Origin of the sequence: Actinosynnema pretiosum, assembly GCF_024171695.1 — a bacterium.
In the GTDB taxonomy this organism is placed as follows: Bacteria; Actinomycetota; Actinomycetes; order Mycobacteriales; family Pseudonocardiaceae; genus Actinosynnema; species Actinosynnema pretiosum.
Map to the genome: position 1 here is coordinate 1 of NZ_JAMTCF010000028.1, position 56337 is coordinate 56337.

Below are 56337 nucleotides of genomic sequence, written 5' to 3' on the forward strand. Positions count from 1 at the left end.
GCCCCGTGCCCCGTGCCCCGTGCCCCGTGCCCCGTGCCCCGTGCCCCGTGCCCCGTGCCCCGTGCCCCGTGCCCCGTGCCCCGTGCCCCGTGCCCTACCCGACAGCTGTCGGGTGACATCTCCTGCCCGACGTCTCCTGCCCGGCAGCTACCCGGCGGCAGTTGCCCAGCGGCAACTCCCGCCCAGCAACTCCCGCCCAACAACCCCCGCCTGACACCCCCCGCCCCACCAGCCGCCCGACAACCCCCACCCACCGGCCGCCCGACAACAACCCCCACCCCACCACCCCCGCCCCCCTTGACTTCCTGCCCGACAAATACTTGTATACAAGCACCGGTCGCCCAGTCGACCCGTCCAACCCAGCGGGCCGAGCCCGCGCCTGCCACGCAACGAGGAGTGGTCAGTTGAGCACCATCGAGCGCGCCGAGGTCCTGATCGCCTCGCCTGGGCGCAACTTCGTCACCTTCCGCATCACCACCTCCGACGGTGTCACCGGACTGGGCGACGCAACGCTCAACGGCCGCGAGCTGGCAGTCGCCTCCTACCTCCGCGACCACCTCGTCCCCCTCCTCATCGGCCGCGACCCCGCCCGCATCGAGGACACCTGGCAGTACCTCTACCGAGGCGCCTACTGGCGCCGAGGCCCGGTCACCATGACCGCCATCGCCGCCGTCGACACCGCCCTCTGGGACATCAAGGGCAAGGTCGCCAACCTCCCCGTCTACCAGCTCCTCGGCGGACGCTCCCGCGACGGCGTCATGGTCTACTCCCACGCCAGCGGCTCCGATTCCGCCGAGCTGCTCGACGACGTCGCCCGCTTCCTGGACCTCGGCTACCTCGCCGTCCGCGCCCAGGCCGCCGTCCCGAACGTGAAGGGCACCTACGGCGTCCGCAAGGGCACCGTCTACGAGCCCGCCGCCACCGCCCTCCCCGACGAGCAGCCCTGGGACACCCCCGCCTACCTCGACTTCGCCCCCACCTACCTGGCGGCGGTCCGCGAGCGGTTCGGGTTCGGCTTCCACCTCCTGCACGACGTCCACCACCGCCTCACCCCCGTCGAGGCCGCCCGGTTCGGCAAGTCCGTCGAGGACCTGCGCCTGTTCTGGATGGAGGACCCGACGCCCGCCGAGAACCAGGAGGCGTTCCGGCTCATCCGCCAGCACACCACCACCCCGATCGCCGTCGGCGAGAACCTCAGCTCCATCTGGGACGTCCAGCACCTCATCACCGAGCAGCTGATCGACTACGTCCGCACCACCGTCGTCCACGCGGGCGGCATCACGCACCTGCGCCGCGTCTTCGACCTCGCCGCCCTCTACCAGGTCCGCACCGGCTCGCACGGCGCCACCGACCTGTCCCCGGTGAGCATGGCCGCCGCCGTGCACGTCGACATCTCGGTCCCGAACTTCGGCATCCAGGAGTACATGGGCCACACCCCCGAGGTCGCCGAGGTCTTCCACAGCGACGTCCGCTTCGAGAACGGGATGCTGCACCCCTCGGACGCCCCCGGCCTCGGCGTCGAGTACGACGACGACGCCGCGGCCCGCTTCCCGTACGACCCCCGCTACCTGCCCGTCGCGCGCCTCGCCGACGGCTCGATGCACGACTGGTGACCGCCGTGGACCGACTCGGCCTCGCCGCGCTGGACCGGCTCCCGGCGCACGCCCGCCCCGCCGCCGACCCGCGCGAGCTGCCCACCCGCGCCCTGCACCTGGGCCTCGGCGCGTTCCACCGCGCCCACCAGGCCGTCTACACCGAGCACGCGGGCGGCTGGGGCATCGCCGCGATCGCCCCGCGCTCCCGCGACGTGGTGGCCGCGCTGCGCGCCCAGGACTGCCTCTACTCGGTGGTCGAGCGCTCCCCGGAGCGCCCGACCGCGCGCGTCGTCGCCTCGATCACCGAGGCGCTGCACGCCACCGACGACGCCGACCGGGTGCGCGCCCTGCTCACCGCCCCGGAGACCTCGGTGATCACGCTGACCGTCACCGAGAAGGCCCACCACCGCCGCGCCGACGGCAAGGGCCTCGACCTCACCGCCCCCGAGATCGCGGCCGACCTCGCCGCCGACCTCGCCTCCGCCGCCCCGACCACCGTCGTCGGCCGCCTCACCACCGGGCTCGCCCTGCGCCACCGCGCCACCGGCGCCCCGGTCACCGTGGTCTCCTGCGACAACATCGCCGACAACGGCGCGGTCCTGGCCGGTCTGGTCCGCGACTACGCCGAGGCCGCGAACCGGCCCGACCGGGACAGCTTCCTCGCCTGGCTGGACACCGCCGTCGCCTTCCCGTCCACCGTCGTGGACCGCATCGTCCCGGCCACCACCGAGGACGACCGCGCCACCGCCGCGCGCGCCCTCGGCCTGCGCGACGAGGCGACCGTCGCGGGCGAGCCGTACCGGCAGTGGGTGCTCCAGGACGCGTTCACCGCCGACCGCCCGGCCTGGGAGCGCGACGGCGCGCTGCTGGTCCCGGACGTGCGCCCGTACCAGGTCACCAAGCTCCGCCTGCTCAACGGCAGCCACTCCGCGCTCGCCTACCTGGGCGCGGCGGCGGGCTGCACGACGATCCGCGAGGTGCTGCACACCTCGTGGGGCGAGCGGTTCGTCCGGGACTTCTGCGCCGAGGTCGCCCCGACCCTGCCCGAGGGCGGCCCCGACCCGGCCGGGTACGCGGACGACCTGGTCACCCGCTTCCGCAACCCGGCGGTGCGGCACCTGCTGCGCCAGATCGGCTCGGACGGCTCGCTGAAGGTGCCCGAGCGCTGGCTCGACCCGCTGCGCGCCCTGGACCGCGCGCCGCTGCTGGAGCTCGCCCTCGCGGGCTGGGTCGCCTCGACCCGCCCCGGCGACGACGACCGTCCCGTCCACGGCACCACCGACCCCCTGTCGGACGAGCTGGCCGCCTGCTGGCACGACCGACCGGCCCACCCCGAGCTCGTCGCCAGGCTCCTGCGCCTGGTCGGCGCGCCCGACCTGGCCGAGCGGACCGACCTGACCACCGCCGTCGCCCAGCGCCTCCCCGCGCTGCGCGCCGGTCGCGTCGAGTTCTGACCCACCCCGCACCAACGCCGCCGAAGACAGTCCCGTGAGTTCCGGGGGCTGCCGGGCGGACCCTCCCCACCGCACCGTCCACCCGCAGCAACGGAGCACAGGATGACGGACAGCACCACCCCTCCCCAGGCCGGGACGCCGCAGGCCGAGGAGCCGAAGGTCGCGACCAGGACCACCCGCGACCTCGCCAAGGCGGCCACCTCCGGCTGGCTCGGCACCGCCATGGAGTTCATGGACTTCCAGCTCTACTCGCTGGCGGCGGCGATCGTCTTCAACAAGATCTTCTTCCCGGACGTCAGCCCCGCCATCGGCCTCATCGCCGCGATGGCCACCTACGGCGTCGGCTACGTGGCCCGCCTCGCGGGCGCCGTCTACTTCGGACGGATGGGCGATCGCCTGGGCCGCAAGAAGGTCCTGTTCATCACCATCGCCCTGATGGGCGCCTCCACCACCCTGATCGGCGCCCTGCCGACCTACCAGATGATCGGCATCACCGCCCCGATCCTGCTCGTCGCGCTCCGCCTGCTCCAGGGCTTCGGCGCGGGCGCGGAGATCGCGGGCGCCACGGTCATGCTCGCCGAGTACGCCCCCACCCGCAGCCGGGGCCTCATCGCGTCGCTGGTGTCGCTGGGCACCAACTCCGGCACCCTGGCCGCGTCCGGCCTGTGGGCGGTGCTGATCGGCGTGCTGTCCGAGGAGCAGCTGCTGTCCTGGGGCTGGCGCCTGCCGTTCCTGCTGAGCTTCGTGCTGCTGGTGTTCGCGGTGTGGCTGCGCCGCAACCTCAAGGAGAGCCCCGTCTTCGAGGAGCGCGCCGACGTCGTCGACGGCGTCGCCCTGTCCCACCAGGAGGTCGTGGCCGCCGCCGAGCAGCAGCCCGAGGCCACCTCGCTGAAGGCGAGCGTGCGCCAGCGCAAGGGCCGCGCGTTCTTCCTGGCGCTGGGCCTGCGCTTCGGCCAGGCGGGCAACTCCGGCCTGGTGCAGACGTTCCTGGTCGGCTACCTGGCCACCACCCTCGCGGTGGAGCGCAGCGTCCCCACCTCCGCGATCGTCTACGGCTCCCTGCTCGGCTTCGTCACCGTCCCCGTGGTCGGGATGCTCGGCGACCGCTTCGGCCGCCGCCCGGTCTACCTCGCGCTGACCGCCGTCACCGCCGTGGCCGCGTTCCCGCTGATGCTCATGATCACCAGCGGCAGCAGCACCGCCACCATCCTCGGCATGGTGCTCGCGCTCAACCTCGGTGTGCTGGGCCTGTTCTCGCTGGAGAGCGTCACCATGGCCGAGCTGTTCGGCGCCCGCACCCGCTTCACGCAGCTCGCGCTGGCCAAGGAGATCGGCGGCATCCTCGCCACCGCCATCGGCCCGGTGCTCGCCGCGACGCTCACCGCCGTCACCGGCCACTGGTGGCCGATCGCCGCGATGCTCGTCGCCTACTCGCTGATCACCCTGGTGTCCGCCCTCCTCTCGCCCGAGACGAAGGGGCGCGACCTGGTCCGACTGGAGGACGCCGTATGAGAGCCGTCGTCGTGCACGGCCCGCTGGACGTGCGGGTCGACGACCTGCCCGACCCCGAGGCCGCCGAGGGCCAGGTGCTCGTGGCCGTGGAGTGGGGCGGGGTGTGCGGCTCCGACCTGGCGTACTGGAAGCACGGCGCGTCCGGCACCGCCGTGCTGCGCCACCCGCTGGTGCTCGGCCACGAGATCGCCGGCCGGGTGGCCGCGCTCGGCGCGGGCGTCACGGGCGTCGAGGTCGGCACGCCCGTCACCGTCCACCCGGCCTCGCCGGAGGGCGGGCTCCCGGACCGCCTGGCGGGCAGGCACAACCTGGCCCCGAAGGTCCGCTACCTCGGCTCGGCGGCCTTCGACCCGCACACGAACGGCGGCTTCGCCGAACTGGTCGCGGTCCGCGCCGACCAGCTCCGCCCGCTGCCCGAGAACGTCGGCACCCGCCACGGCGCGCTGGCCGAACCGCTCGCGGTCGCGCTGCACGCCGTGACCAGGGCCGGTGACCTGCGCGGCAAGGACGTGCTGGTCAACGGCGCGGGCCCGATCGGCGCGCTGGTCGCGGCGGCGGTCAAGCGCGCGGGCGCGGCCTCGGTGACCAGCGCCGACGTGGCGGCCGGACCGCTGGCCACCGCGCGCGCCCTCGGCGCGGACCACACCGTCGACCTCGGCGCGGGCGAGGAGCTGCCCGCCGACGCGGAGGTCGTGTTCGAGGCCTCCGGCGCGCCCGCCGCGCTCGGCCCGGTCCTGCGCGCCACCGCGCGCGGCGGCCTGCTGGTCCAGGTCGGCAACCTGCCGGGCGCCCCGGCGCCTGCCGCGCTCGGCGACCTGGTCACCCGCGAGATCACCTGGATCGGCTCGTACCGGTTCGTGGACGAGATCACCGACGCGGTCCGCGCGCTGGGGGAGGGCCTCGACCTGGAGCCGCTCATCGCGGGCGAGCACGCCCTGACCGACGCCCGAGCCGCGCTGGAGCAGGCGGCCGGGACCGGCGGCGGCAAGATCCTGATCCACCTGGGCGGCCCCCGGTGACCAGGCCCGCAGGCCGGGGATCCGGTGTCGTCACGATCGGCGAGACCATGGCGCTGGTGACCCTCCCGTCCTCGGGCCGGGTCACCGCCGCCGCGCCGGTCGTGCTCGGCACCGGCGGCGCCGAGTCCAACGTCGCCATCGGCCTGGCCAGGCTGGGCGTGCCCGCCACCTGGATCAGCCGCGTCGGCGACGACGCGCTCGGGTCGCTGGTGGTGCGCGAGATCCGGGGCGAGGGCGTCACCGTCCTCGCCCCGCCCGACCCGCTCGCCCCCACCGGCATGATGCTCAAGGAGCACCGGGGTGGCCGCCCCACCCGCGTCCGCTACTACCGCGCGGGCAGCGCGGCCTCCCTGCTGGAACCGGCGGACGTCGACCGGGCCGCCGTCGCGGGCGCGGCCGTGCTGCACCTGACCGGCATCACCCCCGCGCTCGGCGACGGCCCGCGCGCGGCCGTGCGGCACGCCGTCGACCTGGCCAGGGCCGAGGGCGTCGCGGTCACCTTCGACGTCAACCACCGCAAGACCCTGTGGTCGGACGGAGAAGCCCGCCCGGTGCTCGCCGAGCTGGCCGCGAAGGCCGACGTGGTCTTCGCGGGCGCCGAGGAGGCCGAACTGGTCCTCGGCGCCTCCGGGGCCACCGAGGAGGAGCTGGTCGCCGGGCTGGCCGCACTGGGCGCGGGCACCGCCGTGCTCAAGATCGGCGAACGCGGCGCGCTCGCCTGCCGCGACGGCGCGATCACCCACGTCCCCACCACCCCGGCCACCGTCGTCGACCCGGTGGGCGCGGGCGACGCGTTCGTCGCGGGCTTCCTGGCCGAACTGGTCGCGGGCAGCCCGCTGGAGACCTGCCTGCGCACCGGGAACGCGTGCGGCGGCCTGGTCGTCGGCGTGCCCGGCGACTGGGAGGGCCTGCCCACCCGCGCCGAGCTGGCCGAGCGCGCGCCGGACGGCGGCGACGTGCACCGCTGACCGCCCGAGCCGGGCACGCGCGCGAAGATCACCACCCCCGCGCGTGCCCCGGCCCACATCGGTTAGCCTCCCCTAAATAACCAGGGGGAGGTGCGGTGTCCAGGTCGGCGGTGCGTTCGCTGGGTCTGCTGCTGGCCGTCGGCGCGCTCGCCCTCGTGGTGGCGCTGAGCCTGTGGGTCGGCACCAAGAGCATCCCGTTCACCCAGACCTGGTCGCTGCTCCAGGCCGACGACGGCTCGGGCGACGCCGCGATCATCCGCGACGTCCGCGTCCCGAGGGCCGCGCTCGGCCTGCTGGCGGGCGTCTCCCTCGGCCTGAGCGGCGCGCTGATGCAGGCCCTCACCCGCAACCCGCTGGCCGACCCCGGCCTGCTGGGCGTGAACATGGGCGCGGCGGCGGCCATCGTCACCGCCATCGCGTTCCTGGGCATCACCTCGGCCTCCGGCTACCTCTGGTTCTCCCTGGCGGGCGCGGCGGTCGCGTCCGTGGTCGTCTACGTCCTGGGCGCGACCGGCCGGGGCACGGTCACCCCGGACCGCCTGGTGCTCAGCGGCGCGGCCCTCACCGCCGTCCTCTACGCCTACATCTCCGCCGTGCTCCTGCTCAACGCCCAGACCTTCCAGTCCTTCCGCTTCTGGAACGTCGGCTCGCTCGCCGGGCGCACCGCCGAGACGGTCTGGCAGATCGCGCCCCTGGTCGTCGCGGGCGTGCTCACCGCGCTCCTGCTGGGCCGCAGCCTCAACGCGCTGGCGCTGGGCGAGAGCACCGGCCGCGCGCTCGGCGCGAACCCCGGCCGGACCCGGACCCTCGGCGTCGTCGCGATCACCCTCATGGCGGGCGCGGCCACCGCCGCCGCGGGCCCGATCTCGTTCCTTGGCCTGACCGTCCCGCACATCGCCCGCGCCGTCGCGGGCACCGACCAGCGCTGGGTGCTGGCCTACTCGGCGGTCCTGTCCCCGATCCTGCTCCTCGGCGCGGACGTCGTGGGCCGGGTCGTCCTGGCCCCGCAGGAAGTGGAGGTCGGCATCGTGACCGCGTTCCTGGGCGCCCCGGTGTTCATCGCGCTGTGCAGGCGCAGGAAGCTGGCCCAGCTGTGACCCGCGTGCTGCGGGCGGGCCCGCTCTCCGCCAGGGTCAGCCCCAGGGCCCTCGCCACCACCTCGGCCCTCGCCGCCCTGGTGCTGGCGGCCACCGTCACCACCCTGGTCACCGGCGACTACCCGCTCACCCCGGCCGAGGTGCTCACCGCCTTCCTCGGCCAGGGCGACCCGTTCGCCGACTTCGTCGTGTTCACCCTGCGCCTGCCCAGGCTGCTCACCGGCTTCCTGGTCGGCGCGGCGCTGGCGGCGTCCGGCGCGATCCTGCAGAGCCTGTCCCGCAACCCGCTGGCCAGCCCCGACGTCATCGGCTTCACCCAGGGCGCGGCCACCGGCGCGATCGCCGCCACGGCGGTCTTCCAGGCGAGCATGACCGTCGTCGCCACCTCGGCCGCCGTGACCGGCCTGATCACCTCCACCGCCGTCTACCTGCTGGCGCTGCGCGGCGGCGTCCAGGGCTTCCGGCTGGTCCTGGTGGGCATCGGCGTCAGCGCGATGATGCTGGCCGCGAACTCGTTCCTGCTCACCAGGATCAGGCTGGAGAGCGCGCTGGCCGCGCAGGCGTGGCTGGTGGGCGGGCTGAACAACCGGGGCTGGGGCCACGTGCAGGTCCTCGCCGCCACCCTCGTGGTCCTGCTCCCGTGCGCGCTGGCGCTGGCCCGCAGGCTGGCACTGCTGGAGATGGGCGACCTGACCGCGACCGGCCTCGGCGTGCCCGCCGAACCCACCCGCCTCGCGCTCCTGGTGCTCAGCGTCGGACTGGCCGCCGTCGCCACCGCCGCCGCCGGACCCATCACGTTCGTGGCGCTGGCCGCCCCGCAGCTGGCCCGCAGGCTCACCGGCTCGGCCACCCCCACGCTGGTCGCGTCCGCCCTCACCGGCGGCCTGCTCCTGCTGCTGGGCGACCTGGCGGTGCAACGGCTGTTCCCGACTTCTCAGCTGCCGGTGGGCATCGCCACCGGGGCGATCGGCGGGCTCTACCTCGTGTGGCTGCTGGCCCACGAGTGGCGGAAGGGGAGCGGGCGATGACCCGGTTGCGCGGCGAGGACCTGACCCTGGCCTACGACGAGCGCCTGGTGGCGGAGAACCTGGACGTCGCGATCCCGGACGGCTCGTTCACCGTCATCGTCGGCCCCAACGCCTGCGGCAAGTCCACCCTGCTCAAGGCGCTCGCGCGGATGCTCAAGCCCACCTCGGGCACGGTCCTGCTCGACGGTGCGGCGATCTCGTCCTACCGGTCCAAGGAGGTCGCCCGCAGGCTCGGGCTGCTCCCGCAGACCTCCATCGCGCCCGGTGGCATCGCGGTCGAGGAGCTGGTCGCGCGCGGCCGGTACCCGCACCAGCGGCTGCTGCGCCAGTGGTCCGAGGACGACCAGCGGGTGGTCGCCGAGTCGATGCGGCTGACCGGCGTCGCGGACCTGGCCGACCGGCCGGTGGACGAGCTGTCCGGCGGGCAGCGGCAGCGGGTGTGGCTGGCGATGGCGCTCGCCCAGCAGACCCCGATCCTGCTGCTCGACGAGCCCACCACGTTCCTGGACGTCGCCCACCAGGTCGAGGTGCTCGACCTGTGCGCCGACCTGCACGAGGACGGCGCGCACACCCTGGTGGCCGTGCTGCACGACCTCAACCAGGCCTGCCGCTACGCCACGCACCTGATCGCGATGAAGCCCGGCCGGGGCGTGGTGGCCCAGGGCGACCCGAGCGAGATCGTCACGGCCGAGCTGGTCGAGGACGTGTTCGGCCTGCGCTGCCGGGTCATCCCGGACCCGGAGACGGGGACGCCGCTGATCGTGCCGCTGAAGCGGGAGCGCAAGGAGCGGACCGCCGGGACCGACGGCGCGGCCGGGAGCGGCGCGGCCGAGGCCGGTGCTGCCTGAGCCGCCCTGATCAGGCAGGATGGGACCGGACGGGGGAGCACGTCCCCCCAGCCTGAACATATAGCACACCGGGGGGCTTGCGGCAAGGCCCAGGCCCTGGCGCACAATCACCCGCCGAGGTCGGAACCTGCTGGTGAGGGGCACGTGTCTACACGAGGGTACGAAGAAGAACTGGACGCCGAGCGCGCCCACGTCGCGGAGCTGCACGCCCGGCTCGACGCCGAGCGCGCCCGCGTCCGGACCGAGTACGACAACGCCCTGATGGGCAACGGCGGCAACAGCGGCTCGCTCGTGGAGCGCGACACCGAGGTCCGCGCGCTGGGGCGGGAGGTCAAGCGGCTGGACGTGGCCGACAACGGCCTGTGCTTCGGCCGCCTGGACGCGCTCACCGGTGAGCGCTCCTACATCGGGCGCATCGGCCTGTACGACAAGGACGACGACTACGAGCCCGCGCTGCTGGACTGGCGCGCGCCCGCCGCCCGGCCGTTCTACGTGGCCACCGCGGCGAACCCGGAGGGGATGCGGCGGCGGCGCCAGTTCCACACCAGGGGCCGCAAGGTCCTCGACTACACCGACGAGGTGCTCGGCCGCCCCGGCGAGGAGGAGCGCGGCGACGCGGCGCTGCTGGCGGCGGTCAACGCGCCGCGCGGCGAGGGGATGCGCGACATCGTCGCGACCATCCAGGCCGAGCAGGACCGGATCATCCGCCTGGCGCACGACGGCGTGCTCGTCATCGAGGGCGGGCCCGGCACCGGCAAGACGGTCGTGGCGCTGCACCGCGTCGCGTACCTGATGTACACCCAGCGCGAGCGCATGGAGCGGCACGGCGTGCTGGTCGTCGGGCCGAACCCGGCGTTCCTGAACCACATCGGCCGGGTGCTGCCCTCGCTGGGCGAGTCGGACGTGGTGTTCACGACCACCGGCGGGTTCGTGCCGGGCCTGGTCGTCACGGCCGAGGAGCAGGACCCCGAGGCCGCGCGCGTGAAGGGCTCGCTGAAGTTCCTGGAGGTGCTGGCGGCGGCCGTGGCGGACCGGCAGACGTTGCCGGAGGAGCCGCTGGAGGTCCGGATGGGCGGGCACGACCTGCTGCTCGGGCCGGACGTGGTGGAGTGGGCGCGGCAGGAGGCCCGCGACAGCGGCCTGCCGCACAACGAGGCGCGGTCGACGTTCACCGAGATCCTGACCTACGTGCTGACCGAGCGCGCCATCGCCCGGATCGGCAAGGGCTGGCTCACCCGCGACAACAAGGAGGCGTGGGAGCGCACCCGCCGCGAGCTGCTCAAGGAGCTGGCCGACGACGACTCGTTCACCGCGCTCGTCGACCGCTTCTGGCCGAAGCTGACCCCGGCGTCGCTGCTGGCGGGCCTGTACTCGTCGCCGGAGCGGCTGCGCGCGGCCGGGGCCGACCCCGAGCTGCTGCTGCGCGAGCGCGGCAACGCCTGGACGGTGTCGGACGTGCCGCTGCTGGACGAGCTGGTCGACCTGCTCGGCCGGGACAAGGCCGACGACGCGGCGGCCGAGGCGGCGCGCGACCGGGAGGCCAAGTTCGCCGAGGGCGTGCTCGGGATGCTGGTCGAGCGCGCCGACATGATGGACGACGAGGACCACCTGATCGCGTCCGACCTGGTGGACGCCTCGGACCTGGCCGAGCGGTTCGAGGAGCGCGACACCCGCGACCTGGTCGAGCGGGCGTCGGCGGACCGGGACTGGACGTACCGGCACGTCGTCGTGGACGAGGCGCAGGAGCTGTCCGAGATGGACTGGCGGGTGCTCATGCGGCGCTGCCCGAACCGGTCGTTCACCGTCGTGGGCGACCTGGCGCAGCGCCGCTCGCCCGCAGGCGCGGACTCCTGGGGAGCCGTGCTGGACCGCTACGTGCCGGGCCGGTGGGTGTACCGCGAGCTGACGGTGAACTACCGCACCCCGGCCGAGATCATGGCCGTGGCGGCGTCCGTGCTGGCGGGCTTCGCCCCGTCGGTCCGCCCGCCGGAGTCGGTGCGCTCGTGCGGCGTGCCCCCGTGGGCAAGGCGGGTCGACCCCGAGCGGGTGGCGGAGGCGGTCGCCGAGTTCACCGGGGCCGAGGAGGGCCGCGAGGGCACCAGCGTGGTCATCGGCCCGCCGGACGTGCCGGGCGCGGTGTCGGCCTCCGAGACCAAGGGCCTGGAGTACGACGCGGTGCTCGTGGTCGAGCCGGAGCGCATCCTCGCCGAGGGCGACCGGGGCGCGGCGGAGCTGTACGTGGCCCTGACGCGGGCGACGCAACGCCTGGGAGTCCTGCACACCGCGCCGCTGCCGGAGGTGCTGGCGGGGTTGGTGGAGGTCGAGGACCCGCTGAACGCCAGGTAGTCGCGCACGCCCTTGAAGGCCCGTCCCGGATCGCGGGGCGGGCCTTCGCGCGCGCTCGGGAAACGGGGCCGCGCAAGGGCTTCCCGCCTGTCGAGACGCCCCCGAAGCACCTGACCGCCCACCCGGCGCGCGCGGCCTACCGTGGAGAACCGGCCGTTCAACGAATCGGGAGGGGTTTCCCGTGAACAGCGCACGTGCTGGTTTTCGCCGTCGAGACCTGTTGCGCGGGGCCGCCGCGGCCGGGGGTGTCGCCCTGGTCGGGCCACCGGGCCTGGCGGGCGCGCAGGACAGCGGGTCACCCGGCGCCCTCCGGAGGTTCACCGCCACCGAGGGCACCAACATCACCGCCGCCCTCTCCCCGGACGGCCGCACCATCGCCATCGACCTCTACACCCGGATCTGGCTCCTGCCCGCGTCCGGCGGCAGGGCCCGCCCGCTCACCGGGCCCGAGCAGGACGCCACCCGGCCGCACTTCGCCCCGGACGGCCGCAGCCTGGTCTTCCAGTCGTACCGCGACGGCAACTTCCACCTGTGGACGATCAACGTCGACGGCACCGGCCTGCGCAAGCGCACCTCCGGCCCGAGCGACCACCGCGAACCCCGCTTCTCCCCGGACGGCCGCTCGATCGCCTACGCCGGTGACGCGGGCGCCACCGGCTACGACCTGTGGCTGCTCGACCTCGCCACCGGCCGCACCACCCGCCTCACCGACGGCCCCACCGACGACGGCGAACCCGCGTTCAGCGCCGACGGCCGCCACCTCGTCTGCACCGCCGACGGCACCGCCATCGACCGGATCGCGGTGGAGGACCGCACCCGCACCCGCCTGGTCCACCCGGTCACCGGAACCCGCGTGCTCGCCCCCGGCCTCACCCCGGACGGCCGCCTCGTGCACACCGCCTTCGCGGGCCCCACCACCTCCCTCGTCGTCGACGGCCGGGTGGTCGTCGCCGACGAGGACCTGTTCGGCTCCAGCCCGCAGTGGCTCGGCGCCGCCCTGCTGCACACGGCGGACGGCGGCCTGCGCGTGCGCGACCTCACCACCGGCGCCACCCGCGCCATCCCGTTCGAGGCCACCGTCGAGTACGCCCCGCACACCGACCGCCCCGCCGCGCGCCCGGTCGACCGGAGATCCGGCCCGGTCAGGGGGATCGCGAGCCCGGTGCTCTCCCCGGACGGCCGCTCGGCCGCGTTCCGCGCGCTCGGCGCGCTCTGGCTGCTGCCCCTGGACGGCGGCAGGCCGCGCGCGCTCGTGGACGACGGCTCGTTCGCCTCCGACCCCGACTGGTACCCGGACGGCTCCGCGCTGGTATACACCAGCGACCGCACCGGCACTCCCGCGCTGTGGCGGCACGACCCGGCCACCGGCGTCGACACCCGCCTCGCCGACCTCCCCGGCGCGCAGCTCACCCCCAGGGTCGCCCCGGACGGCGAGCGGATCGCGTTCCAGGACGCGGACGGCGCCACCTGGGTGCTCTCCGGCGGCGTCGCCACGCAGGTGCTGCCCGCGCTGTTCCAACCCGGCCGCCCCACCTGGTCCCCGGACGGCCGCACGCTCGCGCTGGCCGCCGTGAAGCCGTTCTCGCAGCGCTACCGCGAGGGCACGAACCAGGTCCTCACCGTCGCGCTCGACACCGGCGAGGTCCGCTACGCCGAACCGCTGCCGGGGAAGTCCCTGTCCACCAGGGGAGACGACGGGCCGGTGTGGTCCCCGGACGGCCGGTGGCTGGCGCTCGTCGTGGAGAGCGCGCTGTGGGTCGTCCCGGTCGACGCGCGCGGCGCGGTCACCGGCCGGGCCCGCAGGATCGCGGCCGGTCCGGCGGACGCGCCGTCGTGGAGCGGCGACTCGAAGACCTTGCTGCACCTGGAGAACGGCGCGCTGGTGCGCACCGGCCTCGACGGCCGCGCCCGCCGCTCCGGGGTCCCGCTGACCTGGGCCAGGCCGCGCGCCGGTGGCCGCAAGGTGCTGCGCGCGGGCGCGCTGTGGGACGGCCGCGCCGGGACGCTGCGCCGCGCCGCCGACGTGCTGATCAACGGCGACCGGGTCGAGTCCGTGCACGACCGCCGCGCGTGGCCGGGCCTGGAGGTCGTGGACGCCTCGCGGTTCACCGTGCTGCCCGGCCTGATCGACGCGCACAACCACTGGCACCTGCGCGGCAGGCAGTGGGGCGACCGGCAGGGCAGGTTGTGGCTGGCCTACGGCATCACCACCACCCGCTCGCCCGGCGACCCGGCCTACCAGATGGTCGAGACCAGGGAGGCCCTGGACGCGGGCAAGCGGATCGGACCGCGCTACCTGGCCACCGGCGAGGCGGTCGACGGCGGCCGGGTCTACTACAACTTCATGCGCACCACGACCAGCCCCGAGCAGGTCGATCTGGAACTGTCCCGCGCGATCGCGCTGGAGTACGACCTGATCAAGACCTACGTGCGCCTGCCGGTCGACCTCCAGCGCCGCGCCGTCGACCTCGCCCACCGCGCCGGGCTGCCGCTCACCTCGCACTACCTGTACCCGGCGGTCGGGATCGGCATGGACGGCATGGAGCACGTCGGCGCCACCAACCGGCTCGGCTACTCGCACACCAACAGCCGCCTGGGGCGCGGATACCGCGACGTGACCGGGCTGTTCGCCGCCTCCGGCATGTCGATCACCACGACCCTGTTCCAGTCGGCGGTCCTGCACGGGGACGACCCGTCCCTGGTGCACGACCCCAGGACCACCGCGCTGTTCCCGCCCTGGGAGCACCAGCGGTTCGTCCAGGAGGCCGAGGGCTACGCCCAGGACACCCCGGCCAACCGGCAGACCAGGGAGGTGCTGCGCGGCAACGCCGCCACGCTGCTCGCCGTGCACCGGGGCGGCGGGCTGGTGCTCGGCGGCACGGACGCGCCGCTGGACAAGATCGCGGTCGGGCTGCACCAGAACCTGAGGGGCCTGGTGGCGCACGGCTTCACCCCGCACGAGGCGCTGACGACGGTGACCGCCAACCCGGCCCGCTGGTTGGGGCTGGCCGACCGGATCGGCGTGGTGAAGCCGGGCGCGTGGGCAGACCTGATCGGGGTGGAGGGCGACCCGCTGCGCGACATCAGGACGGTGGCGAACACCCGGCTCGTGGTGACCGGCGGCGTGGTGCGCACCCCGGAGGAGCTGATCGGCCCGTTCGCCGAATCCCACTCTGCTTCCGAAGGCGCGACACCGGTGGGTGAACCACTGCCCAGCGTGAACCCGGACCTGTTCTGGTGGCACGGCGAGCCGGAGTGGTCAGTGCATTTGTGTCATTGACGAGCGGGCAGGTGCACTGTTTCCCGGAAATGTGATCGCTGCATCTCCCGAACGCCGCGCAAGAATCGCAAAGGGTTTTTCACGGCGTGAACCGGGGTCGTGCGGTTCCCCACACCGCACGACCCCGGCGCCGCGTGAAGCGCCGCGTCAGGCGTCGCGCCCACGTCGATGCGCCCACACACCCGCCCCTGCGGCGGTCAGCAGCACCAGCGCGCCACCGACCAGCGGGAACGCCCCGCCGTCACCACCGGCCGAGGCCGCGGCCCCGGTGTCGGCGCCACCCCTGGGCTTCACCGGCACCTGCGGCTGGGCCTTCGGCGAGGTCGTCACCCCGGTGCTCGTCGGCGAGCCGCTGGCGGCGGAATCGACGATGAACTCGACCGTGTGAGGCTTGCCCTCCACGCAGGTGAACGACGCCGTGTAGGTGCCCGGCTCGGCGTCGGCGTCCACCGTGGCCGATACCGACATCCCGCTCTCCACCGGGGCGTCCAGTGCGCGGGTCAGCGGGAAGTCGACGGTCAGCACCGACGAGGTGACCTCGGACTCGATGAACTCCGGGTTCCAGCAGTACCCGAGAACGAAGATCCGCTCACCGGGTGACACGGTGCCGTTCTGCCCGATGGACAGCGAGGTGTACGGCGGGTCCGACGCCGCGACCTGGAAGTCCGCGAAGGTCAGGTTGCCGGGCGGCCCGCAGGCGATGTGCGCGGACCCCTTGCCCAGCGGAGCGTTCGCCGCGACGTGCGCCTTCCCGCTGAGCCGCCAGACCCCGTCCTCGCCCCGTTCGCCGGTCAGCCCGGAGCCCTGGAGCGTGAAGGACGCGATGGGCAGCGGCATCGTGGCGAGTTCCGGGTAGTCGCAGGTGGCGGTGATCGTGACCTCCTGCCCCTGCGTGACCACGTTCGGTGACACCTCGAACGTCCCGTAGCTCTCCTCGGCGACCGCTGATGGAGCCACCCCCAACAACGCCAGTCCCAGCAGCGCGGCTCCTCCGAGTGCGCGCAGCACAGCCAATCGATTTCTCATGGACTCCCCCAGAAAACTGCGGCAGACAACCGCAACGGCCCCCGCCGTCGTCCTGCTCGCACCGTTGAAGACGTGCGCGGCGCAAGCGGGTTGCGCATCCGGAGAAATCTTTTGAGGGGCTCTCCGGTCGCTCACCCCGCCGACGTCAGCAGGAAACCGCCGTCCGCGAGGAACTCCGAGCCCGTCGCGAAGCGCGCCCGGTCCGAGGCGGCGAACAGCACGAAGTCCGCGACCTCCCGGACGTCCGCCCTGCGCGGGATGGGGAAGTTGTTCACCGGCACCAGTTCCCGCCCGTCCGGCCCGTATGCCAGCGGGGTCTCGATGATGCCGGGGTGGACCGCGTTGACCCGGATGCCGTCACCGGCCAGCTCCGCCGCCGCCGCGCGCAGCAGACCGCGCAGCGCCCACTTGCTGCTGCTGTAGGCGACCAGTCCGGGCGCGGCGGCCAGGCCCGCGATCGAGTTCACGTTCACGATCGAGCCGCCACCCGCCTTCCGCATGGACGGGGCCGCCGCCCGGATGCCCAGGAGCGCGCCGGTGAGGTTGGTGTCGAGCACCTGGCGGAAGTCGTCCAGCGGGATGGACTCGGTGGTGCCGGTGCGCAGGTGGGCGGCGTTGTTGATCAGGACGTCCACGGGCCCGAAGCGCTCTTCGGCGCGGTCGACGGCATCTGCCCACTCGGCCTCGCTGGTGACGTCGAGCCGCACGCCCAGCGCCGGGCCGTCGAGGGTGGCGGCCAGCTCGGCGAAGCCGGTGCGCCCGGCGACGACGGTGTTCGCGCCCGCCGAGGCGAACCCGGCGGACAGCGCGGCGCCGAGCGCGCCGGTCGCGCCGGTGATCAGGACGGTCTTGCCGGTGAAGTCGTGCACGGTCGGAACTCCTTGCGGTGTCAGGGGAGCGGGAGCGGGGGATTGGTCAGCGGACGTCGTCGGCGTCGGTGGAGTGGGCCAGCTCGCGGCCCGCCTCCAGCGCCGAGAGGCGGTCGCGCAGGGCGGCGGTGGCGAGCGCGTAGGCGTCCGAGCCGAGGGTCAGGCGCAGCGGCGCGTCGGCGCGGTCGGCGGAGTCGATGATCGCGGCGGCGATCCTGGTGGGGTCGCCGGGCGTGGGCAGGGGCGGCAGCTCGCCCGCGACGACGCGGCGCAGCTGCCCGGACGGGCCGTCGGCGTACTCGGGCAGCGGCGCCCCGAAGACCGCGCCACCGCCGCCGAAGTTGGTGCGGGACATGCCGGGTTCGACGATCGTGACGCCGATGCCGAACGGCGCCAGTTCCGGCGCGGTGGACTCCCAGAAGCCCTCGACGCCCCACTTGGTGGCGTGGTAGAGGCTCATGGCGGGGAAGGCGATCTGGCCGCCGACGCTGGCGATCTGGAAGATCCGGCCGCCGCCCTGGCGGCGCAGGTGCGGCACGACCGCGCGGGCGAGCTGGACGGACGCGGTGAGGTTCGTGGCGATCTGCCGGTCGATCTGCTCGTCGGACACCTCCTCGGCCGCCCCGAACAGCCCGTAGCCCGCGTTGGACACGACGACGTCGATCCGCCCGAGCTCGGCGAAGGCGCGGTCCACGACCTCGCGCTGCCGGGCGGTGTCGGTGACGTCGAGCGCGGCGCGCCAGAGCCGGTCACCGTGCTCGGCGGCCAGGTCGTCGAGGGTCTCGGGGCGGCGCGCGGTGGCGGCGACCCGCTCGCCGCGCGCCAGGAGCTGCGCGGTCAGCTCGCGGCCGAAGCCGGAGGACGTGCCGGTGATGAACCAGGTGCGGGTCATGGTGTGGGGCTCCTCGGTAGGTAACTAACTAGGTACATTCCTACGCGGTTCGGCGGCGGATGTAAACACCTGGTTGGTTATGTACGATCGGCCCATGCCACCTGACGCGACCGAGACCAAGCGCCGGATCATGGCGGCGTCGATCGAGGAGTTCGCCCGGTACGGCCTCGCGGGAGCGCGGGTCGACCGCATCGCCGAGACCGCGTCGGCCAACAAGCGGTCGATCTACGTGCACTTCGGCGCGAAGGAGGAGCTGTTCGACCTGGTCGTCGCCGAGACCATGTCCGAGCTGGCGCGGGCGGTGGTGATCGACGCGACCGACCTGCCCCGCTACGCGGCCGAGCTGTTCGACCGGTTGGAACAGCGCCCGCAGGTGCGCAGGCTCTACCTGTGGGCGGGCCTGGAGCGGCAGAGCCCGGTGGACGCGGAGGTCGCGGAGTACCGCCGCAACGTCACCGCCATCGCGGCCGAGCAGGCGGCGGGGCGGGTGCGCGCGGACATCCCGGCGGTGGAGCTGATGGCGATGGTGATCGCGCTGGTGATGAGCTGGGACACCGCGTCGTGGTCGCTGAAGGCGCTGGGGGAGGAGGCCGGTGCGCAGGCCTCGGACCGGAGCGCGGCGGTGGCTGCGGCGGTGGCGGGACTGATCCGGCCGGTCTGATCCGGCGGGTCTGAGGGTGGCCGGGCCCGCTCCCGCTCCAGGCGGAGTGGGAGCGGGCCAGGGCGAGGTCATCGGGACTGTCGGACCCGCCGGATACGGTGCCCGCACACCGAGGCGAGGGGGAGTGGACCGTGGAGCCCAGGGAAGTCGTGGACCGGTTGTTCGAGCGGTTCGCCGCCGGGCGGTTCGACGCCATCATCACGGTGCAGGACCGCGAGTCCGAGGACCGCTGGGTGCAGCTGCGCGGCAACTCGATCAACCTGCCCCACCTCACCGACGTCCCGCCCGACGAGCTCCTGGAACCGCTCGACCTGTTCGGGGACCTGCCGTGGGAGGTCGAGAGCTGGGAGCCGAACGGCTACGCCACGATCGACTGGGGGCCGGTCGGCGACGACGGGGAGACCGCCGCGATGGCGACGGCCCTGACAGCCGCCCTGGGACGGCTGCTGGCCCACCTCGGGCTGCCCGCCGACTCGGAGCGCTGGGTCGTCACCGAGGGCTGACCCCGCCCTCGTCGCCGTCCGCGACCTCGTACGAGCGAACGGAGAGGCGCAGTTCGTCGTTGGGCGGCACGAAGTCGATGGTCAGAGCTTCGATCACCGTGCCGATCGGCGGGTAGTCGGGCTCGGTCACCGCCGTCCCGCCCTCGCCCAGCATGACGAAGTCGATGAACGCCGCGACCTCGCTCGCGGGTTCGATCACGGAGGCCTCCACGCCGAACCGTCCCCGGTGGCCGGTGACCACGCAGCGCACCACCTGGAACTGCCCCAGCCCGCTCAGCTCCCAGAGCTCCTCCACGGGCCTGGAGAAGAGCCTCCCCCTCGCCCGGCTGCCGCTCCTCATCGTCCGGTCGCCGCCGGGTGGTGGGGCGCCCGCGTCGGACGCCCCACCCCCGCTCACGGGTTCCACCGCACGGCCTGCTTGCCCGCCGCCCCCACGACGTGCCCGACCACGATCCCGTTCCCGCTCGCCCCCGACGCGACCGACCCCGTCGAGCCCGGCGGCACCGGCAGCGGCGTCACGCCGCCCGACGTGTCCCAGCGCACCGCGAACCCGGCCGTCCCCGCGCCCGCCTGCCCGAACGCCCCGCCGATCCCGTCCAGCCCGACCACCGAGCCGTTCACCTGCCCGGACGGCAGCGGCAGCTCCTGCGGCGTCCCGTCCGCCGCCCACGCGACCGGCCGGGACGCCTCGCCCTGGTCCTCCGCCCAGCTGCCCACCGACCGGCCCGCCGCGTCCACGTCCGCCACCACCGCGGCGGTCCAGCCCGGACCGCCGCGCAGCTCCACGACCGAACCGCCCGCGCCCCACCGGAAAGCCCGCAGGGCGAACTCCGCGTCCCGGTAGCTCGCCACCACGTGCTCGCCGTCGATCCCGGCCGTGCGCAGGTAGTCCTGGCTGGTCACCCCGAGGTCGGTCGCCACGCCCGCCGAGTCCCACCGCATCGCGTGGTAGCGCCCGTCCGGCCCCAGCGCGGCCCCGGACACGTTGCCCGCCCCGTCCACCGACGTCGCCCGGCTGTCCCGCGTCCCCAGCCCCGGCAGCACCCGCAGCGCCCCCGAGGTGTCCCAGGTGGCGGCGTGCGTGACCCCGCTGCCGTCCGTCGTGTTCCCGACCGCGAGCCCCGCGCCGTTCACCGCGTCCACCGTGCTCTGCCCGCCACCGGCGATCTGCGGCAGCCGCACCACCCGCCCGTCCGCCTCCCACCGCACGGCGTTCACCCACGTCCCGCGCACGTTCAGCAGCCCCGCGCCGCTCGCGTCCACGCCGACCGGGAACGTGCGCGACACCGGCACGGGCGGGAACTCCCGGACCGAACCACCGGCCCAGCGCACCACCACCCGGTTCCCGTCGCCCCGGACCGACCAGCCCAGCGCGACCCCGGAACCGTTGACCACCACCGCTTCCGCGTCCCGACCGGGGGAGAGCGGGGTGAGGACCGTGAACCCGGTGGTCGCCGCCACCGCGGGTGTCGCCGACGCCACCAGGGCCGCCGCCACGACGACCGCCGCACCGCGGAGTCTGCTGCTCAACTCGTCCTCCCGTTGCCGCACCGGGGGATTCCGCGCCGGAACCCCGCGACACCCACCCTGGCGCAGTCGACCGGTCGCCGGAAGAGGGGAAGCGGAAGGGGAGTCGGGGGGTGCCCGAAAGTGCGCCGAGCGCTGGATGGCGGGGAAGGACTCCTCGCCGGGGACCATTCCGCGCGCGCGAGCGAGAGTGCCCGCAGTGACGCGGGAGAAGGGGCCGGAGACGGACCCACCGGGCTCGGGGAAGGTTTGGCAACCACCCGGTCGGTCCGCCTCCGGCGAACCCCGCCCCCCGGTTCCGACTCCACGCCGTCGGCCCTGGGACGGGGACGTTCAGCGGGCGGGACGGCCACTCCACCTGCCGTTCCGCTCGCTTCGAGGGTGACAACGGCGGGTCGGGGGCGGACCTGAGGGCTTCACCCGGCCGACCGGGGGAACCGCGCGGCGGAACGTCGCGGAATGCTGCGCCGGAAAAGCGCACGGTGCTATACAAGACGATTGCAGGTTTTTTCGCACAATCGCATGAATGTCTTGGAAAGAATTATATCACGAGGGGGCAAGTGTGACTCGGAAGAATTCACCGGAACCGGGAGAAGCGCAGGTGGACGGCCCTTCGGCGGAACCGGACGGGCTGGGTGCGGAGCGCGCCAGGTCCGCCGAGCGGTACCGGCGGCTGGACGCCGAGCGGGCCGAGACCCGGCGCCGCCTGGACGCCGCCCTCACCGACCACACCGACCTGCCGTGGCAGCGCGAGGTGGCCGTGCGCACCCTCACCGACCGGCTCGCCGGGCTGGACGCGGCCGACAGCGGGCTGTGCTTCGGCCGCACCGACCACGTGGACGGCGGCACCACGTACATCGGGCGCACCGGCCTGTCCGACGAGGAGCAGGGGACGCTGCTGGTGGACTGGCGCGCCCCCGCCGCCCGGCCGTTCTACACCGCGACCGGCGCGCGTCCCGAGGGCGTCACCCGGCGGCGGCACTTCCACGGCAGGGGGCGCGTGCTGGAGGACTTCCACGACGACGAGCTGGGCGCCGACCCAGGGTCGCTGCTGCGCGCGCTGGCCGCGCCGAGGGACGGGGTGATGCGCGACATCGTCGCGACCATCCAGGCCGAGCAGGACGAGGTGATCAGGCTGGAGCACCGGGGCGTGCTGGTGGTCGAGGGCGGCCCCGGCACCGGCAAGACCGCCGTGGCGCTGCACCGCACCGCGTACCTGCTCTACACCCACCGCGACCGGCTCTCCCGCTCCGGCGTGCTGCTGGTCGGCCCGAACCCGCTGTTCCTGCGGCACATCGGCCGCGTGCTGCCGTCGCTCGGGGAGAACGACGTCGTGTTCGCCACGCCCGGCGAGCTGTTCCCCGGCGTGGTCGCGGTGGCCGAGGACGAACCAGGGGTGCGGCTGCTGAAAGGCGGTCTGGGCATCTTGGACGTGCTGCGCGAGGCTGTCGCCGACCGCCAGGAGCTCCCTGCCGACCCGCTGCCGATCGAGCTGGAGGACGTCACCGTGCCGGTCACCGCCGCCGTGGCGGAGGTGGCGCGCGCCCGGACCCGCGAGCTGGGGCTGCGGCACAACGCGGCCAGGTCCGCGTTCCACCGGCACCTGGCGGAGGCGCTGGTCGAGCCCGCCGTGGCGCTGATCGGCTTCGACTGGCCGGAGCTGGTCGCCGACGTGCGGCGGGAGCTGCGCGCCCACCCGGCGGTGCGCGCCGCGGCGGACCTGCTGTGGCCGGAGCTGACGCCGCAACGCCTGCTGGCCGACTTCTACGGCGGTCGCTGCGCGGCCCTCGGCCACCCGGAGCTGCGCCGGGAGCGCGGGGACGCGTGGACGGTGTCCGATGTGCCGCTGCTGGACGAGGCGGCCGAACTGCTGGGCGACGACGGTTCGGCGGCCCGCACCGCCCGCGCGCGGCGGCGGGCGGACGTCGAGTACGCGCAGGGGGTGCTGCACGTCATCGACACGGACGCGGCGATGCACGAGGAGGAGCTGCGGGCGGTCGACCTGGTGGGCGCCGAGTGGCTGGCCGACCGGCACGAGGCGCGCGACCACCGCTCCCTGGCGGAACGCGCCGAGGCCGACCGGGAGTGGGTGTACGGGCACGTGGTGGTGGACGAGGCGCAGGAGCTGTCCGAGATGGACTGGCGGGTGCTGATGCGCCGCTGCCCGTCCCGGTCGATGACGATCGTGGGGGACCGGGCGCAGCGGCAGTCGGAGAGCGGCACGGCGGACTGGGGGCGGGCGCTGGGGCGGTACGCGGGGGACCGGTGGGTGCACCGGGTGCTGACCGTGAACTACCGCAGCACCGAGGAGATCATGGATCTGGCGGCCGAGGCCCTGGCGGAGGCGGCCCCGGACGCGGTGCCGCCGACGTCCGTGCGGCACGGGGAGAAGCCCTGGTTCGCGGTGGTCGAGGGGGAGGGGGAGTTGGACGCGCTGATCGCGCGGGCGCGCCCGGCGGACGGCACGTTCGCCGTGATCAGCCCGGAGGGACCGCTGACCCCCAAGCGCGCCAAGGGTTTGGAGTTCGACGACGTGCTGGTGGTCGACCCGGAGCGGATGACCCCGGCCGAGCGGTACGTGGCGCTGACGAGAGCGACCCGCAGGCTCGGGGTTGTGCGCACCGGGAGGAGGTGAGGGGTGGTTCGGTGGGAGTTGGGCGCTGAGGGGGGAGGGGGGAGAGGTTTGGAGGTGGGGCGCTGAGGGGGAGGGAAGTTGTTCGGAGGTAGGGCGCTGAGGGGTGAGGGGGGCGCTTCGGTGGCTGGGCGCTGAGGGGGAAGGAGTGGCTCGGAGGTGAGATGCCAAGGGGAGGGAGTAGCTCGGGGCTGGAGCGTTGAGGTGCGAGGGGAGTTGTTCGGGGGCAGGAGCACCTGTGGTCGGCCGGTCTTACCGATGTTGCCGGTGTTGCCGGTGTTCCCCAGGATGGTTCGTGGTGGCTGGTAGTGCGGGCGGGGGTCTGCGGGCGGGGGGTGTGCGGGTGGGACGGGTTTGCTGTTCGGGTGGTGTTGCTCTGGGTCATCGGTTCGGCCGTGCGGGGGAAATATCCGCCCGATGCATAACGGGGGTGGGCATCGGGCACCCCAGGGTCCCCCACCAACCGGTCCAGAACCCTTCCTCCCCGGCGATCCCTCCGCCACAGGGGAAGGCGTGCTGGCCACCGCTCGAAGAGGAGCGAGACCATGGGCCACAAGCGAGACCTCATCGACGTCCTCAGCGGTGACGAGTTCGACCAGCCCTCACCCTTCGGCCTGATCTACCCGGTGCGCACCGGCGACGGCGGCTGCCCGCCGGACCAGCGCGGCCGGACCTGGGAGTACCTGTTGGCCTGTGGCCGCGACCTGCGGCCCTCGATCACCTCGTGATCCGGTCCACCACGCGCCCGGACCACCCGGATCACCACGAGTTCCACCGCGTCCACGACGAAGACCCGCGCACCTGTGCTCAGCCCGGCGCGCGTGCGCGGGTCCGGTGGCCGCTTTCCACGCACTGACCACCATTGAGACCTGAACCCTGCGACCTGAACACCGAGACCTGAATACTGAGACCAGGCCACTGCGGGTGCTCGTGGCTCGTCGCTCGTGGCCGGTGGTTGACGGTTAGAGTTCGTCGCACTGCCCGTCGCGTCGCACACGGGGGTCGCCGTGCTCGAACCCGAGACCGAACCTGGCTTGGCCGACCACGCGCCGGATCTCCCCGGCACCGCGTTCGCGGTCCTCTACGGCACTTTCACCCCGCATCCCTGGCACGACCCTGATCGCGACCCGTACATCGTCTTCCACGACCGCGCGAAGAGCATGGGGTGGCTGGACGACACCGGTATCCGGATCACGGGCACCGAGCAGCACCAGACCGGCGCACCCGGCCTGTGGCGCATGAACGATGCCGGACTGCTTCACCCGAGCACACCGGCTACTGCCACACCTGCCAGCGCCACGCCAGCCACCGCCACACCGGCCACCGTCACGCCAGCTAGCGTCACACCGACTACCGCCGCGCCAACCGCTGATGCGCCAACTAACACCGCACCAGCCATGACCGCGCCGCCCGCTGATGTAGTGACCACCAGTGCGCCGATCACCGATGTGTCGACCATCAGCGCGTCAACCACGGGTGTGTCGAGTACCAGCGCGTCGAGCACCAGTGCGTCAACCACGGGTGCGTCAACCCCAGGCACTCCCGCCGTCAGTGCGCCCGCCACTAGCGCCCCCTCCACCAGTGCACCCGCCGGCGGTGCGCCCACCACCAGCACCTCAACCACCAACGCCTCAACCACCTGTACCCCGGCCAGCGGCAAACCTGGTGGTGCGTTTGGTGAAGGTGGGTTTCCTGAGGCTGTTGCGTGGTTTCAGGTTGAGGTTGTGCCGGTTCGGGTGGGTGAAGGGCTTCCGGTGCAGCCGTTTGTTCGGTGTGCGGTCGACTCCCTCCAAAGGATTGGTGCGCTTCGGCTTCGGGCTGTTCAGGTTCTGCTGCCTGTTGGTCTCCTCTCCGGGCTTCGTTGGCCGCCTTCGGTCGCTACCGCTGGGTGGTTGGGCGACGCTGCGCCTGGTGCGCGGGTTCCGGTGCGGATCACCGTGGACGGTGGGCAGGATCGTGGACTTGGTGCGGTGGAAGGGAAGTTTCTGGACGCCTTGGCTCGGGCGAACCAGGAGGTGTTCCGCCTTGGGGACGGGGTGGGGCGGGGTGAGGGTGTTGGGGGTGTGCCTGCGCCTCCGGTTCACGACAGCTTCTGGGACGGGCCGTCTCGGCATCGGGTTGTGCTCAGCGGGAGTCTGAGCGAGTGGAGTGCGGAGTCGGTTGGATGGGTTGCCGGGTTCCTCGCCGAGTTGGGCGCCCAGCTCGGGGTTGAGGGGAGTTTGGTGATCACGGTTGAGGAGCGTTCCGCAGACCTCGGGGGCGGCCGGCTCAGGTGGTGAGCCAGATCAGGTGGAGTTTCACCCCCTTCTCGTCCTGCGCCAGGCGGGTGAACGTGGTCAGCGCGCTTTCCGGGCTCGCCGAGCACGTGCGGAAGTCGCCGTCCGTCGACGCGACCTCCGCCCTGTCCTCGAAGGCCATGCCGTAGGCCGCCACCCAGCCCTCCTGGGTCTCCGGGTACTCGTGGGCTATCGCGAACAGCTGCGGCGCGTCCTCGGCCGCCAGGGTGGCCAGCCACCACGACTGCGGGGCGGGGAGGTTCGTGGGGGTCGGGTCGGTGGTCGGGGGATGCGCCTGCATGGGGTGTGCCCTTCGGTGTCAGCGGGGTCTCGGTGTCGGCGGGCGGTGCGGCCGGCTGGGGTGGTTCGGGGGCCGGTGGTTTTATTTTACCGGGGGATTTGAACCGGGTGTTATGAACCTAAAGGGTGAACTGTGGGGGTGCGCGATAGGCTCTCGCCGTCCCGAACCCCCTGGAAGGGCACATGCCGAGCACTCAGACGCGGGCCAAGCGGAAGCTGGGGAGGCGGCTCGCCCAGCTGCGGGTCGACGCCGGGCGGCGGCCCGAGGAGATCGCGCTGGCGCTGCGGAAGTCCGCCGGGCTCGTGTCGAAGATCGAGAACGGGCACGTCATGCCCGACTACCCCACGCTCCAGGTCATCCTCGCCCGGTGCGGGGTCGTCGACGCCGCAGCGCGCAGGAGCGTCGAGGAGCTGTGGGAGGAGGCTCGGAGCAGCGCCAAGCCGGTCGAGGTCTCGCCGGGGATGTCCCTGAAGTACCGGGCTTACCTGCGGGCGGAGGCCGACGCGGCTGGTGTGCTCACCGTGGAGCAGACCGTGGTTCCCGGACTGCTCCAGACGAGCGCTTACGCGGCGGCCGTGCAGGGGACGACGCTGCGGCAGGTGGCCAGGGACGGCGCCAAGAAGGCCGTCGAGTCGCGGATGGCGCGGCAGCGGCGAGTGCACTCGGACAGCGACCCGCTCGTGGTGCACGCGGTGGTCGACGAAGCGGTCGTCCGGCGGGTGGCCGGTGGGGTCGAGGTGATGGTCGAGCAGTTGCGGCACCTGCTCGTGCTGCAGGAGTTGCCGAACGTCACGATCCAGGTGATCCCCTTCGAGCGGGGGCTCTACGCGGAGATGGTCGGTCCGTTCGTGCTGCTCAGCTACGCCGATCCGGTGGAGGACCCGCCGCTCGTCTACGTCGAGCACCGGGGTGGTGGGCTGTGGGTCGAGGACGGGGCGGAGGTCCAGGAGTTCCTGGGGGCCTTCGCGGAGAACGCGGGGATCGCGCTCTCGCCCGAGGAGACGAGCGCGCTCATCCGGCAGCGGATGGTGGAGTTGGGGGAGGCGGGGGAGTGGTGAACGGGGCGATCCGGTGGCGGCGCGGCAGTCGCAGCGGGCCGGACAACAACTGCGCGGAGGTCGCGCGGGTGGGGGGCGGGGTCCTGGTGCGGGACAGCAAGCGGCCGGACGGGGGCGTGCTGGTGTTTCCCTGCGCCAGGTGGGACGGGTTCCTCGCCTCGCTCCGGCGCTGATGGCGGGAGGCGTGGGAAGGGCGGGCAGCGCTGTCGACCGGTGGCGTCGAGGGGCGGGCAGCACCGTCGAACGGTGGCGCTGATGGCTCGGCAACCCCGCTGACGGCAGCAGGGCCCGGCTGGGTCGAGGGCCTGGCAAGGCCGTTGACCGGTAGCGCGGAAGTGACGGCGACATCGTCGGCCGGTGGTGCCGAGGGGCTGGCAGCACTGTCGACCTGCGGTGCCGACGGGCCTGGCAACACCGCTGATCGGCAGCACCGAGAGCCCGGCAACACCACTGGCCTGCGGCACCAAGAACCTGGCGGCGCCGAGAGCTCGGCAACACCGTTGACCGGCGGTGCCGAAAGTCCGGCAACACCACAGGCCGGCAGCACCGAGAGCTCAGCGGCACCGTCGACCGGCAGCGCCGAGAGCCCGACAACACCACTGACCGGCAGCGCCGAGAACCCGGCGACCCCGCCACCCTGCGGGGTCGGCCGGTCGGCTGCGGCGTGCCGAACACCCCCGGCGCTCGCGCTGCAACCCCGCGCCGAGGGCGCCGCGTACCACCGGTGTCCGACACGAGTGGATCTTCGGGTCCAGGGCACAGGGAGCACCCGTGAAGTTGATGAAGTCCGCAGCCGCGCTCGCCCTCGCCTCCGCCGCGCTGCTCGCGGGGGCGGGCACCGCCTCCGCGGGCAACCAGTCCTACCCCGTCTCGTCGTGGCTGGACGTGAACGTCCGCACGTGCGCCTCCACCTTCTGCAAGCCGGTCGGTGTCGCCGAGGTCGGGTACACGACGTACGCCACCTGCTGGACCAGGGGGGAGCTCATCATCGAGCACGGCATCACCAACGACGTCTGGCTCCAGGTCGGGTCCACCGACACCGGCGTGTGGGGCTACGCCAGCGCCGTGTACTTCCGGGGCGACGAGCTCGCCAACCTGCCCGCCACGGCCCAGTGCCGCGTCTGACCGGCTGACGGCCCGCGCCGCGTCCCTCCGACCCGCCGCACCGGTCGGAGGGACCACCGGGCCCCGCGCGCTCACCCCAGGAAGTGCCTCCGCAGCGCCGGGGCCAGCTCCCGCGCGGGCACCCCGTGCCACTCGCCCGGCAGCTCCAGGTACTCCCCGGCGCCCAACCCCCGAGCCGCCGCCCGCGCCCACCCGCGCAACCGCTCGTCGCTGGCCTCGCTCGCCACCACCAGCGCGGGCACCCCGATCGACCCCAGCGGCGGGGGTTCGGCGGTCACGGTCAGGTCGTACACCAGGGTGTGCGCCAGCGCCTCCAGGCCCGGCCACACCGGCGACTCGCGCACCCCCACCAGCAGCTCCGCCGGGACCCCGATCGTGCGCTGGAAGTGCTCCACCGCGTCCCCGCGCCGCCCGGCCGCCACCAGCGCCCCCACCTCGGCCGCCAGCAGGCCGTCGTCGGGCTCGCCGGACAGCGGCGGCTCCACCAGCGCCACCGCGGGCACCGGCAGCCCGGCCGCCACCGCGTGCAGCGCCAGCACCGCCCCCGACGAGTGCCCGTGCAGGAACGCGGGCCCGCCCACCGCCTCGACCAGCGCCCCGAGGTCCTCGACCTCGCGCGCCACCGAGTACGGCAGCACGTCCCCGCTCTCCCCGCGCCCCCGCCGGTCGTACGAGAGCACCGCGAAGTCCTCGGACAACGCCACCGCCAGCTCGGACGGCCCGCCCACCCGGTACGAGCACGCCCCGCTCACCAGCACCACCAGCGGACCCGAGCCGATCAGGTCGTACCCGATCCGCGTCCCGTCCCGCGACACCGCCTCAGCCATGCCGGGAAAGCTACCGACGACCCCCGACAGGGAACGGGGCCGAGACCGTCACCTGATCAGGCGAAATCGGTCCCGGCCCCGCCGAGAAGATCAACGCGGCAGCTTCACCACGGTCACGAAGAAGTCGTCGATCTGCCGCACGACCTCGATGAACCGGTCGAAGTCCACCGGCTTCGTCACGTACGCGTTCGCGTGCAGGTTGTAGCTGCGCAGGATGTCCTCCTCCGCCTCCGACGTGGTCAGCACGACCACCGGGATGGTCCGGAACCGCTCGTCGGCCTTGATCTCCGCGAGCACCTCCCGGCCGTCCATCTTCGGCAGGTTCAGGTCCAGCAGGATCAGCCCCGGCCTCGGCGCGTTGCCGTACGGCCCCTCGCGGCGCAGGAACTCCAGCGCCTCGACGCCGTCGCGCACGATGTGCAGCTGGTTGCGGATCTTGTGGTGCTCGAACGCCTCCTGGGTCATCAGGGCGTCGCCGGGGTCGTCCTCGACGAGCAGGACGTCGATCACGCTCAAGGGGTCGCTCATCGCTTGTCCCCGGTCTCCTCTACGACGGGCAGGGTGAACTTGAAGGTCGTGCCAGGGCTCTCGGCCGTCTCCAGCCAGATCGTCCCGCCGTGGTACTCGACGATCTTGCGGCACATCGAGAGCCCGATCCCCGTGCCCGGGTAGTCGTCCCGGTGGTGCAACCTCTGGAAGATCACGAAGATCCGCTCAGCGTACTCCGGATCGATGCCGATCCCGTTGTCGGTCACGGTGAACGTCCAGAACTTACCCGTTCGCTCCACCCCGATGTCGATCCTCGGCGCCTGCTCCCCGTGGAACTTCAGCCCGTTGCTGATCAGGTTCCCGAACACCCCGCTGAGCAGCGACGACTCCCCGCGTACGGACGGCAACCCGCTGTGCGTCACCACCGCCTTCGACTTGCCGATGATCTCCGAGTAGCTGTCCACCACCTGGTCCACCAGCTCGCCGCAGTCCACGATCGTCTGCTCGCGGGTGATCCGCCCGACCCTGGAGAACGCCAGCAGGTCGTTGATCAGCACCTGCATCCGCTTGGCCCCGTCGACCGCGAACTGGATGTACTGCTCGCCGCGCGCGTCCAGCTGCCCCGAGTAGCGCCGCTCCAGCAGCTGGCAGAAGCTCGCCACCTTCCGCAGCGGCTCCTGCAGGTCGTGCGAGGCCACGTACGCGAACTGCTCCAGCTCCGCGTTGGACCGCTGCAGGTCCTTCAGGTCGGACACGATCCGCCTGCGCATCGCGTCCACGTCCTCGGCCAGCATGACCGTCTCGCGCGGCCCGCTGGTCTCCACCGCGTGCCCGTAGTCGCCCTCGGACACCTCCCGCACCTGCGCGGCGAGCGTGGCCAGCGGCCGGATCAGGATGCGGTGCAGCACCACCGCGACCCCCGCGATGATCACCGCCAGCAGCGTGCCCAGCGCGATGCACAGCCACAGCAGCCGGTCGGCGGTGCGGTCCAGCTCGGCGCGCGCCGAGTCCACGTCGCGGGACATGTCCGACTGGAGCTGGTTCACCGACCGCCTGACCTGGTCGAACAGCTCCTTGCCCACGGTGGTGCCGCCCACGCCCGGCTCCGGCCGCCCGTTCTGGGTGACCTGCGCGATCAGCCGCTCGGCGTACTCCTCGCGCCAGTCCTGCGCGATGCCGCGCGTCTCGGCCAGCCGCGCCAGCAGGTCGGGCCGCGAGCTCTGCAGCGCAGACGTCACGCCGCGCGCCGCGCTCTCCTCGGCCTCGATGCCGCGCGTGTACGGCGTCAGGAAGTCCGAGGACGCCGACAGCGCGTACCCGCGCAACCCGGTCTCCTGGTTGACCAGCGCCGCGTCCATCTCGATCACCAACCGCCGTGCGGGCCCGATCTGGTCGAGCACCACCGCCCGCTGCTTGTCCAGCGAGTTGAGCGCGAAGCCGATCGCGGTGACCGCCCCGCCCGAGACGAGGATCAGGATGGCCACGGCCGCGGCCAGCAGCCTGCTCGCGGGCCAGCGGTCGCGGTAGTTCATAGTCAGCTCTGCTCCGATATCAACAGCACGGCCATGTCGTCGTCCAGTTCCCCGCCGTTCAGCTCCTTAACCCGCGAGATCAGCGAGTCCAGGAGCTCGTCCGGGTCGATCGGGCCGCCCCGCGCCCCCGCGCGGACCTGCCCGATCAGCTCGATCAGCCGTTCCGAGCCGAGCCGCTCCGAGTCGTTGCCCACCCGGCCCTCAACGAGGCCGTCGGTGTAGATCATCAACGACCAGTCGGGCGGCAGCTCGACGTCCAGCGCGTCCCACTCGCTGTCCGGCAGCACGCCCAGCGGCAGGCCCGCGCGCGTCCTGGGCAGCTCCACGATCTTGTCGCCCGCCATCAGGATCGGCTCGGGGTGCCCGGCCAGGAACACCCGCGCGGACCGCCGGTCGGGGGCCACCGAGATCATGCACGCGGTGGTGAACAGCCCCGGCTGGTGCCGCTCCAGCTCCAGCAGCTCGTGCATCGTGTGCAGCACCCGCTCGGGGGTCTGCTCGGCCAGCAGCAGCGCCCGCCACGCGATGCGCAGCAGCACGCCCAGCGCGGCCTCGTCCGGCCCGTGGCCGCACACGTCGCCGATGATCACGTGCAGGGTGCCGTCGTGGGCCTGCACGGTGTCGTAGAAGTCGCCGCCCAGCAGCATCCGGCTGCCACCCGGCCGGTAGCGCTCCTTCACCAGCGGCGCCGGTCCGCGCAGCAGCGGCGACGGCAGCAGGCCGCGCTCCAGGCGGGTCTTCTCGGCCGCGTGCAGCTTCTCGTCCCGCAGCTGCCGCTGGGTCTCCTCGGCCTGCTTGCGGCCCACCGCGTACCGGATGCCGCGCAGCAGCGCCGCGCCGTCGACCTGCCCCTTGACGAGGTAGTCCTCGGCGCCCGCGGCGACCGCGCGCATCCCCTGGTGCTCGTCGTTGAGCCCGGTCAGCACGATGATGGCGGCGGGCGCGGGCTGGGCCAGCAGGTTCAGCAGCCCGTCCAGGCCGGTGGTGTCGGGCAGGCCGAGGTCCAGCAGGACGCAGTCCGCGCCGGACAGCTGCGTCGTGGCCTCGCGCAACGTGCGCGCGCGCAGCAGCTCGACGTCCGCCCCGACCTCCTCCAGAAGTGCTTCGACCAGGATGGCGTCGCCCTCGTCGTCCTCGACGAGAAGCACGCTGATGCGGTCGACCGCGCTCATGGGCACGTGCGGGACCCTAGCTGAACCTGATCAGGCGGTGGACGGGCAGGGAAGCGTTCCCAGTGGCGGCCTGCCTCGGGGCGGCGCGCGGGCCCGGACCGGCATGTCCGAGGATTCCCGTCGTGAGCTTCTCCGAGATGGTGGCGTTGACGCCGAGGCTGCCCCGGCGCGGCCGGGGGATCTGGTACGGACTGGCGATCGAGTTGATCTGGCCGCTCCTGGTGCTGTTCGTCCGGATGCGCATGACCGGGCGCGAGAAGGTGCCCAAGAGCGGCGCGGTCCTGCTCGCGTCCAACCACCTGTCGAACGTGGACCCGATCCTGCTGACCGCGTACGCGCTGGCCTCCGGGCGCATCCCGCGCTACCTGGCGCGGGCCAACCTGTTCACCGCCCCGGTGATCGGCGCGGTGATGCGGTCCGGCAGGCACATCCCGGTCGACCGGGGCAGCGCGCGGGCCGGGTTGGCGCTGGACGCGGCGCGCACGGCGCTGGCCGACGGCGAGTGCGTCGGGGTGTACCCGGAGGGCACGTTCACCTCCGACCCCGACCACTGGCCGATGCGCGGCAAGTCCGGGGTGGCGCGGGTGGCGCTGGCGACGAGGACGCCGGTGGTGCCGGTCGCGCAGTGGGGGCCGGAGCGGCTCCTCCCGGAGGGCTCGGCGCGGCCCCGGCCGTGGACGAAGGTGCAGATCACCTGCGGCGACCCGGTGGACCTGTCGGACCTGTACGGCAAGCCGATGACCAAGCAGGTGCTGGACGAGGCGACGGCGCGGATCATGGCGGCGATCACCGGGCTGCTGGAGGGGCTGCGCGGCGAACCCGCGCCCGCGCGCGAGCTGGTGGACCGGGCGGACGCGCGGCGGGTCGCGGACGTGGCCCCGGAGCAGGAGCCCGAGGCGGAGCGGCGGATCGCCGAGTGATCGAGGGGTGGACGGCGGAGAACTGGTGTTTCCGCTGTTCACCGCGTTCTGGTTCCACTTTTTGAGAAGTGGTGACGGGGTGCGCCCGGCTCGTTACGTTCGGGTGAACATTGTTCCCGGCGCACCCCGGAGCGTGCTGGCATGGGTGATCGCACCTGGTTGACGGAGGACTGGCTCGCGGTCTTCGCGGGCCTGCTCCTGCTCGCGCTGGCGCTGACCGGCGTCATCCCGCCCGGACTGGTCCCGTGAGCGCGGAGGAGCGGGCGGGCGTCGCACCCGACGAGGCCCCCGAGCGCTCGCCGCTGAGGGGCGCGGTCCTCGGCGTGCTGGTCGTCCTGGCGCTGTCCGCCGCCGCCCGCTACCTGTCCACCACCGTCCCCGACGCCACCGAGGGCACCTCCTGGGAGGGCGTCGGCGCGGCGGTCGAGTTCCCCGTCTACGCCATCGCCCTGGGCCTGCTCGGCAACGCCCTCCTGGGCGCGCTGGGCGTGCGGGACCGCCTGGCGGGAGGCTTCCGCACCGAGTTCTTCATCAAGACCGGCCTGGTGCTGCTCGGCGCCTCGATCAACCTCGCCGTCCTCGCCGACGCCGCCGGCCCCGCGCTGGCCCAGTCCGTCGTGCTGATCACCCTGGTGTTCGGGTTCTCCTGGTGGCTCGGCGGCAGGCTCGGGCTGGACGAGAAGCTGCGCGCGCTGCTCTCGGCGGCCGTCGCGATCTGCGGGGTGAGCGCGGCCATCGCGGCGGCGGGCGCGGTGCAGGCCAAGCGGGAGCAGCTGGCCTACAGCGCCAGCCTGGTCATCGTGTTCGCCCTGCCGTCGATCTTCCTGCTGCCGCTGGCGGCGACCGCGCTGGGCCTCGACCCGCGCACCACCGGCGCGTGGATCGGCGGCAACATCGACACCACGGCGGCGGTCACGGCGGCGGGCGCGCTCGCGGGCGAGGAGTCGCTGCGGATCGCCACGATCGTCAAGGTCACCCAGAACGCGCTGCTGGGCGTGGTCGCGGTCGCGCTGACCGCGTACTTCGCGCTGCGCGTGGAGGGGCGGCGCCCGGACGTGTCGGCGGGACGACAGCTCTGGGAGAGGTTCCCCAAGTTCGTCCTGGGCTTCCTGGCCACCTCCGCCATCGCCACCGCCTACCTCGCCACCGCCGACCCCGCCTCGGGCAAGGCGGCGATCGGGGTGGTCAACGACCTGCGCACGTGGTTCCTGATCCTGGCGTTCACCAGCATCGGGCTGGAGTTCCGGGCGGGCGCGCTGCGCCAGGCCGGGTGGCGGCCGATCGGGGTGTTCGCCGCGTCGACCGCCGTGAACGTGCTAGCCGCGCTGGGGCTGGCCGTCGCGCTTTTCTGACTCCCAGCGCAGGTAGCCGCCCGCCGCCGCCGACAGGCTGGTGAGCAGCCACACGCCCACGCCCGCGTCGTCGGTCACGCCGATGATCGGCAGCAGCTCGGGCAGCAGGTCGACCGGGGACACGATGTACACCAGCGCGAACGCCCACGCCGCGAGCTGACCGCCGCCGATGCCGTAGGCCTTGCGGTCGCGCAGCATCCTGGGCACCGCCCTGGCCCGGTCGACCACCGAGCCCAGCGGTTCCGGCTCGCCGTTCGCGATCCGCCTGGCGCGGCGGCGCGCGCGCAGCACGAGGCCCGCGACGATCGCGGCGACGCCGAGCGCCAGGACCAGGCCGCCGGAGGCGCCGGGGGAGAGGCCGACGATGTCGGCGTCGCGCCAGATCAGCGTGGACGCGCCGAGCAGGACCAGTAGTCCGCCGAAGAGGATCACAGGCCCAATGGTAGGGGGGCGCGGGGCCGTCGTGGAGCCCGAACGGCGGTGAGCAAAGCGGCGTTTGAGCGCTCTCAGCGCATGACCGCGCGCCGCACGGTCTCGCGCAGCAGGGACCTGCGGCGCTCGTGCGCCTCGGCGGGCTCGTCGGCGCTCGCCGCGTAGGACGTGCTGACCGGCGACCAGGCCAGCGACATCGAGATCACCAGCACCATCACGTCGAACGGGTCGCCGGGCACGACCAGCCCGGCGGCCTGCGCCTCGGCGATCGCGCGCAGCTTCCCGTCCTCGCGCCGCTCGTGGTCGGGCACGAGGTGGCCGGACGGGCGGCGCTCCAGGCGGGTCCAGGTGGCCAGCCGCACCACCTCGGGCCGGACCAGGTAGTCGTCGTACAGCCGCACCGCCCAGTCCGCGAGGTCGGTGGCGTCGATCGGGACCACGTCCACGATCCGGTCCATCAGGCTGCCCAGCACCGCGTCGAACAGGCCGTCCTTGCTGCCGAAGTACGCGTAGAGCTGGGCCTTGTTGGTGCGCGCCGCCGCCACGACCCGCTCGACGCGCGCGCCCGCGATGCCGTGCTCGGTGAACTCGGCGGTGGCCGCCTCGATGATCCGCGCGCGGGTCGCGGCGCCCTTCGGGGTCAACGCCTGCTCCGCCATGCGCCCAGAGTAGCAAACAGAACAGTTGGTTTGCTTTTGGCCGGAGGTCGCCCTACGGTGAAACAAACCGAACAGTCTGTTTGAAGGAGTGCCCACGATGAGGACCACCACCGGGTGGCGCGCCGACGGCGGCGAGCTCGTGCGAACCGCGCTCCAGCGGCGCGACCTGCGGCCCGACGACGTCGCCGTGCGCGTCGACCACTGCGGGGTCTGCCACACCGACCTGCACCACCTGCGCTCCCACGACGGCGGCTCGCCCCTGGTGCCCGGCCACGAGTTCACCGGCGTGGTCACCGAGATCGGCCGGGACGTCACCGCGTTCGCGGTCGGCGACCCGGTGGCCGTGGGCAACATCGTCGACTCGTGCGGGACCTGCGCGCCGTGCCTGGCGGGCCAGCAGAACTTCTGCCGCGAGTTCCCCGCCCTCACCTACGCCGGGACCGACCGGCACGACGGCAGCACCACGCTCGGCGGTTACAGTCGCGAGTACGTCGTCCGCGAGGCGTTCGCCCACCACCTGCCCGCAGGCCTCGACCCGGCCGCCGCCGCGCCGCTGATGTGCGCGGGCATCACGGTCTGGGAACCGCTGCGCGCGCTCGGCGTCGGACCGGGCACCCGCGTCGCCGTGGCCGGGCTCGGCGGGCTGGGGCACCTGGCGGTCAAGCTCGCCGTCGCGCTCGGCGCGGAGGTCGCGGTGATCAGCCGCACCGCCGACAAGGCCGACGACGCGCTCGCCCTCGGGGCGAGGGGTTTCGTGGTCTCCACCGACCCCGATCAGGTCGAGCGGGCGCGCGACCGGTTCGACGTCGTCGTCGACACCATCGCCGTGCCGCACGACCTCGCGCCGTACCTGAGGATGGTCGCCTGGGACGGCACGCTCACCCAGGTCGGCTACCTCGGCGCGGTGACCGTCGAGACCATGGACCTGCTGGTGGGGCGCAAGAAGCTCAGCTCCAGCGGCAGCGGCGGGCTCCCGGCGACGGCGGAGATGCTCCGGTTCTGCGCCGAGCACGGGGTGGTCGCCGACGTGGAGGTGCTGCCCTCCGCGCGGGTCGGCGAAGCCCTGGAGCGGTTGGGGCGCGGCGACGTGCGCTACCGGTTCGTGCTCGACCTGAGCGACCTCGACTAGCGCGAGAGGTTGCCGCGCAAGGGGATCAGCGCCACCGGTCCGCGGCCGCGACGCACAGCAGGCTCACCGACGCGACCGCGCACCCGGCCGCCGCGCCCCCGCGCCACGCGACCTCCTCGGTGACCGCGAGCACCCCGTTCCACACGGCGACCACCAGGAACACTGCGGCCAGCGCCAACAAGGGCCTGGACCAGCTCCGCTGCCCGACGCGCTCCGCTCCCATGCTTGGAGAAGCGCTGCGGAGAGCCATTGTGTTACGCCTCTGGCGGGTTTCGCCACTCCCGCCAGAGGCGCGACCCCGTCACACCGCGAGCCCTCGCGCGGGTTCGTCGGCGGTGAACCCGCTCCAGTGCCCGACGTGGAAGGACCCCGGCCCGGTCACCCGACCGCCCAGCTCCACCCCGCGCTCCGCGACCGCCCGCGCCGTGCCCGCCGCCTGGCGGTCCAGCACCGCGTCCACCGCGGCCCCGTCCAACCCCTCGATCTCGTCCCAGAACGTCATCACCCGGTTCACGTACAGCGCCACCAGGTGGTCCCGCGCGGAGGTGAACCAGCCCTCCGACAGCGCCACCACCGCGTCCGCCAGCAGCTCCGGCCACACCTCGGCGCCCACCCGCAGCCCCCACGGCGCCGACACCAGCCCGCGCGCCGCCGGGAACAGCGCGAGCACGTCACCCCGGTGCGCCGCCAGGTACCGCCGCACCGCGTCCGCCACCCGCGCCACCACCGCCGGGTCCTGCGGCACCGCCGCCACGTCCACCGCCTGCCGCAGCCCCGACCCGCGCGGCGCGGTGTCGCGCACCCGGTCGGTCGCCAGCACCACGTGGAACAGCGAGTCCAGCACCTGCTGCGGCAGCCGCAGGATCTTCGGGAACGGCGAGTTGTGCAGCTTGCGCCCCAGCGGGACCTCCACCAGCCGCAGCCCCTCGCGCAGCGCGTTCGCGGTCAACCACACGTCGATCCCGTACAGCTGCGCGCTGTCCGGCCGCTCCCAGGTCGCCGCCCGCTCCAGGAACGCCCGGTTGAACGCGAACTCGCCGCCGATGGGCTGCTGCACGTGCGCCCCGTACACGGCCGCCAGCAGCGGGCTCACCAGGTGGTTGGTCGTGTTCGCCTCGTACCGGTCGCGCCGGTAGCAGGGCAGCGCCATCACCGGCTCGTCCCCGTCCACCGCCTCGGCCAGCGCGCCGACCCAGCCCGGTTCGGCCGAGCGCACGTCGGCGTCGAGCAGCAGCACCCGGTCCGCGCCCAGCTCGCGCGCCCGGTCGAAGACCGCGAGCACGTTGGTGCCCTTGCCGGTTCCCTCGCGCCCGCTGCGCGCCACGACCTTGCGCGCGCGCAACGGGGTCTCGGCGAACCGGGCCACCGTGCCGTCGGCGCTGCCGTTGTCGGCGAGCACGACGGCGTTGTCCCCGTGGGGGAAGGCAAGGCGCAACCCGGCGTCGGCGGCCTCGGCCACCCCGCGCACGGTCCGCTCCTCGTCGCGCGCGGGGATGCCCACGACGGTGACTCCGCTGTTCCGCGTCATACGCGGGAATGCTGGGCTGTTCGGGTTACGCGGCTAGCGCGTTCAGGTAACAGCTCGTTGGGACCTCGTCGACGACCTGGGGGCGGCGTGTTCTTCCCGCGCTGCGAAGCAGTGCGAGACCACCAGCCGCTGCACCGAGGTCAGTGCTGAGGCTCCGGGCGGTTGGCTCTTCTGCCCGGCTCGCGTCCCGGCTGTCCTGTCGAGAGCTTCGGGAGGGCCCTTGCAGTCGGCGGGTCCCGCTGCGAGAGTCGCCGTGTGCCCCGTCGCTCAAGCCGCCGAACGAGCCGGGAGGCGCTGCGTCTTTGCCCAGTTCGGACGCCCGTCGGACGTCTGAACGGTCCACTGTGGATGGACCGAACGGACTAGTGCGCTTACTGCCGCGCGGTGCAATCGAAATCGGACGCCGAACTCCGGGAACGGGCGGGTACGAGAACGGACCGGTGACGGTTCACAAACGATTCGACCACTTTTTTTGCCCGGAAAAGCTCGACTTTTGACCTCCCGGCGCGCTTGGATGCTCCGCGTGGCGCGGCAAAGACGCACTCAACACCAAGAAGAGCGGGATCGTCCCCTCAGAGAAGCGCGTCCCGAGGACGAGCTGATCAGGAGGCTCTACCGGGAGTTCGGCAGCGGGCTGCTCGGGCACGCCATGCGGCTGACCGGCAGCGACCGGCAGTGGGCCGAGGACATCGTGCAGGAGACGCTGGTCAGGGCTTGGCGCAACGCCGAGAAGCTGGAGCGGGACCCCGTCCTGCTGCGGTCCTGGCTGTTCACCGTCGCCCGCAGGCTCGTCATCGACGACCGCCGCAAGCGCAGCGTGCGCCCGCAGGAGTCCGAGCTGACCCCCTCCGACGAGGCCCCCTCGCACGACGAGGCGGACCGGACGCTCGCGGCGATCGTCGTCGCCGAGGCGATGAACGGGCTAACCCAGGAACACCGGGAGGCTATTCTCGAAACGTACTTGCGCGACCGTACCGTGGGGGAAGCCGCGGAGGTGCTCGGAGTTCCGCCGGGCACGGTCAAATCCAGGGTCTACTACGCACTTCGCGCCCTGCGGCGGGCGCTTCAGGATCGGGGCTGACACAGGTGAGTTCGCTGCCGAACCACGTCGACGTCGCGGCGTACGTCCTCGGCATCCTCGACGAGGACGAGGTCGACGCCTTCGAGAACCACCTCGCCCAGTGCCGCCGGTGCGCGCTCGACCTGCGCGACTTCGCGCAACTGCCCGACCTGCTCGACGAGGCCAACGCCGCGGGGCTGCTCAGCTCCGACGCGGGCGAGCGCCCGGACGGCCGCTCGGTGCGCTCGATGCTGGACGTGGTCTCCCTGGACCGGGCCCGCAAGCGCCGCACCTACTCGCTCTTCGCCGCCGCCGCCGCGCTGGTGCTGGTGGCCCTCTCCTCGGTGGTCACCTACCGGATCGCCTCCTCCGGCGAGCTCGTCGCGCAGGAGGGCGACGCGTCCCGGCCGACCCAGGTGGCGCAGGGGGGCGCCGACGCGCCCGGAATGCTCAGGGGCGCCAACGCCGACACCGGCGCCTCGGCGCGGATCAGCGCCTCGCCCGAGCCGTGGGGGACCTCGCTGGAGTTCGAGGTTCAGGGCGTCGGGGCGAAGACGGGCGAGCTGATCGCGAAGTCGCGCGACGGGAAGTCCTACTCCGTCACCACCTGGCTCGCCTCCGCCGAGGGCGCGGGGGACGGCGAGGCCGTCACGCTCGCGGGCGGGGTGGCCCTGCGGTGGCACGAGATCGAGGAGTTCGCGGTGCGGGACAAGGACAGCGGCGCGGTCCTCCTGCTGCTGCCGACCTCGGACTGAGCCGGGCGCGGACCGCCCTGGAAGCCAGGTCCGCGCGGCGTCCTTCCGAACGGTCGTCCTGGACGACGAACCCCTGAACGGCGAACGGCCCCGGAACCTGAGCGGTTCCGGGGCCGTCGACGTCTCGGGGGTCGTGCTCCGTCGCGTGTGGACGGTCGGCTACAGGCCGCGCAGCCCGGCGAGCACCCGCTCCATCAGCGCCATGGTCGGGCCCTTCTCGCCCGTCTCCATGTTCTCGTGGATGTTGATCAGCGTCAGGTCGGACATGTCCGAGAGCAGCACCCGGACGACGCCCAGGGGGAGGCGGAGCCTCGCGGACACCTCCGCGACGGAGTGCGGGGTGCGGCAGAGGTCGCTGATCACGCGGTGCTCGGCGGTGGAGGTCAGTGCGTCGCGTCCGACCCGCTCGTTCGTCGAGACGATCGTCTCGATGGCGAGGCTGGTCGTCGAGCGCGTCCGTCCGCCCGTCATCGTGTAGGGCCGGACCCTAATCGTCACGGTGCTCCTTGGCGGTCGTCGTGGTCTTCACGGGCCGGGCGCGGTCAGGTCACTTTTCGGTCACTGAACGCGCTTGAACGATAGGGGTACGGGGAGTCGCTGTCGCGAACTTCCCGTTATCTGGGAAAAATTCGAGTATTCCGTCACGATCGGTACAAGGTCGCATTCGATCCGTGATGAAGCCCAGGTCGGCTCGGTCGATCTTCAATCCTCCGTCCCACGTGCTGGGAAAATCAGCCCGGTGGACGGGTGTGTCGAACCCCTCGTGAGGCCCTGTGCTGCATCGATGCACAAACGCAGGGTGACCGGACTTGTTCGGCTTCCCGTCACTCCGCGTTTTCGGCAATACCGTTTACTAGCAACGCTAACTACTCTCCGGCGTGCCCTGAGTGGACGGCGCGCGGCGCGCGGTCCGTCCACTGCGGATCGTTCCGGGGCTGGTCGGGCCCCCTCGGCTCTTCTCGGTCGCCTGAGGCGGGGTGCCGCCCCAGGCGACCTCCCTGGCTACCCGATGGGGGTCGCGTTGACCATGCGGCACCTCGCAAGAACGCTGGGGGTCGGGTGTCCTGGTGATGAGCTCACCACCGCTCGGCTTGTGGCCGGTGCAGAAGCTAGCCAGGGGGAGAGCGCTCTCACAACTTCTGTTGACCAAGGCTTGAGGTACCCGGTGAGCGGTGTCCGGGACGGCGTTCCTGGCCCTTCGCGCGGGGGTGTTGCGGCACTGTGCCGAAGGGGTGAAGGCGTTGGGGCGCTTCGGGTGCGGTGCTGCTGGGCGGTGTGGGGGACGTGTACGCCCGAGTGGTCGTGACCGGATGGGCTGGGTGGTCGTGCGGGTGGTGGTCCTCGCGGAGCAGCTCGGGGTGGCAGGTGTGAAAACCTTGCACGCCAACGGTTTTGCCTGAGGGCGAAACCTCGCCGTAGTGGAACCGGAACGTTCCCCGGCTCTGCGTCGGGGCTGGGAAACCCTTGGTGCGCAAAGGAACCACGCCCCGGTGGACCGTCGGTCCGCACCGCCCGATCAGCGCCGCCGCACTCGATCGCCGCGCTGAACGCCCGAACCGGGGGCGGGCGCAGCCCGCTTACCGCCCGATCCCGGCACAACCCGAATCCGGCGACCGCCCTGCCGCGCACCACCCGGCGCCCCACCGCGTCGGCCCGACCCTGCAGCTGATCCCGGACCACCGCGCTACGAGCAACCGATGCATCCCGCACGACCACCGAGCCCTGTCCGGCCTATGGCGACCGACGTCCGACACCCGCCCATCGCCGGACCCCGGCCTCCGGTTGGAGCACTGCGATCACCCGAGCTCGAAGCTCGTCCCGCCGCTTTCCGGCGCGCCCTGCCCGATCCCCGTGCGACCCGCGTCCGGCGAACATCCCGCCGCACCCCGCCCGGCTCCGGCTACCGCCTCACCGCGCCCGTCCGAGGGGCCTCCCCACCCCACCCGCGTCCACTCTCCGTCCCGCACTCCCCGCCCCGCACACCCACCCGACCCACAAGCCGGGCGCGGCCCCTCACCGCCCTGCGCGGTAGGGCAGCACGTCCTGCAAGCAGTCGCACACCGAGGCCGACGCCGTCAGCGAGTCCTCGTCCACCGCCCGCCGCACCGCCGCCGCGACGTCGTCCGCCGCCAAACCCCTGCGCCGCAGCAGTTCGGCCCGCTCGCCGTGCGGCAGGAACTCCACCGGCAGCGCCAGCGAGCGCACCCGCGCGCTCCCCACCGCCTGCGCCAGCCGCGCGCCCAGCGAACCGCCCGCCGCGCCGTCCTCCACCGCCAGCACCACCCGGTGCCCACCCGCCAGCCGCAGCAGTTCCGGGTCCAGCGGGGCGATCCACCTCGGGTCGACCACGTCCACCCCGATGCCCCGCTCCGCCAGCAGCTCCGCCGCCGCGAGGCACACCCCGGCCATCGGCCCGACCGCCACCAGCAGCGCCCGCGCCGCGTGCGCCTCGCGCAGCACGTCGCACCCGCCGACCCTGCGCAGCGCGGGCACGTCCTCCGACACCGGACCGCTCGGGTGCCGCAGCGCCGTCGGCGCCTCCCGCTCCGCCACCGCCTCGCGCAGCAGCTCCACCAACCGCGCCGGGTCGCGCGGCGCGGCCACCCGCATCCCCGGCACCAGCGGCAGCAGCGCGGCGTCCCACAGACCGTGCTGGCTCGGCCCGTCCGGACCGGTCACCCCGGCCCCGCCGACCACCAGCGTCACCGGCAGCCGGTGCAGCGCCACGTCCATCAGCACCTGGTCGAACGCCCGCTGCAGGAACGTCGACGCCAGCGGCACCACCGGGTGCGCGCCCGCCATCGCCATGCCCGCCGCCGACGTCACCGCGTGCTGCTCGGCCACGCCCACGTCGAACACCCGCTCCGGGAACCGCCGCGCGAACGCGTCCAGCCCGCTCGGCCCCTGCACCGCCGCCGTCACGCACACCACGTCCGCCCGCCGGAGCCCGATCTCGGCGATCTCGGCCCCGAACACGTCCGCCCAGCTCCGCTCACCCGTGCCACCGGACGGCGACACCGCGTGCAGGCAGTCCACCGCGTCCCCCTCGGCGGGCGGGTAGCCCCGGCCCTTGCGGGTCGCGCAGTGCACCACCACCGGCCTGCCCAGCGCGGCGGCCTCGGCCAGCACGCCCTCCAGCGCGGGCACGTCGTGCCCGTCCACCGGCCCCAGGTACGGCAGCCCCAGCTCCTCGAACACCGGGTGCGCCCGCCGGTCCCGCAACCGCCCCAGGTGCGCGGCCAGCCCGCCGGCCGTGGGCGCGTACGAGCGCGCGTTGTCGTTGACCACCACGACCACCGGGTAGTCCGCCGACGCCAGGTTGTTCAGCGCCTCCCAGGCCATGCCGCCGGTGAGCGCGCCGTCCCCGACCACCGCGACCACCCGCCGGTCCGAGCCCTGCAACCGCAGCGCCCGCGCGATCCCGTCCGCGTAGGACAGCGCGGTGGAGGAGTGCGAGTTCTCCACCACGTCGTGCTGCGACTCGGCCGCGCTCGGGTACCCGGACAACCCGCCGAACCCGCGCAGCCCGTCGAACCCGGCCGCCCGACCGGTGAGGACCTTGTGCACGTAGGACTGGTGGCCGCCGTCGAACAGCAGCACGTCGTGCGGCGAGTCGAACACCCGGTGCAGCGCGATGGTCAGCTCCACCGCGCCCAGGTTCGACCCCAGGTGCCCGCCGCGCCTGGACACCTTCTCCACCAGGAACCGCCGGATCTCCGCCGCCAGCGCGGGGAGCGCCCGCTCGGGCACCGCCCGCAGCGCCTCCGGCCCGGTGAGCTGCTCCAACGAGGTCGGCAGCGCCTCCGACCCGGCGCCCGCCTCCGAGGAGCGCGCTGTGCCGCCCGGCGCGCCGCTCACCTCCGCACCGCCGGCGGCAGGGTGAACCGGATGGTCTCCACGGTGGTCTCCCGCACCTCGACCCGGTGCGCGTCCAGCACCGCCACGACCTCGTCCACCAGCCCCGGCGGCGCCGACGCGCCCGCGCTCAGCCCCACCACGCGCACCCCCTCCAGCCACTGCGGGCGCAGCTCGCGCACGTCGTCGATCAGGTGGGCGGGCACGCCCTCGCGGCGCACCAGCTCCACCAGCCTTGCCGAGTTGGATGAGTTCGCTGAACCGACCACGAGGACCAGATCGGCCTCCCGCGCCACCTCCCGTACCGCCTCTTGGCGGTTCGTGGTCGCGTAGCAGATGTCGTCCGAAGAGGGGCCGCGCAGTGCGGGGAAGCGCTTGCGCAGCGCCGCGACGACCTCCGCCGCCTCGTCCACCGCCAGCGTCGTCTGGGTCAGGTACGACACCCGCTCCGGGTCCTCGACCTCCAGCGCCGCCACCGCCTCCGGGGTGTCCACCAGCAGCATCCGGCCGGGGGCCTCGCCGAGCGTGCCCTCGACCTCCTCGTGCCCGGCGTGCCCGATCAGCACCACGGTGTCCCCGCGCCCGGCGAACCGCCGCGCCTCCGCGTGCACCTTGGTCACCAGCGGGCAGGTCGCGTCCACGACCTCGAACCCGCGCCGGTCCGCCTCGGCGCGCACGGCGGGCGACACCCCGTGCGCGGAGAACACCACCACGGCCCCGTCCGGCACCTCGTCCAGCTCGTCCACGAACACCGCGCCCATCGCCTCCAGCCGCGCCACCACGTGCGTGTTGTGCACGATCTGCTTGCGCACGTGGACCGGGCCGCCGCGCCGCCGCAGCAGCTGCTCGACGATCTCCACCGCCCGCTCGACCCCGGCGCAGAACGACCGGGGCGAGGCGAGCAGCACGAGTGGGACTCCCATGGGCGCTCCTGGCTGGTTCGGTTCGGGGCTCAGCGATCGCGCCGGGTCAGCGGTCGCGCCGGGTCATCAGCACGGCGACGGCGTCCAGCTCCCGCGCCGCGACGGGGTCGACGCCCGACGCCCGCAGGTGCGTCCTGGCCTGCGCGAGCAGCTCGTCCGCCCGCCGCTGGCCCCACGCCCGCGCCCCGGCCTGCTCGACCAGCTCGGCCGCCTGCTCCAGCGCCGACCCGGCCAGCTCGCCGCGCCCCCGGTACAGCCCGGTCAGCTCGCGCCCGGCCTGGCTGCGCGAGGCCAGCGCGGCCACCACGGGCAGCGACTTCTTGCGGTTGCGCAGGTCCGAGTGCACCGGCTTGCCGGTGGCGGCCGGGTCGCCCCAGATGCCGAGCAGGTCGTCCACGAACTGGAACGCCAGGCCCGTCCGCTCGCCGAACAGCCCCAGCTCGCCGACCTGGTCGGCCGAGCCGCCGCCGAACAGCGCGCCCAGCGAGCAGCACGCGCCCAGCAGCGCCGCCGTCTTGCCCTCGGCCATCCGCACGCACTCGGCGACGCCGACCTCGTCGCGCTCCTCGAACCCGAGGTCCGAGCTCTGCCCGTCCAGCAGCTCCTGCACGGCCGCGCTCAGCAGCACGATGCCCCGCGCGGACGCCGGGTGCCCGCTCGCGGCCAGCACGTCCAGCGCCAGCGTCATCAGCGCGTCGCCCGCGAGCACCGCCGCGTTGACCCCGAACACCGCCCACGCGGTCGGCCGGTGCCTGCGGGTGGCGTCGCCGTCCATCACGTCGTCGTGCAGCAGCGAGAAGTTGTGCACCAGCTCCACCGCGACCGCGGCGGGAAGCGCGTCCTCGGGGCGCCCGCCGACCGCGCGCGCGGCCAGCAGCACGAGCACCGGCCGGATCGCCTTGCCCGCGTCCGCTCCGGTGGGGACGCCGTGCTCGTCCCACCAGCCGAAGTGGTAGCCCGCGATGGAGCGCATCGACTCGGGCAGCCGGTCGACGGCGGCGCGCAGCGCCGGGTCCACCAGCGCCCGGCCCCAGGCCAGCACGTCCCGCGCGGAGCGCTGCGCGGGGGAGACGTCGAGATCGGTCATCGGACACTCCAGCTCGGGGGACCGGCACGCGGTGGCCTGCCGGGAGGTGGCCGCCGCCGGGGCGCGCGGCCGGTCGGGAGGTGGTTCGGGGTCGGGCGGGGGCGCGTCCCGCCCGACCCCGGATCGGGACGCGCTACTCGCGGCCGATCTCGACGTGCTCCAGGACGCCGAGCGCGTCGGGGACCAGCACGGCGACCGAGTAGTAGGCGCTCACCAGGTAGGAGATGACGCCCAGCTCGTTGATGCCCATGAACCGCGCGTTCAGGCCGGGCTGGAACTCGTCCGGGATGCCGGTCTGGTGCAGGCCGACGACGCCGCTGTCCTGCTCGCCGACGCGCATCGCCAGGATCGAGCTGGTGCCCTGCTCGGTGACCGGGATCTTGTCGCACGGCAGCAGCGGCACGCCGCGCCAGGTGGTCACCATCGTGCCGCTGTGGTTCTCCACGCCGGGGTACACGCCGCGCTTGGTCGCCTCGCGCCCGAAGGCGGCGATGGCGCGCGGGTGGGCCAGCATGAACGCGGTCTTGCGCCTGCGGCTGAGCAGCTCGTCCAGGTCGTCCGGCGTCGGCGGGCCGGTGCGGGTGTGGATGCGCTGCTTCAGGTCCGCGTTGTGCAGCAGGCCGAAGTCGCGGTTGTTGACCATCTCGAACTCCTGCCGCTCGCGCAGGGCCTCGACGGTGAGCCGCAACTGCTGCTCGGTCTGGTTCATCGGCTTGTTGTAGAGGTCCGCGACCCGGCTGTGGACCCGCAGCACGGTCTGCGCGACGCTCAGCTCGTACTCGCGCGGGGCCAGCTCGTAGTCCACGAACGTGCCAGGCAGCGGGGCCTCGCCCTGGTGGCCGGAGGCGATCTCGATGGACGCCTCGCCGTGCTTGTTCTGCGGCAGGCCCCTGGTGCGGGTGGTCGAGTGGACGATCGCGCGCAGCGGGCTGTTCTCGTCGCGCAGCTGCTGCACGGTCTCCCACGGCAGCACCAGCGCGATCACCGGGGTGACCGCCTTGGCGGTGAAGGCCCACTGCTCGGTCTCGCCGGTGAGGACGCCGTTGCCGAAGTGGTCGCCGTCGGCCAGCACGTCGAGCACGGTCTGGTTGCCGTACTCGCCCTCGCCGATCTTGTTCACCTTGCCGTGCGCGACGAGGAAGACCTCCTCGGCGCGGTCGCCGCGCTGCACGATCACGTCGCCGGGGGTGAACTCGCGCTGCACGAACCGGTTCGCGAGCGCGGTCAGCACGTCGTCGTCCTCGAAGGCGCGCAGCGCGGGGACCTCGCGCAGCTCCTGCGGGATGACGCGGATGTCGGAACCGGTGCTGGTGAAGGTGATCCGCCCGTCGCCGACGGCGTAGGTGAGCCGCCGGTTGACCCGGTAGGTGCCCGCCTGGGTCTGCACCCAGGGCAGCTCGCGCAGCAGCCAGCGGGCCGAGATGGCCTGCATCTGCGGCGCGGACTTGGTGGTGGTGGCCAGGTTCCTGGCCGCCGCGGTGCCCAGGCTCTGGCGGGTGCGCTCGATCTCGTCGAGCGGCAGGGCGGGGTCGATCGCTGTCACGTGCGTGCTTCCGATCTGGTCGTGGGGACGGTGCTGGCCGGGCTCAGTCCTCGCGACCCAGCTCGACGTGCTCCAGCACGCCGACCGCGTCGGGGACCATGATCGCGGCCGAGTAGTACGTGCTGACCAGGTACGACATGATCGCCTGCTCGTTGATGCCCATGAACCGCACGTTCAGGCCGGGCTGGTACTCGTCGGGCAGGCCGGTCTGGTGCAGGCCGATGACGCCCTGGTTGTCCTTGCCCGCGCGCAGCAGGATCACCGAGCTGGTGCGGTGGTCGCTGATGCCGATCTTGTTGCAGGGCAGCACCGGGACGCCGCGCCAGGCGGGGACCAGGTGCCCGTTCAGGTCGGTGTTCTGGGGGTAGATCCCGCGCTTGGTGCACTCGCGGCCGAACGCGGCGATCACCTTGGGGTGGGCCAGGAACGCGGTCGGCTGCTTCCACACCAGCGACAGCAGCTCGTCGAAGTCGTCCGGGGTGGGCGGGCCGGTGCGGGTGTGGATGCGCTGGCCGAGGTCGGAGTTGTGCAGCAGGCCGAAGTCGCGGTTGTTGACCAGCTCGTGCTCCTGGCGCTCGCGCAGCGCCTCGATGGTGAGCCGCAGCTGCTGCTCGACCTGGTCCATCGGGTGGTTGTAGAGGTCCGCGACGCGGGTGTGGATGTTGAGCACGGTCTGCGCGACGCTCAGCTCGTACTCGCGCGGGGCCAGCTCGTAGTCCACGAACGTGCCGGGCAGCGCCGCCTCGCCCTCGTGGCCCGACGCGATGTCGATCTCGGCCTCGCCGTGCTGGTTCTGCTTCTGGCGACCGGCGTTCACCATCCGCTGGATGTGCGCCCGCAGGCCGCCCATCTCGCCGTTGAGCTGCTCGAACACGCTCCACGGCAGCACCAGCATGGTGACCGGGGTGATCGCCTTGACGGTGAAGTCCCACGCGCCCTGCGGCCCGGCCAGGCACTGGCCGCCGAAGTGGTCGCCGTCGGCGAGCACGCCCAGCACGGTCTGGTCGCCGTACTCGGTCTCGCCGATCTTGTTGACCCGGCCGTGCGCGACCAGGTGCACGGCGTCCTGGGAGCGCCCGCGCTCGACGACGACCTCGCCCGCGGCGAACTCGCGCTGCTTGAAGCGGGAGGCCAGCGCGGCCAGCACGGCCACGTCCTCGAAACCGCGCAGCAGCGGCAGCTCGCACAGCTCCTGCGGCACGACCTGCACGGCGGCGCCGGTGTTGGTGAAGGTCAGCCTGCCGTCGCCGACCGCGTAGCTGAGCCTGCGGTTGACCCGGAACGCGCCGCCCGCCGCCTGCTCCCACGGCAGGACCTTGAGCAGCCACCGCGAGGTGATGCCCTGCATCTGGGGGGCGGACTTGGTGGTGGTCGCGAGGTTGCGGGCAGCCGCAGTGCCGAGGCTCAGCTGGGGACGCTCGGATTCAACGCCCGGATCGGTCACAGACACCGGTGCACCGCCTAATTCTGGGAAAACGTCGGGAAGGGCCGGATAGACCGTAGTGAGGTTCTTCGCACGTGGGAAAGGGCGTGGGAAGGGTCCGATGCGGGGTCCGCCCTTGGGGCTATTCCGGTTTCCGGTGCGCACTCACGGTGTCCGTGCTGTGCTGGTTGACCTTTTTCGGGTGAACCTGCTGGTTGGACGGCGTGTCGAGTGGTTTTAACTCGTTCGTGAGCGGGTGGTTCACCCTTAAGTGCGAGAGTGTGCACGGTGAGCGTGACGCGGCGCGGCGGGGTTGTCCGGAGATTTCACCCCGTGGAGGAGTTGGTGTGTTTCCGGTAAAAGCATTGGGGAGGTCCGTTCACCGTGACCGGCGAGTTGGTGGCCGGTTTTCGGGTTGATCGGGTGGAAATGCTGACTCGGTGTGATCGGGGGCGGAGTTCGGCGCTGCTGTGAAACACGTCACACCAACGGCCGAGCGGGGCGCGGTCCGGCCCTTCACGGCCCGCGTCCCCGCGCGCCAGACTGGGCCCGCGGCTCACCGGCGACCGCACGGGAGGTGGCAGGGCGTTGCGCGAGCACTACCCGCACTGGCGGCGGATCCCCACCCGGTGGGGCGACAACGACGTGTACGGGCACGTCAACAACGTCGTCCACTACGCGCTCATGGACACGCTGATCAACACCTGGCTGATCGACTCGGGACTGGACGTCCACGCCGGGGCCGAGATCGGGCTGTGCGTGGAGTCGCACTGCTCGTACCGGGCGCCCGTGGCGTTCCCCGAGGCGCTCGACGCCGGGCTGCGCGTGGGGAAGCTCGGCCGGTCCAGCGTCCGGTACGAGATCGGCTTCTACCGCGAGGGGAGTGACGAGCTGGTGGCGCGGGGGCACTTCGTGCACGTGTTCACCGACCGGGGCACCCGCAGGCCGGTGCCGATCCCGGACGGGCTGCGGGCGGCGATGACCGGGCTGGTGGTCCCGTGAGGACGCGGGGCGCGCTGCTGCGCGAGGTCGGCGGGCCGCTGGAGGTCGTCGACCTGGAGCTGGACCCGCCGGGGCCGGGCGAGCTGCTGGTCGGGGTGGGCGCCACCGGGCTGTGCCACTCCGACCTGTCCGTGCTCGACGGCTCGCGGGTGCGCCCGCTGCCGATGGTGCTCGGGCACGAGACGGCGGGCGAGGTCCTGGAGGTCGGGGAGGGCGGCGGCTTCGCGCCCGGCGACCACGTGGTCCTGTCGTTCGTGCCCGCCTGCGGCGCGTGCCGCCGCTGCGCCGCCGGACGCCCCGCGCTGTGCGAGCCGGGCGCGGCGGCGAACCGGGAGGGCGCCCTGCTGTCCGGCGCGCGCCGCCTGCGCCTGCCCGACGGGACCAGGCCGCACCACCACCTGGGCGTGTCGGGCTTCGCCGAGCACGTCGTGGTGTCCGCCCGCTCGGCCACGAAGGTCCCCGCCGACCTGCCGTTCGAGGTGGCCGCGCTGTTCGGCTGCGCGGTGCTCACCGGCGCGGGCGCGGTGCTGCACAGCGCGCGGGTCGGGCCGGGGGACGTGGTCGCGGTGTTCGGCCTCGGCGGCGTGGGCCTGGCCGCGCTGCTCGCCGCCCGAGCGGCCGGGGCGGCGCGGATCGTGGCGGTGGACCTGGTGGCGGGCAAGCGGGAACTGGCGCTGAGGTTGGGCGCGACCGACGCGGTGGCGGCCGGTCCGGACGTGGTCGAGGTGGTCCGGGAGCTGACCGGGGGAGGCGCGGAGAAGGTCGTGGACACCACCGGGGCGCCCGCCGCGCTGGCCCAGGCGTACGCGGCGACGGCGCCGGGCGGGACCACGGTGACGGTGGGGCTGCCGCACCCGGACCGGGAGCTGGTGCTGCCCGCGCTGAGCCTGGTGGCGGAGGAGCGGACCTTGAGGGGGAGCTACCTCGGCTCGTGCGTGCCGGGGCGGGACATCCCCCGGTTCATCGCGCTGCACCGGGCGGGGCTGCTGCCGGTGGAGGGGCTGCTGACCGGGCGGCTGGCGCTGGAGGAGGTCGGGGCGGGCTTCGACCGGCTGGCCGGTGGGGAGGCGGTGCGGCAGGTCGTGGTGCCCTGAGCCGGCACAGGAATCGGCGATCGCGCTTGTGGGGAGAAGTGGTTCATGGGTGACGAGAAGAACGCCAGCTCCGGTCTGACCGGGAAGGCAGGAACAGGTCCGACCACTGCCCAGGGCAAGGACGCGGCGCTGAAGTCCCCGTCAGACAAGAACCCGAAACCGCCCAACGACCAGATCCAGCCCGACGTGCCCGAGGGCGGTGGAAAGGAGTAGCGGACCGGGGCGGAGCTCCTCGCCCGGCGCCAGGGGCGGCCACGCCCTAGTCGTGCTCCTGCTGCGCCCGGTCGGCGGACTTCGCGAGTTCCGGGTCGCGGGTCAGCATGGTGAGGATGAGCGACATGCCCCGGTGGATCTCGTCGATCTGCGCGGCCATTCTCTCCACGACGATGTCCTGCGTGCCGGACACCTCGTTGAGGCGGGTTTCGAGCGCGCGAATGCGGGCGTCCAGCTTGCTGACCGTCGACATGCGCAGCAGGCTACCGAAGCACGCCTGGTGTCAGCGGTGATGACACCGGCGCGCGACGTCCACTCCGGCGCGGCCTTCGGGCCATGCGCCCACCGTCACCCGATCGGCCAGTGGTCGTGTCGTGCGGCGGGCCCGGTGGCACGGGTCGGTACGGTGGCGCGGTTCCACGGGAAGGGGTTCGGGTGCGCGGGCGGGTCGTGGTGGCCGGTGCGGTGGCGGCGGTGGGCGGGCTGGTCGCGCTCGGGCGTCGGCGGGCGCCCCGCAGGGCCCCTGGGCTGGACGGGTACCGGTTGGTCAACCTCGCGCACGTCAACGACCCCGACCGCACCAGCGGCTACCCCGGCGACCCCGAGTTCACCGCCGAGGTGGTCGCCACCACCGCGCGGGACGGCTACTACCTCCAGCTCCTCCACCAGGGCGAGCACACCGGCACGCACTGGGGCGCGCCCGCGCACTTCACCGACGGCCAGCCGCACGCCGACGAGCTCGACCCCGAGGACCTGCTGCTGCCCGCCGTGAAGATCGACGTCCGGGACCGGGCCGCGCGGGACGCCGACTACGAGCTGTCCGTGGACGACCTGCTGCGCTGGGAGCGCGCGCACGGGCGCATCCCGCGCTGCGCGGCCGTGGTGCTGTGGACCGGCTGGGAGGACCGCTGGGGCACGCCCGCGTTCTACCACCGCGACGAGACCGGCCAGGTGCACCAGCCGGGGTTCTCGGTGGCGGCCGTGCGCTGGCTGCTGGACACCGGGCGGCTCGGCCGTCGCGGGGCGCTGGGCACGGACACCTTCGGGCCCGACTCGGGCGTCGACGGCGAGCACCGCGTGTCCAAGCTGCTCTACCGGGAGCACCGGATCAGCCTGGAGGTGCTCGCGAACCTCGCCGAGCTGCCGGAGACCGGGGCGCACGTGCTGGTCGGCGGGGTGGTCAACCGGCGCGGGTCCGGGTCGCCCGCGAGCGTGTACGCGTTCGTGCCGAAGCGCTAGCGCCGCACCACCAACCCCGAGTGCACCCGGCCGGGGGAGCGTCAGGCGCGGGCTCTGAGCCCGGACCGCGCGCAGGCGGAGGCCGCGCCGAGCAGCAGGAGCGCCACGGCGGCCTGCCACCACGCCGACTCGTTCAGCGCCACCGCCACGTTCACCGCCCCGACCAGGGCGAACAACGCGGCCAGGCCCAGCCACAACGGCCGCTGCGCGCGGTCGACGAAGGCGGTGAGCGCGGTCATCTGGGGATGGGTCATCGCGGGCCTCCGGAGGGCGCGTGCGGCGCAAGTGCGCGCCGGTTACCCGCCCCAGTGCGGACTCACACCTCGTTCTCGGCGGATCTCACCCGGTCGGACCTAGGATGCCCCCCGTGCCGGACTTGCGCGGGTTCGCCGACGCCCACCTGCCTGGACGCGGTGGGCCGCGCTCGGTCGTCGAGCTCGGTTCCGGGCTGGACAACACCGCGCACCTGGTGGACGGGGAGTTCGTCCTCCGCCGCCGCCACGACGGCGAGCAGACCGACGAGGCCCGCCTGCTCGCCGAGGTGGCCGCGCGCTCACCGCTGCCGGTGCCCGTCCCGCTCGCCGTCGACGGCCCCTGGATGGCCTACCGGCTGCTGCCCGGCCGCCCGCTGCTGGAGGTGCTGCCGCTGGACGCCGCCCGCACGCGGGACCTGGCCCGCCGCCTGGTCGACTTCGTCGCGCTGGTGCGGACCTGGGACCTGGCCGCCCCCGAGGACGAGCCCGACCTGCCCGCGCTGCTCGCCCAGGCCGCCGACGACCACGCCGCGCTCGGCCTGCGCGACCCGGCCGTCGAGCGCTTCCTGCGCACCCCGCCGCCACCCCCGCCGGACGAGCTGGTGCTCGCGCACAACGACCTGGGGGCCGAGCACGTCCTGGTCGACGTGGACACCACGATCACCGGGGTGGTCGACTGGACCGACGCGGCCCGCTGCGACCCGGCCTCCGACCTCGGCCTGCTGCACCGGGACCTCGGCCCCGCCGTGCTGCCCCTCGTCCCGGAGCCGCTGCGCGAGCGCGCGCTCTTCCACGCCCGGTGCAGCGTGCTGGAGACGCGCCGCTACGGCGTGGAGCACGACCGCCCGCTGTACGCCCGACGCGCGCGGGAGGCCCACCGGTGGCTGTTCTGACCAGGCGGCTGCTGCTGGGCGGGCTGCTCGGCGCCACCGCGCTCACCGCGTCCGGGGCGTCCCCGCGCACCCCGCTCCCGACGTTCCGCCCGCACGTCCTGGCCTGCGCCGACTGGGGAGCCGACCCGCCCGCCGAAGCGCCGGTCCTGCTGCCGCGCAGGCCGAAGCGGATCATCGTGCACCACACCGCGACCGACAACGCCACCGACCGCTCGCTCGACCACGCCCGCCGGTTGGCGCTGTTCTTCCAGCGCGAGCACGTCAGGCGCGGGTGGGGCGACACCGGTCAGCACTTCACCAGCACCAGGGGTGGCGTCCTGCTGGAGGGCAGGCACGGCACGCTCGCGGTGCTGGACGCGGGCGACCGGATGGTCGAGGGCGCGCACTGCGTCGGCCAGAACCGCGAGTCCATCGGAATCGAGAACGAGGGCCTCTACACCGACCGCCTGCCCACCGCGCCGCAGTGGGCGGCCCTGGTGTGGCTGTGCGCGCGGGTGTGCGAGCGCTACGGCATCGAGCCGACCGGGATCGACGGGCACCGCGACCACTGGGACGGCACGGTGTGCCCCGGCGACGCCCTGCACGCCGGGCTCCCGCTGCTGCGCGCGCACGTGGCGGCGCTCCTGGAGGCCTGACCGCCTGACCGCCGTGGCGCCCGCCCCGCCTCAGTCGAGGTCGGCCAGGTCCAGCACGAACCGGTAGCGCACGTCGCCGCGCCCCAACCGCTCCAGCGCCTCGCCCGCCCTGCTCGCGGGCACCACCTCCACGTCCGCGGTGATCCCGCGCTCGGCGCAGAAGGCCAGCAGCTCGGCGGTGCTCGCCAGGCCGCCGGTGGCCGACGAGGTCAGCTTCCTGCGGCCCAGCATCAGGTCCATGACATTCAGCGGGACCTCCCAGAAGACCCCGAGCACGCTGAGCGTGCCGTCCCTGCGGACCAGCCCCAGCAGCGGCGACAGGTCGTGCGTCGCGGAGATCGTGTCCAGCACCAGGTCGAACGTCCCGCGCGCCGCCGCGAGCCGGTCCGGGTCGGTGGTCACCAGCAGGTCGCGCGCGCCCAGCGCCAGCGCGTCGGCGGTCTTGTCCGGGGTGCGGCTGAGCACGGTGACCTCCGCGCCGAGGGCGACGGCGAGCTTGACCGCCAGGTGCCCGAGCCCGCCGAGCCCGGCGACGGCGACCCGGCTGCCGGGGCCGGTCCCGGCCGCGCGCAGCGGGTTCCACACCGTGATCCCGGCGCACATCAGCGGTGCGGCGGCGGCCGGGTCCAGGCCTTCGGGCAGCGGGTGGGCGAACCGCTCGCGCAGCACGTACTCGCGGCTGTACCCGCCGTGGTTCGGCAGGCCGGTGCGCGGGTCGACGCCGTAGGTGGCGGTCGGGTGCCCGGAGCAGTGGATCTCCTCACCCTCCAGGCACGCCTCGCAGCTCCCGCAGGAGTCGACGATCGTGCCGACCGCGACCCGGTCGCCCACGGCGAAGCGGCCCGCCGCCGCGCCGACCTCGGTGACCACGCCGGTGAACTCGTGGCCGGGGACCACCGAGCCCTTCGCGGTCATCCCGATGACGTGCAGGTCGCTGTGGCAGACGCCGCAGAAGTCGATCCGGACGGCGATGTCGTCCGCGCGCAGGTCGCGGCGCTCGACCGGCACCCGCTCCAGCGCGGTCGAGCCGTCGGTGCTCCGCAGAGCGGTGGTGGTGCGCATGGGGAATCCCCTCCCTGACGTGGTGTTGGCAGCGTACGCCTAACTTGTCACTTGGTGTCAAACGCGACTTTCGGTGATAGTGTTGGGCCACGATGAGCACCAGTCCGCCCAGCGCCGGTCCGCCCGGCATCAGGGAGCGCGCGCGCAAGGCGCTGCAGCGCGAGATCGGCGACGCCGCGCTCGCGCTGTTCGTCGAGCGCGGGTACGAGGCGACCACCATCGGCGACATCGCCGAGGCCGTCGGCATGTCCAAGCGCAGCGTCTTCCGCTACTTCGCGACGAAGGAGGAGATCGTCGTCGGCAAGCTCGACCTCGCGGCCGAGACCATGCTGGCGGCGCTGCTCGCCCGCCCGGCCGGTGAACCGGTCTGGACGTCGCTGCGCCGGGTGTTCGACCTGCTGGACGACTCCGGGGGAGCGGGCCGCGCCGAACCGGTGCACCGGGTGGTGCTGGAGACGCCCGCGCTGCTCGCGGCGTACCTGCAGAAGTTGCAGGAGATCCAGGAGGCCGTGGTCGGCGGCCTGCGCGAGCGCGCCGAGACCGCCGGAACCCCCTACGCCCCCGACGACCCCGCGCCGCGCGCGCTCACGGCCGCCGCCTTCGGCTGCCTGCTCGCCGCCCAGCACGCGTGGCTGGCGCCCGGCGCGCGGGGGACGATCGGCGACGCCCTGGACCGGGCGATGGCGACCCTCGTGCCCCGCGACCGGGGCTGAGCGCCGCCCGCGCCCGGCCCGTCGAGTCCGCTCGCCCGCGCCAGGCCGGGGCCCCGCGCGATCGGTCGCCCGCCACCGCGCACGGCCGGTGGTGGACCGCCGGAACCACGGCGGTTCCGGCGTTCGACGTCTTCTTCACCGGTTCTCCCTTGCCGCGCAACGAGAAAACTCGGCGCCTCGATCCCCGCTGCGCTGGTTCCGACCGAGGGGAGAGGACCTGCCGTGCTGTTGAGGAGAAGTGCCGGGAGCAGACCGGGCGCGGTGACCGCCGCGCTGCTGGCCGCCACCACCGTCGCCGGGGCCGGTGGCCCAGGTCAGCGACGCCAATGGGGGTGTTCCGGGTCGGCGGCGGCTTCCCGCAGGACCAGGTGCTCGGCGGGATCGGGAACAACTGCTGGGTCGACGTGCTGTGGTGGGCGCCCACCGAGGACATCACCGAGCCCACCTCGCTCGCGGTGACGCCCCACGAAGGCTCGACCAGCGTGCGGCTCGACGAGCACGCGACCATCCGCTACGACGAGGAGGTCGA

At 73.5% G+C, this 56337-nt stretch carries 54 protein-coding genes (1 of these 54 only partly in view); 30 read left to right on the forward strand and 24 right to left on the reverse strand.

What is annotated here, in order from left to right; genetic code table 11:
• Window positions 1–404 precede the first annotated feature (404 nt).
• From manD to LV78_RS37290, 10 genes are all read left to right on the forward strand, one after another.
• Window positions 405–1613, forward strand: a complete 1209-nt coding sequence (gene manD / locus LV78_RS37245; protein WP_253850909.1) for a D-mannonate dehydratase ManD — start codon at window positions 405–407, stop codon at window positions 1611–1613.
• Between the two features lie 5 nt (window positions 1614–1618).
• The gene (locus LV78_RS37250; protein ID WP_253850910.1) at window positions 1619–3049 is read left to right on the forward strand and encodes a mannitol dehydrogenase family protein; all 1431 of its coding nucleotides are present in this window, start codon (window positions 1619–1621) and stop codon (window positions 3047–3049) included.
• 102 nt (window positions 3050–3151) lie between these two features.
• Window positions 3152–4561: an MFS transporter gene (locus LV78_RS37255; protein WP_253850911.1), complete on the forward strand. Its 1410-nt coding sequence runs from the start codon at window positions 3152–3154 to the stop codon at window positions 4559–4561.
• The gene (locus tag LV78_RS37260; RefSeq protein WP_253850912.1) at window positions 4558–5580 is read left to right on the forward strand and encodes an L-idonate 5-dehydrogenase; all 1023 of its coding nucleotides are present in this window, start codon (window positions 4558–4560) and stop codon (window positions 5578–5580) included. The genes LV78_RS37255 and LV78_RS37260 overlap by 4 nt, the downstream gene beginning before the upstream one ends.
• A complete protein-coding gene (locus tag LV78_RS37265; RefSeq protein ID WP_308208798.1) occupies window positions 5577–6548 on the forward strand; it encodes a sugar kinase in 972 nt (323 codons plus the stop codon). Before LV78_RS37260 ends, LV78_RS37265 begins: the two co-directional genes overlap by 4 nt.
• 95 nt (window positions 6549–6643) lie before the next feature.
• Entirely contained in the window at window positions 6644–7645 is a 1002-nt protein-coding gene (locus tag LV78_RS37270; protein WP_253850913.1) for a FecCD family ABC transporter permease, read from the forward strand.
• Window positions 7642–8673, forward strand: coding sequence for a FecCD family ABC transporter permease (locus LV78_RS37275; RefSeq protein ID WP_253850914.1), 1032 nt, complete (start codon window positions 7642–7644; stop codon window positions 8671–8673). Before LV78_RS37270 ends, LV78_RS37275 begins: the two co-directional genes overlap by 4 nt.
• Entirely contained in the window at window positions 8670–9521 is an 852-nt protein-coding gene (locus tag LV78_RS37280) for an ABC transporter ATP-binding protein (RefSeq protein ID WP_253850915.1), read from the forward strand. The genes LV78_RS37275 and LV78_RS37280 overlap by 4 nt, the downstream gene beginning before the upstream one ends.
• Window positions 9522–9665: 144 nt before the next feature.
• On the forward strand, window positions 9666–11867 hold the full coding sequence (gene helR / locus LV78_RS37285) for an RNA polymerase recycling motor ATPase HelR (protein WP_253850916.1): 2202 nt from the start codon (window positions 9666–9668) through the stop codon (window positions 11865–11867).
• Between the two features lie 220 nt (window positions 11868–12087).
• Window positions 12088–15147 carry an amidohydrolase family protein gene (locus LV78_RS37290; RefSeq protein ID WP_253850917.1) on the forward strand — a complete coding sequence of 1020 codons (3060 nt, stop codon included), beginning with the start codon at window positions 12088–12090 and terminating at the stop codon, window positions 15145–15147.
• 147 nt (window positions 15148–15294) lie between these two features.
• On the opposite strand, the gene LV78_RS37295 is transcribed toward LV78_RS37290, so the two are convergent.
• The 3 genes from LV78_RS37295 to LV78_RS37305 form a co-directional block, all read right to left on the reverse strand.
• Entirely contained in the window at window positions 15295–16173 is an 879-nt protein-coding gene (locus LV78_RS37295; RefSeq protein WP_253850918.1) for a hypothetical protein, read from the reverse strand.
• A 131-nt stretch (window positions 16174–16304) separates the two neighbouring features.
• On the reverse strand, window positions 16305–17042 hold the full coding sequence (locus LV78_RS37300; protein WP_253850919.1) for an SDR family NAD(P)-dependent oxidoreductase: 738 nt from the start codon (window positions 17040–17042) through the stop codon (window positions 16305–16307).
• Window positions 17043–17088: 46 nt separating this feature from the next.
• Complete coding sequence (locus LV78_RS37305) at window positions 17089–17934, reverse strand: SDR family oxidoreductase (protein ID WP_253850920.1); 846 nt, start codon at window positions 17932–17934, stop codon at window positions 17089–17091.
• Window positions 17935–18028: 94 nt separating this feature from the next.
• Here LV78_RS37305 and LV78_RS37310 point away from each other — a divergent pair, with 94 nt between their 5' ends.
• A complete protein-coding gene (locus LV78_RS37310) occupies window positions 18029–18595 on the forward strand; it encodes a TetR/AcrR family transcriptional regulator (RefSeq protein ID WP_253850921.1) in 567 nt (188 codons plus the stop codon).
• Between the two features lie 131 nt (window positions 18596–18726).
• Window positions 18727–19098: a hypothetical protein gene (locus LV78_RS37315; RefSeq protein WP_253850922.1), complete on the forward strand. Its 372-nt coding sequence runs from the start codon at window positions 18727–18729 to the stop codon at window positions 19096–19098.
• Here the strand turns inward: LV78_RS37315 and LV78_RS37320 are convergent.
• Window positions 19085–19495 carry a hypothetical protein gene (locus LV78_RS37320; protein ID WP_253850923.1) on the reverse strand — a complete coding sequence of 137 codons (411 nt, stop codon included), beginning with the start codon at window positions 19493–19495 and terminating at the stop codon, window positions 19085–19087. The genes LV78_RS37315 and LV78_RS37320 overlap by 14 nt on opposite strands.
• On the reverse strand, window positions 19492–20628 hold the full coding sequence (locus tag LV78_RS37325; protein WP_253850924.1) for a hypothetical protein: 1137 nt from the start codon (window positions 20626–20628) through the stop codon (window positions 19492–19494). Before LV78_RS37325 ends, LV78_RS37320 begins: the two co-directional genes overlap by 4 nt.
• A 598-nt stretch (window positions 20629–21226) precedes the next feature.
• Here LV78_RS37325 and LV78_RS37330 point away from each other — a divergent pair.
• A complete protein-coding gene (locus tag LV78_RS37330; RefSeq protein WP_253850925.1) occupies window positions 21227–23260 on the forward strand; it encodes a helicase in 2034 nt (677 codons plus the stop codon).
• 542 nt (window positions 23261–23802) lie between these two features.
• Window positions 23803–23985 carry a hypothetical protein gene (locus tag LV78_RS37335; protein WP_253850926.1) on the forward strand — a complete coding sequence of 61 codons (183 nt, stop codon included), beginning with the start codon at window positions 23803–23805 and terminating at the stop codon, window positions 23983–23985.
• A 530-nt stretch (window positions 23986–24515) separates the two neighbouring features.
• Here the strand turns inward: LV78_RS37335 and LV78_RS37340 are convergent.
• Together LV78_RS37340 and LV78_RS37345 are read right to left on the reverse strand one after the other, a co-directional pair.
• Entirely contained in the window at window positions 24516–24881 is a 366-nt protein-coding gene (locus tag LV78_RS37340) for a hypothetical protein (protein ID WP_253850927.1), read from the reverse strand.
• Between the two features lie 644 nt (window positions 24882–25525).
• The gene (locus LV78_RS37345) at window positions 25526–25834 is read right to left on the reverse strand and encodes a hypothetical protein (RefSeq protein WP_253850928.1); all 309 of its coding nucleotides are present in this window, start codon (window positions 25832–25834) and stop codon (window positions 25526–25528) included.
• A gap of 182 nt (window positions 25835–26016) precedes the next feature.
• On the opposite strand from LV78_RS37345, the gene LV78_RS37350 reads away from it, so the two are divergent.
• The 3 genes from LV78_RS37350 to LV78_RS37360 all read left to right on the forward strand — a co-directional run bounded on the left by LV78_RS37350 (window position 26017) and on the right by LV78_RS37360 (window position 28017).
• Window positions 26017–26892 (forward strand): helix-turn-helix domain-containing protein, encoded by an 876-nt coding sequence (locus LV78_RS37350; RefSeq protein ID WP_253850929.1) that lies wholly within the window; start codon window positions 26017–26019, stop codon window positions 26890–26892.
• Window positions 26889–27065, forward strand: coding sequence for a DUF397 domain-containing protein (locus LV78_RS37355; protein ID WP_253850930.1), 177 nt, complete (start codon window positions 26889–26891; stop codon window positions 27063–27065). The genes LV78_RS37350 and LV78_RS37355 overlap by 4 nt, the downstream gene beginning before the upstream one ends.
• Before the next feature lie 598 nt (window positions 27066–27663).
• On the forward strand, window positions 27664–28017 hold the full coding sequence (locus tag LV78_RS37360) for an SH3 domain-containing protein (RefSeq protein WP_253850931.1): 354 nt from the start codon (window positions 27664–27666) through the stop codon (window positions 28015–28017).
• Window positions 28018–28088: 71 nt separating this feature from the next.
• On the opposite strand, the gene LV78_RS37365 is transcribed toward LV78_RS37360, so the two are convergent.
• The 4 genes from LV78_RS37365 to LV78_RS37380 form a co-directional block, all read right to left on the reverse strand.
• Complete coding sequence (locus tag LV78_RS37365; RefSeq protein WP_253850932.1) at window positions 28089–28844, reverse strand: alpha/beta fold hydrolase; 756 nt, start codon at window positions 28842–28844, stop codon at window positions 28089–28091.
• Between the two features lie 90 nt (window positions 28845–28934).
• Complete coding sequence (locus LV78_RS37370; RefSeq protein WP_015803744.1) at window positions 28935–29372, reverse strand: response regulator; 438 nt, start codon at window positions 29370–29372, stop codon at window positions 28935–28937.
• On the reverse strand, window positions 29369–30865 hold the full coding sequence (locus tag LV78_RS37375) for a sensor histidine kinase (protein WP_253850933.1): 1497 nt from the start codon (window positions 30863–30865) through the stop codon (window positions 29369–29371). Before LV78_RS37375 ends, LV78_RS37370 begins: the two co-directional genes overlap by 4 nt.
• A gap of 2 nt (window positions 30866–30867) precedes the next feature.
• The gene (locus tag LV78_RS37380) at window positions 30868–32037 is read right to left on the reverse strand and encodes a PP2C family protein-serine/threonine phosphatase (protein ID WP_253851000.1); all 1170 of its coding nucleotides are present in this window, start codon (window positions 32035–32037) and stop codon (window positions 30868–30870) included.
• Window positions 32038–32174: 137 nt separating this feature from the next.
• On the opposite strand from LV78_RS37380, the gene LV78_RS37385 reads away from it, so the two are divergent.
• Window positions 32175–32957 (forward strand): lysophospholipid acyltransferase family protein, encoded by a 783-nt coding sequence (locus LV78_RS37385; RefSeq protein WP_253851001.1) that lies wholly within the window; start codon window positions 32175–32177, stop codon window positions 32955–32957.
• 245 nt (window positions 32958–33202) lie between these two features.
• Entirely contained in the window at window positions 33203–34309 is a 1107-nt protein-coding gene (locus LV78_RS37390) for a YeiH family protein (RefSeq protein ID WP_253850934.1), read from the forward strand.
• On the opposite strand, the gene LV78_RS37395 is transcribed toward LV78_RS37390, so the two are convergent.
• Window positions 34274–34741, reverse strand: coding sequence for a YkvA family protein (locus tag LV78_RS37395; protein ID WP_253850935.1), 468 nt, complete (start codon window positions 34739–34741; stop codon window positions 34274–34276). The two genes, LV78_RS37390 and LV78_RS37395, sit on opposite strands and share 36 nt — an antisense overlap.
• A 74-nt stretch (window positions 34742–34815) precedes the next feature.
• Window positions 34816–35400 carry a TetR/AcrR family transcriptional regulator gene (locus LV78_RS37400; RefSeq protein ID WP_253850936.1) on the reverse strand — a complete coding sequence of 195 codons (585 nt, stop codon included), beginning with the start codon at window positions 35398–35400 and terminating at the stop codon, window positions 34816–34818.
• A gap of 97 nt (window positions 35401–35497) precedes the next feature.
• On the opposite strand from LV78_RS37400, the gene LV78_RS37405 reads away from it, so the two are divergent.
• On the forward strand, window positions 35498–36529 hold the full coding sequence (locus tag LV78_RS37405; protein WP_253850937.1) for an NAD(P)-dependent alcohol dehydrogenase: 1032 nt from the start codon (window positions 35498–35500) through the stop codon (window positions 36527–36529).
• Between the two features lie 25 nt (window positions 36530–36554).
• On the opposite strand, the gene LV78_RS37410 is transcribed toward LV78_RS37405, so the two are convergent.
• A complete protein-coding gene (locus tag LV78_RS37410; protein ID WP_253850938.1) occupies window positions 36555–36752 on the reverse strand; it encodes a hypothetical protein in 198 nt (65 codons plus the stop codon).
• Between the two features lie 78 nt (window positions 36753–36830).
• Window positions 36831–38057 carry a glycosyltransferase family 2 protein gene (locus LV78_RS37415; protein ID WP_253850939.1) on the reverse strand — a complete coding sequence of 409 codons (1227 nt, stop codon included), beginning with the start codon at window positions 38055–38057 and terminating at the stop codon, window positions 36831–36833.
• Window positions 38058–38571: 514 nt separating this feature from the next.
• Between LV78_RS37415 and LV78_RS37420 the strand changes: the two genes are divergently transcribed.
• Both LV78_RS37420 and LV78_RS37425 read left to right on the forward strand, forming a co-directional pair.
• Window positions 38572–39138, forward strand: a complete 567-nt coding sequence (locus tag LV78_RS37420; protein ID WP_015803734.1) for a sigma-70 family RNA polymerase sigma factor — start codon at window positions 38572–38574, stop codon at window positions 39136–39138.
• Window positions 39139–39143: 5 nt separating this feature from the next.
• Complete coding sequence (locus tag LV78_RS37425; protein ID WP_253850940.1) at window positions 39144–39872, forward strand: zf-HC2 domain-containing protein; 729 nt, start codon at window positions 39144–39146, stop codon at window positions 39870–39872.
• Window positions 39873–40031: 159 nt separating this feature from the next.
• Here LV78_RS37425 and LV78_RS37430 read toward each other — a convergent pair whose 3' ends face one another.
• From LV78_RS37430 to LV78_RS37455, 6 genes are all read right to left on the reverse strand, one after another.
• On the reverse strand, window positions 40032–40370 hold the full coding sequence (locus LV78_RS37430) for a DUF742 domain-containing protein (protein ID WP_253850941.1): 339 nt from the start codon (window positions 40368–40370) through the stop codon (window positions 40032–40034).
• A 1515-nt stretch (window positions 40371–41885) separates the two neighbouring features.
• Window positions 41886–43730: a 1-deoxy-D-xylulose-5-phosphate synthase gene (locus LV78_RS37435; RefSeq protein ID WP_253850942.1), complete on the reverse strand. Its 1845-nt coding sequence runs from the start codon at window positions 43728–43730 to the stop codon at window positions 41886–41888.
• Complete coding sequence (ispH, locus tag LV78_RS37440; RefSeq protein ID WP_253850943.1) at window positions 43727–44650, reverse strand: 4-hydroxy-3-methylbut-2-enyl diphosphate reductase; 924 nt, start codon at window positions 44648–44650, stop codon at window positions 43727–43729. Before ispH ends, LV78_RS37435 begins: the two co-directional genes overlap by 4 nt.
• Before the next feature lie 46 nt (window positions 44651–44696).
• Window positions 44697–45737 carry a family 2 encapsulin nanocompartment cargo protein polyprenyl transferase gene (locus tag LV78_RS37445; RefSeq protein WP_253850944.1) on the reverse strand — a complete coding sequence of 347 codons (1041 nt, stop codon included), beginning with the start codon at window positions 45735–45737 and terminating at the stop codon, window positions 44697–44699.
• Between the two features lie 133 nt (window positions 45738–45870).
• Window positions 45871–47280, reverse strand: a complete 1410-nt coding sequence (locus tag LV78_RS37450; protein WP_253850945.1) for a family 2B encapsulin nanocompartment shell protein — start codon at window positions 47278–47280, stop codon at window positions 45871–45873.
• A 43-nt stretch (window positions 47281–47323) separates the two neighbouring features.
• Window positions 47324–48730: a family 2B encapsulin nanocompartment shell protein gene (locus LV78_RS37455; protein WP_253850946.1), complete on the reverse strand. Its 1407-nt coding sequence runs from the start codon at window positions 48728–48730 to the stop codon at window positions 47324–47326.
• Between the two features lie 561 nt (window positions 48731–49291).
• Here LV78_RS37455 and LV78_RS37460 point away from each other — a divergent pair.
• Genes LV78_RS37460 through LV78_RS37470 form a run of 3 tightly spaced genes read left to right on the forward strand, consistent with a single transcriptional unit; the run spans window position 49292 to window position 51012 of the window.
• Window positions 49292–49705, forward strand: a complete 414-nt coding sequence (locus LV78_RS37460; RefSeq protein WP_253850947.1) for an acyl-CoA thioesterase — start codon at window positions 49292–49294, stop codon at window positions 49703–49705.
• Window positions 49702–50799, forward strand: a complete 1098-nt coding sequence (locus tag LV78_RS37465) for a zinc-binding dehydrogenase (protein WP_253850948.1) — start codon at window positions 49702–49704, stop codon at window positions 50797–50799. The genes LV78_RS37460 and LV78_RS37465 overlap by 4 nt, the downstream gene beginning before the upstream one ends.
• A 45-nt stretch (window positions 50800–50844) precedes the next feature.
• Window positions 50845–51012, forward strand: a complete 168-nt coding sequence (locus LV78_RS37470) for a hypothetical protein (protein ID WP_253850949.1) — start codon at window positions 50845–50847, stop codon at window positions 51010–51012.
• Window positions 51013–51058: 46 nt separating this feature from the next.
• On the opposite strand, the gene LV78_RS37475 is transcribed toward LV78_RS37470, so the two are convergent.
• Window positions 51059–51265 carry a hypothetical protein gene (locus tag LV78_RS37475; RefSeq protein ID WP_253850950.1) on the reverse strand — a complete coding sequence of 69 codons (207 nt, stop codon included), beginning with the start codon at window positions 51263–51265 and terminating at the stop codon, window positions 51059–51061.
• A gap of 182 nt (window positions 51266–51447) precedes the next feature.
• Between LV78_RS37475 and LV78_RS37480 the strand changes: the two genes are divergently transcribed.
• A complete protein-coding gene (locus LV78_RS37480) occupies window positions 51448–52251 on the forward strand; it encodes a cyclase family protein (RefSeq protein ID WP_253850951.1) in 804 nt (267 codons plus the stop codon).
• Window positions 52252–52292: 41 nt separating this feature from the next.
• Here the strand turns inward: LV78_RS37480 and LV78_RS37485 are convergent, their stop codons facing one another.
• Window positions 52293–52505 (reverse strand): hypothetical protein, encoded by a 213-nt coding sequence (locus LV78_RS37485; protein ID WP_253850952.1) that lies wholly within the window; start codon window positions 52503–52505, stop codon window positions 52293–52295.
• A gap of 113 nt (window positions 52506–52618) precedes the next feature.
• Here LV78_RS37485 and LV78_RS37490 point away from each other — a divergent pair, with 113 nt between their 5' ends.
• On the forward strand, window positions 52619–53398 hold the full coding sequence (locus tag LV78_RS37490) for a phosphotransferase family protein (RefSeq protein WP_253850953.1): 780 nt from the start codon (window positions 52619–52621) through the stop codon (window positions 53396–53398).
• Window positions 53386–54033 carry a peptidoglycan recognition protein family protein gene (locus tag LV78_RS37495; RefSeq protein ID WP_253850954.1) on the forward strand — a complete coding sequence of 216 codons (648 nt, stop codon included), beginning with the start codon at window positions 53386–53388 and terminating at the stop codon, window positions 54031–54033. Before LV78_RS37490 ends, LV78_RS37495 begins: the two co-directional genes overlap by 13 nt.
• A 30-nt stretch (window positions 54034–54063) precedes the next feature.
• On the opposite strand, the gene LV78_RS37500 is transcribed toward LV78_RS37495, so the two are convergent.
• Window positions 54064–55095 (reverse strand): NAD(P)-dependent alcohol dehydrogenase, encoded by a 1032-nt coding sequence (locus tag LV78_RS37500; RefSeq protein WP_253850955.1) that lies wholly within the window; start codon window positions 55093–55095, stop codon window positions 54064–54066.
• 92 nt (window positions 55096–55187) lie between these two features.
• Between LV78_RS37500 and LV78_RS37505 the strand changes: the two genes are divergently transcribed.
• On the forward strand, window positions 55188–55808 hold the full coding sequence (locus LV78_RS37505) for a TetR/AcrR family transcriptional regulator (RefSeq protein ID WP_253850956.1): 621 nt from the start codon (window positions 55188–55190) through the stop codon (window positions 55806–55808).
• Between the two features lie 326 nt (window positions 55809–56134).
• A protein-coding gene (locus LV78_RS37510) for an Ig-like domain-containing domain (RefSeq protein WP_253850957.1) crosses the window boundary here: on the forward strand, window positions 56135–56337 show its 5' portion. It continues 325 nt past the right edge of the window; only the first 203 of its 528 coding nucleotides appear in the window; the start codon lies at window positions 56135–56137; the stop codon falls past the right edge of the window.

Excerpts from the sequence above, each read along its gene's own strand:
- LV78_RS37475 (WP_253850950.1), bottom strand. The coding sequence starts at position 51,265 with ATGTCGACGGTCAGCAAGCTGGACGCCCGCATTCGCGCGCTCGAAACC.
- LV78_RS37505 (WP_253850956.1), top strand. The coding sequence starts at position 55,188 with ATGAGCACCAGTCCGCCCAGCGCCGGTCCGCCCGGCATCAGGGAGCGC.
- LV78_RS37295 (WP_253850918.1), bottom strand. The coding sequence starts at position 16,173 with ATGAGAAATCGATTGGCTGTGCTGCGCGCACTCGGAGGAGCCGCGCTG.
- LV78_RS37445 (WP_253850944.1), bottom strand. The coding sequence starts at position 45,737 with ATGACCGATCTCGACGTCTCCCCCGCGCAGCGCTCCGCGCGGGACGTG.
- LV78_RS37310 (WP_253850921.1), top strand. The coding sequence starts at position 18,029 with ATGCCACCTGACGCGACCGAGACCAAGCGCCGGATCATGGCGGCGTCG.
- LV78_RS37500 (WP_253850955.1), bottom strand. The coding sequence starts at position 55,095 with ATGCGCACCACCACCGCTCTGCGGAGCACCGACGGCTCGACCGCGCTG.
- LV78_RS37370 (WP_015803744.1), bottom strand. The coding sequence starts at position 29,372 with ATGAGCGACCCCTTGAGCGTGATCGACGTCCTGCTCGTCGAGGACGAC.
- LV78_RS37410 (WP_253850938.1), bottom strand. The coding sequence starts at position 36,752 with ATGGGAGCGGAGCGCGTCGGGCAGCGGAGCTGGTCCAGGCCCTTGTTG.
- LV78_RS37375 (WP_253850933.1), bottom strand. The coding sequence starts at position 30,865 with ATGAACTACCGCGACCGCTGGCCCGCGAGCAGGCTGCTGGCCGCGGCC.
- LV78_RS37345 (WP_253850928.1), bottom strand. The coding sequence starts at position 25,834 with ATGCAGGCGCATCCCCCGACCACCGACCCGACCCCCACGAACCTCCCC.
- LV78_RS37400 (WP_253850936.1), bottom strand. The coding sequence starts at position 35,400 with ATGGCGGAGCAGGCGTTGACCCCGAAGGGCGCCGCGACCCGCGCGCGG.
- LV78_RS37415 (WP_253850939.1), bottom strand. The coding sequence starts at position 38,057 with ATGACGCGGAACAGCGGAGTCACCGTCGTGGGCATCCCCGCGCGCGAC.
- LV78_RS37280 (WP_253850915.1), top strand. The coding sequence starts at position 8,670 with ATGACCCGGTTGCGCGGCGAGGACCTGACCCTGGCCTACGACGAGCGC.
- LV78_RS37365 (WP_253850932.1), bottom strand. The coding sequence starts at position 28,844 with ATGGCTGAGGCGGTGTCGCGGGACGGGACGCGGATCGGGTACGACCTG.
- LV78_RS37260 (WP_253850912.1), top strand. The coding sequence starts at position 4,558 with ATGAGAGCCGTCGTCGTGCACGGCCCGCTGGACGTGCGGGTCGACGAC.
- ispH (WP_253850943.1), bottom strand. The coding sequence starts at position 44,650 with ATGGGAGTCCCACTCGTGCTGCTCGCCTCGCCCCGGTCGTTCTGCGCC.
- LV78_RS37380 (WP_253851000.1), bottom strand. The coding sequence starts at position 32,037 with ATGAGCGCGGTCGACCGCATCAGCGTGCTTCTCGTCGAGGACGACGAG.
- LV78_RS37420 (WP_015803734.1), top strand. The coding sequence starts at position 38,572 with ATGCTCCGCGTGGCGCGGCAAAGACGCACTCAACACCAAGAAGAGCGG.
- LV78_RS37485 (WP_253850952.1), bottom strand. The coding sequence starts at position 52,505 with ATGACCCATCCCCAGATGACCGCGCTCACCGCCTTCGTCGACCGCGCG.
- LV78_RS37405 (WP_253850937.1), top strand. The coding sequence starts at position 35,498 with ATGAGGACCACCACCGGGTGGCGCGCCGACGGCGGCGAGCTCGTGCGA.
- LV78_RS37385 (WP_253851001.1), top strand. The coding sequence starts at position 32,175 with ATGGTGGCGTTGACGCCGAGGCTGCCCCGGCGCGGCCGGGGGATCTGG.
- LV78_RS37305 (WP_253850920.1), bottom strand. The coding sequence starts at position 17,934 with ATGACCCGCACCTGGTTCATCACCGGCACGTCCTCCGGCTTCGGCCGC.
- LV78_RS37255 (WP_253850911.1), top strand. The coding sequence starts at position 3,152 with ATGACGGACAGCACCACCCCTCCCCAGGCCGGGACGCCGCAGGCCGAG.
- LV78_RS37350 (WP_253850929.1), top strand. The coding sequence starts at position 26,017 with ATGCCGAGCACTCAGACGCGGGCCAAGCGGAAGCTGGGGAGGCGGCTC.
- LV78_RS37335 (WP_253850926.1), top strand. The coding sequence starts at position 23,803 with ATGGGCCACAAGCGAGACCTCATCGACGTCCTCAGCGGTGACGAGTTC.
- LV78_RS37470 (WP_253850949.1), top strand. The coding sequence starts at position 50,845 with ATGGGTGACGAGAAGAACGCCAGCTCCGGTCTGACCGGGAAGGCAGGA.